The organism is Hydrogenophaga sp. 5NK40-0174 (assembly GCF_040372165.1).
GTDB lineage: Bacteria > Pseudomonadota > Gammaproteobacteria > Burkholderiales > Burkholderiaceae_C > Hydrogenophaga.
The window spans coordinates 458,169-515,839 of record NZ_BAABWG010000002.1; the positions used below are offsets into that span (position 1 = coordinate 458,169).

Consider the following 57,671-nt stretch of genomic DNA (forward strand, 5'->3'; position numbering starts at 1 on the left):
CAGCCTGGAAAAATGGCCACTGTGGTGGTGGGCGGGGTCGCAGATTGATGGCCAAGGGCAAATCCAGAACCCAAGCTCGAGCGAGTTCGTCTGCTTCGCGCCCAACGGCAAGCGCTGCGCAAGAAGTGCGCATCATTGGCGGGCAGTGGAAGCGCAGCAAGCTTGATGTGCCAGACAGACCCGGTCTGCGGCCGACGCCATCGCGCGTTCGGGAAACCCTGTTCAACTGGCTGGGGCAAGACCTTTCCGGCTGGCGTTGCGTCGATGCCTTTGCCGGCACGGGCGCCCTGGGGCTTGAAGCCGCCTCTCGCGGCTCTGACGCGGTCGAGCTGATCGAGCAAGACCCTGAACTTGTGCGAGGGCTCAGGCAGGCGGTGGAGCGCCTCAAGGCGTCGGACCGTGTCAGTGTGAAGGCTGGGGACGGTTTGAGTGCGCTCAAGGCCATGCCTGCCGGGTCAGTGGACCTGGTGTTCCTGGATCCGCCATTTGGTGGCGACGCTGGCAATGACGCCGTCTCCCTTGCTGCGCTGGCGGCAGCCCGGCATGCCATCCATGGGGAGGGCTGGGTCTATCTGGAGGCACCCCGTGCCTGGAGCGAGCCAGAGCTGGCCGACGCGGGCTATGCCCTCTATCGCAGTGGCAAAGCAGGGCAAGTGGCCTTTCACCTTCTCCAGTGCACAAGTATTTGAGAGGCCAGTGCCTGTCGCATAATTGAGTCATGAGCAGTTCCACCAACCAGCGCCGTGTTGCTGTTTACAGCGGTACCTTTGACCCATTGACCCTGGGGCACGAGGATATCCTGCGCCGTGCTTCCGTGTTGTTTGACGAGGTGGTGTTGGCGGTGGCCAGGGCCCACCACAAGAACACGCGCTTCTCCCTGCAGGAGCGAATGGACATGGCTCGCGAAGCAGTCAAGGACTGGGGCGGCAATGTCCGGGTCGAGCCCTTCGATGGCCTGATCATGGACTTTTGCCGGGCGCAGGGCGCAGTGGCTGTGGTTCGCGGCATCCGCAACATGAGCGATTTCGATTACGAAGTGCAGATGGCCGCCATGAACCGCAAGCTCAACCCCGCTGTTGAAACGGTATTTCTGGTGCCCCAGGCCGAGCTTCAGTGCATTTCCAGTACATTGGTCCGTGAGATCTCCAAGCTCGGCGGCGATGTCTCAGAGATGGTCAGCCCGGCCATCAAGGCCGCGTTGGGCCACAGACCTCTGCAGGCCTGACAGGCGTGGCGCTTGCCGCGGCCCTGCAAATGATTCACCTTAGCCTGTTTCTCGCCCGTTTGCTGCACCTGGAGTTGACCCCGACATGGCCCTGATGATCACCGACGAATGCATCAATTGCGATGTGTGCGAGCCGGAGTGCCCGAATCAGGCCATTTCCATGGGGCCTGATTTCTACATCATCGACCCCGAGCGATGCACGGAATGTGTGGGGCACTTTGACGAGCCCCAATGCGTTCAGGTGTGTCCCGTGGAGTGCATTCCGGTCAACCCGGAGCGTGTCGAGACGCCAGAGCAACTCCAGGCCAAGTACGAGCGATTGCAGGCCACAGCAGGCTGAGACTGGCTCTCAGTCCTGGGACGGGTCCTGTGCCTGCTTGGCGTCCGGTGTCTGGCGTGGTGGCTTCGGTCTCGGTGGTTTGCTGGTGTGTATCACCGAGGTGGCCTTGGCCGTGTCGCCCGCGATCAGGTCGTCAAGCGCTTTCAGACCACGATCCATGGCTTGATCGATCGCAATCCGGTCGTCCAGCGGGGGCTTTCTCAGCACCCAGTTGGCCACCTCACTCTTGTTGCCCGGATGGCCTATGCCCAGGCGCAGGCGCCAGTAGTCTCCGCTGCCCAGCTGTGCATGGATGTCGCGCAAGCCGTTGTGGCCAGCATGTCCGCCGCCCTTTTTGAGTTTGGCCTCTCCGGGTGGCAGATCCAGTTCGTCGTGGACCACCAGAATTTCCTCGGGGGCAATCTTGAAGAATCGAGCCAGCGGTGCCACAGATTGTCCTGAACGGTTCATGTAGGTCTGGGGCATGAGCAGCCACAACGGGTTGCCCGCAACACTGGTTCGTGCCATCAATCCCTTGTAGTTCCGGTCCATCTGGGGCATGACGCCGAGCTGTCGGGCGACGGCATCCACCCACCAGAAGCCGGCGTTGTGGCGTGTCTGTTCGTATTCGGGGCCGGGGTTGCCCAGGCCAACGATGAGCTTGATCATGCAGGCATTATCGACAATCTGGATTTCTGAAGGCTCGCCCAAAACAGAACGGCCCGCGTGAGCGGGCCGTTGGAATCAGCTTGCCTGACACGGGCCCGGATGGGCCCACAGCCATTACTTGGCTTCTTCTTCGGTCGCGGCAGCAGCAGGCGCAGCCACCACTTCCTCGGCTGGCTCCACCACGGTAGCAACGGTGAGGTTGCTACGGCCGTGGGTCACGATCTTGATGCCGTCGGCGAGTTTGAGGTCGCCAGTGTGGATGGTGTCACCCTTGTTCACGGCAGACAGATCGACAGAGATGTGCTCAGGCAGCTGGGTGGCCAGGCACTCGATTTCGATGTCGGTCATGACGTGGTTGATCAGACACTTGTCGTCCTTGACAGCAGGCGAGTTCTCGGCGCCTTCGAAGTGCAGAGGCACTTTCTTGCGCAGGCGGGTCTTCTCGTCCACGCGCTGGAAGTCCACGTGCAGAGCAATAGGCTTGAACGGGTGGTACTGCACATCGCGCAGCAGAACCTTCTCAACCTTGCCGCCCAGTTCCATCTCGAGGATGGAGGCGTGGAAAGCTTCTTTCTTCAGGGCGTGCCACAGTGCGTTGTGGTCCAGCTCGATGGCGACGGGATCAGCATTGCCACCGAAAACGATGCCGGGGGCCTTGCCAGTGTTGCGCAGACGGCGGCTCGCACCCGTACCTTGCAGATTGCGCTCAAAAGCGACGAATTTCATGGTTTTACTCCTGTAGAGGGGTCCCGCGACCAGGACGCCTCAGTTGACAAGGGCCAAGCTTCCAGAGAAGGAGGCTCAACCCGCTCTTGATGCTGTCAGAAAAGGTTTTCCTGGTCAGCAAACAAACTCATGACCGACTCACCCGAAGCAATGCGCGCGATGGTTTCGGCCATCAGCGGTGCCACGGTAAGCTGGCGGATCTTGTCGCAGGCCTGGGCGGCTTGCGACAGGGGAATGGTGTTGGTCACAACGACTTCGTCCAGTGCCGTGCCCTTGGAGATGCGGTCGATGGCCGGGCCGGAGAAGATCGCATGCGTGCAGTAGGCGTACACATGCTTGGCGCCACGCTCCTTGAGCACTTCAGCGGCTTTGACCAGCGTGCCGGCGGTATCGATCATGTCGTCCATGATCACGCAGTTGCGGCCTTCGATGTCTCCGATCACGTGCATGACTTCCGACACGTTGGCCTTGGGGCGGCGCTTGTCGATGATGGCCATGTCGCAGTTGAGCTGCTTGGCCAGCGCACGTGCGCGCACCACACCACCGACGTCGGGCGAAACCACGAGCAGGTCGGAATAGGCCTTCTGGCGCAGGTCGCCCAGCAGCACTGGCGATGCATAAATGTTGTCGACCGGGATGTCAAAGAACCCCTGGATCTGGTCGGCGTGCAGGTCCATCGTGAGGACGCGGCTGACACCAACCGTTTGCAGCATGTTGGCCACCACCTTGGCCGAGATCGGCACGCGGCTGGAGCGCGGGCGGCGGTCCTGGCGGGCATAGCCGAAGTAGGGGATCACAGCGGAGATGGACACTGCCGATGCGCGCTTGAGTGCATCGACCATGATCAGCAATTCCATCAGGTTTTCGTTGGTCGGCGCGCATGTCGACTGCACAACGAAAACGTGCCGGGCGCGAACGTTTTGCGTGATCTCGACCGTGACCTCGCCATCCGAGAAGCGGCCCACATTGGCCGAACCCAGTTGGGTATTGAGATGTTGGGCGAGCTCCGCCGCCAGCACCGGATTGGCATTGCCGGTGAAGATCATGAAATCAGGGGGCTGAACTTGCATGGCGTTTTCGGCGAGCGGATTCATCAGCGAAAAAAGAGGCCGCCGATTTCTCTCTGGCGGCCTCGTCCGTACTTTGCGAAATAAATTTGGCAGGGGAGGAAGGATTCGAACCCTCGCATGCCGGAATCAAAATCCGGTGCCTTAACCAACTTGGCTACTCCCCTGCACAGGTTGCCCGACCCAACAAGTGACTCGAACCACCTCAATGCAGTTTGGCGTCTACCCTCTTTCCAGAGATGCGCAGACCTAGGATTCTAGTCTGAACACCAATGTCGCAGCGGATGAACTGCCAGATTGCAACACTCGCGTACTGTCCATCCCGGCGGTGCACTGGCCAGCGGTCTGTCATGCCCTCTTGGGGCAAACACCGCCGACCCCGATCCGGTCATTCGCCCTTTCAGCCCTTGCTCTCCCAGCCATTTGATGGCGTGATCGATCTCAGGGCACAACTCCCGGGCCACTGGCTCCATGTCGTTGTGTGCTTCAGCGAGCATTTGCTCTACATTCAGCGCCGGGCAAACGTCTGAAACAGTGTCGTTTGCAGCAAAGCCTGAGATTATAGCAGTTTTTGTGTTGCGCGCCAGCTTTTCTGAAGAGAAGATGGTTTTGGTGGACACGCCGTGGGCGGGTTTGACCACCACCCAGCGTTGCACGGGCAGGGTCACGGGCGTGATGCGTTCGCCGATTCCCTCCACCCAGGCGTTTTGCCCTGCAATGAAGAATGGCACATCTGCTCCTAGCCGCTGCCCCAGTTGCATCAGTTCCTGGCGCTTCATGCCCGTGCCCCACAAGCGGTTGAGTGCCAGAAGTGTTGTGGCTGCATCTGACGACCCGCCACCCATGCCCGCTTCGGCTGGCAGGTATTTGTGCAGCCGAATGTCGGCGCCAGCCTGCGTGCCGGTCACTTCTTTCAGCAGACGCGCTGCGCGCATGCACAAGTCGTTTTCGGGCAGGGCCAGGCTCCCGACGTCCTCGCGGCTGAGGGTGCCGTCATCCCTTCGTGTGAAGTCCAGCGAGTCGCCCCAGTCGATGAGCATGAAGACCGACTGAAGCAGGTGGTAGCCATCGTCGCGACGGCCAACCAGATGCAGGAACAGGTTGAGTTTTGCCGGTGCGGGAACCTGGTGCAGGCTTCGGCAGGCTGTTGTCATGGCTCGAAAACGAGTCGCAGTTCGGCGCGAGGCAATGGCTGGAGTCTGCGGGCGATGATGCGACCATCCGCGTGTCGACTGAGATCGGCCTGCCAGCCCGGTGCGTGATCGTTGGCTTGCCCTTTGAGCCAGTCAAACATGGCCTCGATGGGAAGTGGCGTACCGCTCATTGCTGCCGTCAGTTCCCTGAGGGTGGGGCGTATGACCACGTCATCTCCCTGTTGCCATTGGGCGCTTTGGGGACTCCAGGTCACCAGCGCAATCGTGCTGCCCAAGGGCGACGTCAGCCGGATCTCGCCGGATTCGGCATTTCCCCTGAGGTCGAACGCGGCCGAGTAGGCGTCGGGCGGCTCGCTCTCCACGCGCAAGGCGAGGCGGCCACTCCATACCGAGTTATCACTTTTCTGCGCTGGCACAGCGTCCGGCGCCTGCGGGCGGGTCATGCAGCCGGACGTGGCCACCGCAATGGCTGTGAGGAAACCCGCGACGAGCAGACGCCCCGCCGACCCGCGGGCTTCGGCCATTGAACTGGTCATGGGGTCACGTTCAGGCGGCGCAGCGTGGATTGCAGCGTTTCGTTGCCTCCTGCCTTGAGCAATGCCTGGCGCCACACTTTTCGGGCCTCTTCCTTCTGGCCCGCTGCCCAGAGCACTTCGCCCAGGTGGGCCGCAATCTCGACGTCCTGGCGCTGGGCGTAGGCTGCCTTGAGTATGCGAAGCGACTCCTCTGTCTTGCCCATGCGGAACAGCACCCAGCCCATGCTGTCCTGGATGTAAGCGTCGTCCGGCGCCAGCTCCAGCGCTTTCTGAATGAGGTCGCGCGCTTCGTCCAGCCGCTCGTTGCGGTCTGCCAGCGAGTAGCCCAGCGCGTTGTAGGCGTGATGGAAGTTGGGCTTGAGGCGAATGAGCTCCCGGAAGTGAGCTTCCATCTCTTTGGTCAAACCAGCCTTTTCTGCAGCGATGGCGTGCTCGTAGCGGAGATTTTCATCGTCCGGAAACTGCTGGACTGCTTCTCCGTAGACCTCGTAGGCCAGCTTCCACTGGCCGAAATCACGCAGCAACTGCGCTTCTGCGATCAGTTTGGTCCGCTCGCCAAGCTCTCCATTCGCAGGCTGGCTGCGAAGCAGGGCTCGGGCTTCGGTCATGCGGCCTTGCCTTGCCAGCAGGGAGGCCCGGCGCATCTGGGCCGCCAGGATGTCATCTGCGTTGTCGACCTTGGCCAGCCAGGCCTGGGCGTCATCAAGCTTGCCGGCTTCCTCGTCCATCTGTGCCATGAGCAGGTAGGCCTGGGTCAGCCCCTGGCGCGCACGGGAGGTCTTGACCTTTTCAGACAGTTTGATGAAGGTCTGCACGGCCTCTCTTGCCTGGTCGGGGTGGCCAGCCTGCTGCTCCAGCGTGCCCAGCAGCAACCATGGGTCTGGGCGCTCCGGCTGCTCGGTGGTCAGTGCGCGAAGCAGCGGGATGGCCTCTTTTTCGCGGTTGATGTCCATGAGCACGCGCGCATAGGCCATCGGTACGACAGGCTCCTCTGCCTTGTTGCGTTCCTGCAGCTGCCGAAGCACGATGGCCTCGGCATCCGGGATTTTGGCCTCCATCAGTTCCAGAGCCAGGAGGGCAGGGAACGGTGAGGCAGGGTCGGACGCATGCCCTTTGCGGGCGGCTTCCAAAGCCTGGTCCTTGTCTTCAGCCGCAAGCGCCATCCGGCCAAGCGAGGTCCAGGCCGCTGCTGTGTAGGCCTTTTGCTCCAGGTAAGGCTTCAACGCCTGCCGGACAGCTTTGGCCGCTTCCTTCTGGCTGCGCGTGCGGTTGAACACCTGTGGAATCGAGTTGATGGTGTCGACCAACTCTTCTTGCGGAGTGAGGCGCAAAATGGCCTTCAGGCTGGGGGCTGTCTGCTCGATCCGGTTGAGAGCCAGCAGGATTTGCAGGACGAAGCGGTGGGCTTCCACGGAGTCCTTGAGATCGTCTCGCCATTGCTGTGCGGCCTGTAGCGCGGATTCGCCGCTGCGGGCCTGCAATGCAATCTCGACCGCCCGGCGGTACAACTGCTCGCTGTGGTGACGGCGGGCACCGTCCAGAATCAGCGAAAAGGAAGAGCCAGGGTCGCCGTCCTGAAGCTTGAGTTCGCCAAGCAGCAATTGATAGAACAGCGGGCCATCAAGTGTTGAGTTGTTGGCCGCCTCCGTGGCAGGTTCGGTTGACTGTGCAACGGCCTGAACGTCGGCCTGTGCCAGACTCGCGCAACTCACGCCCGAGACGACGGCGGCCACCAAGAGGCGTCGCACGGGCCGGAACACCAGGGTATAGGGAGAGTTTTTGCGCGCGTGGGTCATCGGCTCATGATAATGGAATGCGTTGGCTTGCAGGGTCGGATCGCTTCGACGTCCAGTCGTTCCCTGAGGGCTTGAAATATGTCTGAAAGCAAGGTGCCGCAGTCATGCCGGAATTGCCTGAGGTAGAGGTCACTCGCCGCGGAATCGAGCCCACGCTCAAGGGGGCCAGGATCGTGTCTTTCGAGATGGGCAAACCGTTGCGCTGGCCCCTGGGCATTGCCCCTGCGCGACTTATCTCCCGCACCATTGAACACGTCGGACGGCGCGGGAAATTCCTTGTGCTTGAGCTTGATGAAGGCATTTTGCTCATTCATCTGGGCATGTCTGGCAGCCTTGAAGTCGGAACGCAACTTCCCCCCAGGGGCATACACGACCATCTTGAGGTGCGGACCACAGCAGGCATGCTGCGTCTTCACGATCCGCGGCGTTTTGGCGCGGTGGTGTACGCAGACAGTCTGGAAGCAGCCGAGGCCGTCAAACTGCTGGGTGGGCTGGGCGTGGAACCGCTGACACCTGCATTTGCGGCCGGCTCTTTTCATGCGGCGCTTAGGCAGCGGCGGGCACCCATCAAACAAGTGTTGCTTGCGGGAGACATTGTCGTTGGTGTCGGCAATATCTATGCGTCGGAGGCGCTGTTCATGGCGGGGATACGCCCCACCGTCGCCGCCAACCGCATCAGTGGGCCGCGAGCCGCCCGCCTGCATCAGGCCATCGTCACTGTGCTGGAGCGGGCAGTCCGTGCGGGGGGCAGCACTTTGCGCGACTTCAAGGCCAGTGATGGACAGCTGGGCTACTTCCAGCTCGATGCAGCGGTTTATGGTCGCGACGGGCAGCTGTGCCGGGTATGTGGCACCACCATTCGCCACATCAGGCAGGGACAGCGCAGCACGTTTTATTGCCCACAGTGCCAGAAGCACTGATTTTTCAGGTTGCCGATGCTATATTGACTTGATCCGGGCCTGTCCGCGCTTTTTTCCGAGATGCGTTGCAGACCCAAAAGGCCATATCAAGAAAGCGTTGCAATGCCTGGCCGGGGCCGTCCCCGGCGAGGGTTTGCCGCAATGAGCATGGTTTTTTTGGATCGCAACCCGTCGGGATGGAGTGTGGCGTGGCGCCATTTTTTGTTGCCCCCTGGTTCAGACAGCTTGTCTGACCATTGTTACGCGCCTCGATTGGCGCCGTTTCCCGCCCATTCGCACTTGTAGATCATGGTGTGAGGAGGCCCTTGAGGAAATACCTGTCATGAGCTTTAACCTGGAACTGGATGAACATGGTGCCTGGCGCAAACAGTTTGCGTTGCGCCTGAAGCTGCTCTCCGAGTGGCTGGCAGACCACGACCTGATGGAGCCCGGTGTCCGGGACCGCCTTGACCAGCTGCATGGCCTGGTCAAGAACGACAAGATCATGGTGGCCTTTGTGGCCGAGTTCTCCCGGGGCAAGTCGGAGCTCATCAACGCGGTGTTCTTTGCCGGCTATGGGCGTCGCATCATGCCGGCGAGCGCAGGACGCACGACGATGTGTCCGACCGAACTGGGCTATGACGCCGATGTTCCGCCCTGCATCCGCCTGCTGCCCATCGAGACACGGCTGCAGCAGACGTCGCTTCTGGACTGGCGCAATGCGCCGCACAAGTGGGAGCGGCTCGATCTGGACGTCAATGACCCGGACCAGCTCTCGCAGGTCATTCAGAAAGTCGCCGAGATTCGTCGCGTCACCAAGGATGAAGCGCGGGCACTGGGCTTCTGGAACGACGAGATGCCGGACGAGAACCCGCTGCCGGCGGCAGACGGAATGATCGAGGTGCCCAAGTGGCGTCACGCTCTCATCAACATGGCGCACCCACTGCTCAAGCAGGGGCTGGTCATTCTGGACACGCCAGGCCTCAACGCCATTGGCGCCGAACCCGAGCTGACGGTGAGCCTGTTGCCCCAGGCGCATGCGGTGGTGTTCATTCTGGGTGCCGACACTGGCGTGACCAAATCCGATCTGGCCATCTGGCGGCAGCACTTGTGCGCACTGGGCGAAGGACAGGAGTCCCGGCTGGTGGTGCTCAACAAGATTGACACCATGTGGGACGAGATGAGCACCAAGGAGCAGGTGCAGTTGCAGATCAGCTCACAGCGAAGCGATTCAGCCGAGATTCTCAACCTCGACCCGTCCCAGGTGCTGGCCGTCTCGGCGCAAAAAGGCTTGCTGGCCAAGGTCAACGGCGACAAGAAGCTGCTCGAAGACAGTCGCCTTCTCGAGCTGGAGGCGGCTTTGGGCGATGGATTGCTGGGCCAGCGTCGTCGCATTCTGCAAGCCTCCGTGTCCAACGGTATTCACGCCTTGCGCCAGGAAACCAACCAGCTGGTGCGCACGCGCAACCGTGAACTGGTGGAGCAGATTCAGGAACTGGAAGGTTTGCGCGGCAAGAACGTGGGCGTGATCAAGCAAATGCGTTTGCGCATCGAGCAAGAGCAGGCTGACTTCGACGCCAGTGGCGCCAAGATCCAGGCCGTGCGCTCCGTGCACCTGCGTTTGCTGCGTGATCTGTTTGCCCTGCTCAGCAGTTCTCACCTTAAGGTGGTGGTCTCCGAGCTGGCGCATACGCTCAAGCAGCCTGGTATCAAGCTTCGCGTTCGCCGTGCCTACAGCCATACCTTCGGCCGCCTGCGCTCGGATCTGGAGCGTGCCAAGGAACTGGTGGGCGAGATTCAGGCCATGCTGGAGGCGAGTTTCAAGAACCTCAACGCCCAGTACGGCTTCTCCCTGCAGGCGCCGATCGCGCCTGATGTGGCACGCTATGTGGAAGACCTCAACCAGATTGAACACAGCCACCTGCAGTATCTCAGCCTGGGCAATTCGCTTCGTCTGGCTCAGCCCGAATTCGCGGAACGCCTCACGCGTGCACTCACCAGTCGTTTGCGTGGCGTGTACGAAGGCGTGGTCAACGAGATCGAACTGTGGAACAAGTCTGCCGCTTCGCAGATTGATGCGCAGCTGCGAGAGCGCCGTCGCAATTTCAGCCGGCGCATTGAAGCGGTCTCGAGAATTCAGCAGGCTGCCGGTGGACTTGATGAGCGCATTGGTGAACTGCAAGGCGCTCAGAGCGAGCTGAACATGCTCGACGCCAAGCTGGCAGACCTCACTGCTCAACTGCTTGCGCCGGCTGAAGGCGAAGCGCAAGCAGCAGCCACTGCCACTGCATGAGCCGGGCGCCGGCCCGGGGTGGCCGGTTTGCCCACCGATTGATCCAATGGCAGCGAGCCCACGGCCGGCACGATCTGCCGTGGCAAAACACGCGCGACCCTTACCGTGTCTGGCTGTCGGAAGTCATGTTGCAGCAGACGCAGGTCAGCACTGTGCTGGGCTACTACGGACGCTTTCTGGAGCGCTTTCCTGACGTTGGGTCGCTGGCGGCCGCATCTGAAGACGAAGTTCTGGCCTTGTGGAGTGGTCTGGGCTATTACAGCCGCGCGCGCAATCTGCATCGCTGCGCAAAGACTGTCGTTGAAGAGCATCATGGACGGTTTCCTGACTCGTCCGAGGCGCTGGTCAAGCTGCCGGGTATCGGTGAATCGACGGCAGCAGCCATTGCCGCTTTCTGCTTTGGCGAACGCGTGTCCATTCTGGATGGCAATGTTCGACGCGTCATCACACGCTGGCTGGCTTTCGAAGATGACCTGAGCAAGCCCGCTGCCATGCGGGCTCTTTGGGCCGAGGCTCAGGCCCTGTTGCCTGGCTCGCCCAAGGCCGAAGACATGATGGCCTATACGCAAGGCCTCATGGATCTGGGCGCAACCGTCTGCACGAGGAACAAACCCTTGTGCGGAAAGTGTCCCCTGTCGAGCGATTGCCTAGGGCTGGCTGGCGGAGATCCCGCCCGCTTTCCGGTGCGCACGCGCAAGCTCAAGCGACAGCAGGTGCGCTGGTACCTGCTGGTACGGCTCGCGACGTTTGATGATGCCCGGGACGTGCGGGTATGGCTCGAGAAGCGACCGGCCAAAGGTATCTGGGCGTCACTCCAGAGTGTGCCGGTGTTCGAAGATCTGGAGGCATTGGAGGCGCATGTTCAGGCGCTGGGCGAACCCGGCGATGAACGGGAAGTGTGGCCGCCGTTCACCCACGTGCTCACACACAGGGATCTTTACCTGATGCCCCATGTACTGCGCCTCAGAAGCCTGCCAACGCTGGAAGGAGCGGGGCAGTGGGTGGCTTTGTCGGCACTGGAGACGGTGGGTTTGCCGGCGCCCATCCGGGGGATATTGCAACGGCTGCCGGAGGCTCCGGGTCAAGGCCAGGACCTGGCAACCTGAGCCTCCCTGAGGCCCTTCAGTGCCCGTTGGCGCCGGGCCAGGTGTCGGCTTCGCGATGCCTCAGGTGGGTGGTCCATTTGGGCGCAAAGCGCTGGACGAGTTGCTCCACCAGGTACACCGATCTGTGCTGGCCGCCGGTACAACCGACGGCCACCGTGACATAACTGCGGTGGTCCTCCGCCATCTTGGGCAGCCAGTCGTTCAGGAAGCGGGCAATGTCCTCTTCCATCCGTCGCACGTCATTTTGCTCGGACAGAAAGCTGGCCACTGGCTCGTCGCGACCCGACATGGGGCGCAGGACAGGGTCGTAGTGAGGGTTGGGTAGCATGCGTGCGTCAAACACGAAGTCCGCGTCGGTCGGCACGCCGCGCTTGAAGGCAAAGGATTCAAACACCAGGGTGAGCGAGGTGTGGCCGGTGCCCAGGACGCGTTTGATGTGGCTGCGCAGTTGCGCGGGGCGGATCAGACTGGTGTCGAGCACCAGTGCCTGCTCGCGCAGGTCTGCCAGCATGTCACGCTCTTGCTCGATGGCTTCGACCAGTGCGCCACGTTGCACGTCGTCGGGCTTGAGCGAGAGCGGATGGCGCCGGCGCGTCTCGGAAAACCGCCGCACCAGGGTGTCAGTGTCTGCATCGAGGAACAGGGTGGTCAGTCGAACCTGCCGGCCTGGGCCATCCTTGAGGGCCTGCAGCTGGGCCGGCAGGCGTGGCAGCGAGGAGCCGCTGCGCGCGTCCACGGCGATGGCGACCTTCTCGACCTGGTGGGTTTGTTCCAGGGCGATGAAATCGTCCAGCAAATCTGGCGGCAAGTTGTCAACGCAGTAGTAGCCCAAGTCCTCCAGCGCCGTCAGCGCGATGGATTTGCCCGACCCCGACAGGCCGGTGACGAGCACCAGGTCGATCGGCATGTCGGAGCTGACAACTTCAAACATGGTGATCAGGTCTCCAGCAGTTCGCGGGCATGGGCCATGGATGCCTGTGACGATGCGCTGCCGCCGAGCATGCGCGCCAATTCGGTCACACGGGCTTCATGGTCAATGGGTTGAACGGTACTCAGCGTCTGGCCCGACACGGACCTCTTGGATACCAGCAAGTGCTGGTTGGCGCAGGCGGCCACTTGCGCGAGGTGGGTCACGGCCAGTACCTGGCGGTCGGCACCCAGCTGCCGCAGCAACCGGCCCACGGTGTGGGCGACCTCGCCACCGATACCGGAATCGACTTCGTCAAAAATCAGTGTCGGTGCCTGGCCCAGCTGACTGGTGACGACGGAGATGGCCAGCGCGATACGCGAAAGCTCGCCGCCGGATGCCACTTTGGCCACCGGGCGTGCCGTGACACCGGCGTGTCCGGCGACGCGGAATTCGACGGCCTCCGAACCCGAGGCTTGTGGCTCGGCCAGCGGCAGCAATGCGACTTCAAAACTGCCGCCAGCCATGCCCAGGTCCTGCATGGCTTCAGTGACGGCCTTGCTCAGCCGTGGAGCGGCCTTCTTGCGCTGTGTCGTCAACGCCTTGAGTTCTGTGTCAAAGGCCTTTCTTGCCTTGGCCTCCGCTGCCTGAAGTTGCTCCAGATCCAGGGCCTGGTCTACCTGCGTCAGCTCCGTCTTCCATTGGGTCAACAGCGCTGGCAACTCTTCCGGCTGGCGCCGAAACCGGCGCGCCAGAGACATCCAGAGGGACAGTCGCTCGTCCAGCGCCTGCAGGTCGGATGGGTCGAGATCGCCGTCGCGGTCGAAGTGGCGCAGGGAATGGACCGTGTCTTCGACCTGCGCCAGGGCGCTCTCCAGCGCTTCAACTGCGCTGGCAAAGCCGGGTTCGATGGCGGCGTGCTCCTTCAGGCGCGCAATGGCGTCAGACAGGCGCGCACTGGCGCCACCATCGTCGCCATCGAGCGCCTCGACAGAGGCCATGGCCGCTTCGACCAGTGACTGCGCGTTCGCCAGTCGCGCGTGTTGCTGGTTGAGTCCATCCCACTCGTCGTCAGCCGGTGCGAGTTGCTCCAGCTCGTTGATCTGCCAGGCCAGGCGCTCGCTGTCCTGCTGCAAGGTGGCCTGTTGCTCTCGCGCCTGCGCCAGTGCCAGGTGGTGATGTCGCCATTGCGCATGTGCTTTGGCTGCCGGACCGGCATCGATGTCGCCGTAGGCGTCGAGCAGACTGCGCACCGTATCGGCGCGGGTCAGGCTTTGCCAGGCGTGCTGGCCATGAATGTCCACCAGTTGTTCAGCCAGATCTCGCAGTTGTGCCATGGTGGCCGCGCTGCCGTTGACCCACGCCCGGCTGCGGCCGTCGGCGTCGATCGTTCTCCGGATCAGTAGCGAATCCTCTTCGGTGAAGCCGTGGGCGTCCAGCAGCGGGCGGAGCGCATCAGCCATGTCGAACTCTGCGGTGATCTCGCAACGGCTGGCACCCTCTCGCACCACGCCTGCATCAGCCCGGGCGCCCAGGACCAGTTGCAAGGCGTCAATCAGGATGGACTTGCCTGCGCCGGTCTCTCCGGTGAGCACGCCGAATCCGCCAGACAGATCCAGGTCCAGACTTTGCACGATAACGAAATCTTGCAGGGCAATGCGGCGGAGGCTCATGATGCAAAGGAGTAAAACGCGTCCTGTCAGCCGGGCAGGTCAAGTGCCTGACAGACAAATCAAATGCGTATTGTGGCAAGAAACGATGCCGTTTTTGCGACAGCCCTCAGCCGAATGTCGATGATGCCGGGTTTGAGAGGGTTCAGTGACCCTCGTTCCAGTGCAGTTTCTTGCGCAGGGTATCGAAATAGCTCCAGCCGACAGGGTGAAGCAGGCGCAGGGCGTGTGGTGATCGGCGCACAACGATACGGTCGCCATGCATCAGGCTGGCGAACGAGTGCATGTCAAAGTTGGCGCTGGCGTCCTTGCCTGCGACCACCTCCATGGCAATCTCGCGATCAGACGGGAGGACCACCGGGCGGTTGGACAGCGTGTGTGGTGCGATAGGGACCATGACCCAGCCGGGAATACCCGGGTGCATCATGGGGCCGCCGGCAGAAAGCGCATAGGCAGTCGAGCCCGTGGGTGAGGCAATGATCAGACCGTCAGCACGCTGGTTGGCCACAAAATGACCGTCCACCTCCACGCGCAGCTCGATCATGCTGGCTGCACCGCCGCGGTTGACAACCACATCGTTGAGGGCTGTTGCCCTGAATTCACAGTGGCCATCCCGCCAGACAGCGGCGTCCATCAGCGCACGGCTGTCTTCCTCGTATTCGCCTCTGAGGATGGAGGTCAGGCTTTCCTGGTAGCTATCGAGCGGGATATCCGTGATGAAGCCCAGGCGGCCCTGGTTGATCCCGACCAGGGGAATGCCTTCTTCAGCCATCTGACGGCCGACGCCCAGCATGGTGCCGTCCCCACCGACCACCAGTGCCAGGTCGCAGCATTTGCCGATGGACTTGAGCGGGATGGCCGAATAGCTGGACAGCCCCGTGCTGTGGGCAGTTTCCTCTTCCAGCGATACTTCGCAGCCCAGGTCCATCAAGGTGTGGGCGATGGCGTCCACGGCGTCGCGGGAGCCGGGCGCCTGAAACTTGCCAATGATGGCCACATGGCCGAACTTCAGCCCTGAACGGGGTGCAGCAGATGGGGTCGGGGCGCCTGGGGCTTTTGACATGCGCAAATTACAACATAGAGCGCCGGCCCCGGCGTGTACTCGCTATCCCTTGTGCGTCAATGGCCGGAAACAGGCGAGGGCTTCGTAAAATGGCGTCATGCTGGATGACCGCTCCAAATTGCTGCTCAAGACGCTGGTCGAGCGCTATATCGCCGACGGCCAGCCCGTTGGATCGCGCACGCTTTCCAAGGAGGCCGGCCTTGAGCTTTCGCCAGCCACCATTCGCAACGTCATGAGCGACTTGGAGGAGCTGGGTCTGATTGTCAGCCCGCATACTTCGGCCGGACGGGTGCCGACAGCGCGTGGTTACCGTTTGTTTGTAGACACCATGCTCACAGCGCGCCGGGACGATGCGCGAATCCAGGGCTTTTCGTCCTCTGGCATTGAGCAGGGTCAGCCGGGGCGGGTGATCAACCATGCCGCCCAGCTGCTGTCCAATCTCTCACAGTTTGTGGGTGTTGTCATGGCGCCGCGCCGGACCACTGTTTTTCGACATATCGAATTCCTCAGCCTGTCGGAGCGGCGGGTGCTGGTGATACTTGTATCGCCGGAAGGGGAAGTCCAGAACCGCATCATTCACACTGAGAGCGATTTCGATCAATCCCAGCTGGTGGAAGCGGCCAACTACTTCAATGCGCATTACGCGGGGCTCGATATCGAGGCTGTGCGGGAGCGCCTGAAGCAGGAACTGGACGCTTTGCGAGGAGAAATCGCCGACCTGATGCGGGCGGCCGTGGACGTGGGCTCTGAAGCTGACAGCGAGAACGACAAGGTGGTCGTTGCCGGCGAACGAAACCTGCTGTCGGTCAACGAGTTTTCACGCGACATGGACAACCTGCGCCGCATGTTCGACATGTTCGAGCAGAAAGCCCAGCTGGCCCGTTTGCTGGACGTCTCCAATCAGGCAGAAGGCGTGCGCATCTATATTGGTGGCGAGAGCCAGGTTGTGCCGTTCGAGGATTTGTCAGTGGTCAGCGCGCCATACGAAGTCGACGGGCAGGTCGTGGGGACGCTGGGCGTGATCGGGCCGCAGCGAATGGCCTACGACCGCATGATCGAAATCGTCGACGTCACGTCCAAACTGGTCAGCAACGCGCTCAGCCACGGCGGCAAGTCCTGAGGGCCCTTCTGGAACCCTCTACAATCGGGGTTTCCGGACCGGAATTCGGGGGCCGTTAGCTCAGTTGGTTAGAGCAGAGGACTCATAATCCTTTGGTCGAAGGTTCAAGTCCTTCACGGCCTACCAAAAAGCATGTTATAATTTCGGTCTTGCGCGGCTGTAGCTCAGTTGGATAGAGTACTTGGCTACGAACCAAGGGGTCGTGGGTTCGAATCCTGCCAGCCGCGCCACTTTTCAAAGACAAAGCCCGCAGCGAAAGCTGTGGGCTTTTGTTTTTTTGCTTTCAGGTGGCTGAAAGCGACGGTGCCCGCCGGCATGAAGTAGAGTTTTCTCTGTCATGAACAAAGCATTCACCAAGGAAAACGACGACGCGGACGAAGACGAAGGCCTTGCCGCGTCTCCGCCCACACCCGGTGGCAAGAACTACATCACCCGGTCCGGTTACGACCGCTTGAGGGCCGAGCTGCTCGGGCTGATCGACGATGAGCGCCCCAAAATCGTCGAAACCGTGCATTGGGCCGCCAAGAACGGGGATCGCTCGGAAAACGGGGACTATCTCTATGGCAAGAAGCGCCTGCGAGAAATTGATCGGCGCATTCGATTTCTGACCAAACGCCTTGAGATTGCGGAAGTGGTGGACCCTTCGCAGCACAAGGGCAACGATCAGGTGTTCTTCGGTGCGACCGTGACCTACGCAGATGACGATGGAAGGGAGACGACCATCACCATCCTGGGTATCGACGAAGCCGACAACACCAAAGGGCAGGTCAGCTGGATATCGCCGGTGGCGCGGGCGCTGCTCAAGTCCCGCGAGGGGGATGTGGTCAGGCTGATGTTGCCTGGCGGTGAGCAGGAAGTAGAAGTTCTGGAGGTGCGGTACCCGGACACGCCACAGGCCTGAGAGGGCTGGGTGGTCCAGGTGGTCAGCGGGTCGAGGATGGCTTGCCCCGCATCACTTTGACCACGGCAGGCGTGCGTTTGAGGCTGCGCATGACGGTGGCCAGGTGAATCCGGTCCCTGACGGCAATGATGAAGCGGATTTCGATGGTGGTCTGACCGGGTTCATTGCCCATGTCCACATGAGTAATGTCGGCCTCTGCAGCAGCGATGGCCGAGGCAACCCGGGCCAGCACGCCCTTGCCGTTGGTGACGGTGACCACCAGATGGGCTTCGAACAGCCGGACGGGATCTTCAGACCACTCGACTTGCAGGAAACGCTCGCTGTCGCGGTGCATGAGCTTGCGCCCCACAGCGCAGTCATCGGTGTGAACCACCAGGCCCTCTCCACGGCCCAGGTAGCCCACAATGCGGTCACCTGGAATCGGGCGACAGCAGCTTGCATACTGCACGGAGACACCCTCGCTGCCATCGAGACTGACGGCACCTTGTGAGACTTTCTCTTCGTGGCCACCCAGGTAGCGCTCGGTGCTGATGAGAACGGCGTCGGGTCGCTGACCGGTCTCACTGAGCAACACAGCGAGCTTTTTACCCACCATGGAAGCAATCCGCTTGCCCATGCCAATGTCGGTGAGGAGCTCGTACCGTGATTTGTTGCCGGTGAAGCGAAGCAGCTTTTCCCAGGTGGCCTGGTGCTCATCGTCCTCGGCCGGGAGGCTGGCAATGCCTTCGCCTCTGAGGGCCTGGATCAGCATGCGCTTGCCCAGCTCCTGTGCCTTCTCGTGGGCCACCGTCTTGAGATGGTGGCGAATCTTGGATCTTGCCCGACCGGTTCTGACAAATGACAGCCAGGCCGGGTTGGGCTCGGAGCGTGGATTGGTCATGATCTCGACCACGTCGCCGTTGTTCAGCTCGGTGCGCAGCGGGCTGTGCTCACCATTGACGGTAGCGCCCACCGCGTGGTTGCCGACGTCGCTGTGGATGGCATAGGCGAAGTCCATGACCGTGGCGCCACGGGGCAGAGAGAGGATCTTGCTCGCCGGTGTGAACACGTAGACCGAGTCGGGGAAAAGGTCGATCTTGACGTGGTCCCAGAATTCGGAGGCATCGTGGGTTTCACGCTGGATGTCGAGCAGCGACTGCAGCCATTGAGTGCCCAGGCGCTGGGAGGTGTCGCTGTCGGGTGCATCGGCCTTGTAGAGCCAGTGGGCGGCCACTCCAGACTCGGCGACAACGTCCATGGCATCGGTTCGCATCTGGAACTCGATGTTGGTGTTGACCGGGCCGATCAGGGTGGTGTGCAAAGACTGGTAGCCGTTGACCTTGGGGATGGCCACATAGTCGCGGAACTTGCCCGGTACAGGTTTGTACAGCTGGTGCAGTATGCCCAGGCCCGTATAGCAGTCGTTGACCTCGGGGACGACGACCCTGAACCCGTAGATGTCGGTGACCTGCGAGAACGACAGGTGCTTGCTGTCCATCTTGCGGTACACCGAGTACAGCGTTTTTTCCCGCCCGAGAATCCGCACCGGAATGCCGACCTTCTCGAAAGCCTCTTCCACCTCCCGTTGAACCCGAGCGATGAGGTCTGTGCGACGGCTGCGTGATTTGTCCAGCGCTTTGGACAGGACTTCATACCGCCAGGGGTGCAGGAAACGAAGACAGAGGTCTTGCAGTTCCCGGTAGGTGTTGTTCAGACCCAGGCGGTGCGCAATGGGGGCATAGATCTCGAGCGTTTCGCTACTGATGCGACTCCATTTGTTGCGGGGCATGTCCCCCATGGTCCGCATGTTGTGCGTGCGGTCGGCCAGCTTGATCAGGATGACGCGCACGTCCTTGGCCATGGCCAGGAGCATTTTGCGAAACGACTCCGCCTGATTCTGTTCGCGCGTGTCGAATTCGAGTTTTTCCAGTTTGGTCAGGCCGTCGACCAGGTCGGCCACTGAGCTGCCAAAACGCTCGACCAGCTCGGCTTTGGTCACGCCGCAGTCTTCCATCACATCGTGCAGCAAGGCCGCCATCAGACCCTGGGCGTCAAGCTTCCAGGTGGCGCAGATGCCAGCGACGGCGATGGGGTGCGTGATGTAGGGGTCCCCGTTCTTGCGCATTTGTCCCAGATGGGACTCGTCGGCAAGACGATAGGCCTGGCGAACCTGTTCCACGTCCTCAGGACTGAGGTACTCGAGCTGCCTGAGCAATGCCGCGAAACTGGCCGCAGCAGCACTCTCGGGCGGCGACGGCGAGTCGGCCCGAGGCGGCTGAATGGCAGGATCCGCGTCAGAAAGCATGTTCATACTGTAGCGCGGATGTCACGAGTTTGCAGTCTTTGACGGGGAATACTTGCGGCTTGTGGCGCTATTCGCACCACTTTTGGCACCCCTTTGGGGTGCTTATTCGCCCTGAGGCTTGAGGATGGTGGGCCTGGCCTCGGGCAGGCGCTCGGGGTAGTCGCGGCTGAAATGCAGTCCGCGGCTTTCGTGGCGCTGGAGGGCCGACTGCACGATGAGGTCGGCCACCTGGACCAGGTTGCGCAGCTCCAGCAGGTCGCGCGTGACGTGAAACTGGGCGTAGAACTCGTCAATTTCTGCCTGAAGCAGGGCGATCCGGTGAGCCGCGCGCTCCAGGCGCTTGTTGGTTCGAACAATGCCGACGTAGTCCCACATGAAGCGGCGCAGCTCGTCCCAGTTGTGTGAGATGACGACCATCTCGTCCGCGTCGGTCACACGGCTGACGTCCCACTCCGGAATGGCGGGTTGTTCGTGGGTGGGAGCGCCGGCAATGGCGCTGGCGGCTGCCTGGGCAAACACCATGCATTCCACCAGCGAATTGCTGGCCAGGCGGTTGGCACCATGGAGCCCCGTGCAGGTGGTCTCGCCGACGGCATACAGGCCTTCCATGTCCGTTCGGCCGGAAAGGTCGGTGACCACGCCGCCACAAGTGTAGTGCGCGGCTGGTACGACAGGAATGGGCTCCTGGGTGATGTCAATTCCCAGCTCCAGACATCGTGCGTAGATGGTCGGGAAATGCTCTTTGAGGAACTGTGGCTCCTGGTGAGAGATGTCCAGGTGGACACAGTCCAGGCCGTGCTTCTTCATTTCGAAGTCGATCGCGCGTGCCACGATGTCGCGTGGTGCCAGTTCGGCGCGGTCATCATGCTCGGGCATGAAGCGCTTGCCACCCTGGCTGGGCGGCAACTTGAGCTGGCCGCCCTCACCCCGCACCGCTTCTGTGATGAGGAAGCTCTTGACCTGCGGGTGGTAGAGGCAGGTGGGGTGGAACTGGATGAACTCCATGTTGCCCACGCTGCAGCCTGCTCGCCATGCGGCGGCAATACCATCGCCAGTGGCGGTATCCGGATTGGTGGTGTAGAGGTAAACCTTGCCCGCACCGCCGGTGGCCAGGATGGTATGCGTCGCCGTGAAGGTCTCAACCTCATCACTCAGCTCATTGAGCACATAGGCCCCATAGCAGCGCCCCGCTTTTCCGTTGGCCGGGGCCTTCTTGAGGCGCCGGTCGGTGATGAGGTCGACCAGCATATGGTTCTCGAACAGCGTGATATTCGGCGTCGATCGTACTCGCTGGCTCAAAGTGGCCTGAACGGCGGCACCGGTGGCATCCGCTGCGTGAACGATGCGCCGGTGGCTGTGGCCGCCCTCGCGTGTCAGGTGCAGTTCACCGTTTTCGGTGGAAAAAGGAACACCCAGCTCTCTCAACCAGGCAATGGCGGCTGGGGCATGCTCGACAGCGAAGCGCGTGGCCTCCTCGTCGCACAGGCCGGCACCGGCCACCAGGGTGTCTTCCACGTGGGCGTTGAATGAGTCGCCCTCGGCGAGCACGGCGGCGATCCCGCCCTGCGCCCATTGACTTGACCCGTCGGAGAGCCCGCGTTTGGTGACCATGGCCACCCGCATGGTGGGTGCCAGTTGCAAGGCGGCCGTCATGCCGGCCAGCCCTGTGCCGATGATCAGAACGTCAAACGCGTGGGTGGTGTTCATGGACTAAAGCGTTGGCGCAGTGCAGAGGTGAATTGGGCAGCAGTGCCGCCAGGAAAAGGAGGGCCGCATGCGGCGCTCAGGCGGGGGTGTAGGTCAGGCGCACATAGATGGGTGCAAATGCCTCGGCCTGCGTCAGCTCGATCAGACGCTCTTTGGCCAGCTCCAGTGTGGCGATGAAAGTCACCACCATGACCGGGGCGCCCTTGCTCAGGTCGAACAGGTCACCAAACTCCACAAAGTGCTTGCCCTGCAGGTTTCGCAGCACAATGCTCATGTGTTCTCGCACAGAGAGCTGTTCTCGGCTGATGCGGTGGTGCTGGACCAGGCGAGCCCGCTTGAGGATGTCGCGCCAGGCGGCCTGGAGATCGTCAACATGCACATCGGGGAAGCGCGGTTGCAGCGACTGCTCGACGTAAACCTGGGCGCGCAGAAAATCCCTTCCGTACTGGGGCACCTCGGCCAGGCGCTGGGCGGCAAGCTTCATCTGCTCGTATTCCAGCAGGCGCCGCACCAGCTCTGCGCGAGGGTCTTCCGGCTCTTCACCTTCCGCCGTTTTCTTCGGCGGCAGCAGCATGCGGGATTTGATCTCGATCAGCATGGCGGCCATGAGCAGGTACTCGGCAGCCAGTTCCAGGTTGGTGGCCCGGATTTCCTCGACATAGCTGAGGTATTGGCGGGTCACGCCGGCCATCGGAATGTCGAGGATGTTGAAGTTCTGCTTGCGGATCAGGTAGAGCAGCAGATCGAGCGGGCCTTCGAAGGCTTCCAGGAACACTTGGAGTGCATCTGGCGGAATGTACAGATCCCGCGGCAGCTGGAACAGCGGTTCACCATACAGGCGCGCGACAGCGACGTTGTCGACAACGTCTGGCAGGACCTGGTCGAGGCCATCGGGTGGGTCGGTCAGCGCGGGGGTCTCAGGTGTCATGGCCGGCAGCTGGCTGAAAGATCAGGAGATCAGGCGAAGCAGCCTGATCAATGCTGGCTGGGCTCGGTCTGGTAGACGTAGGGCTTTTGAGCCACCTGTGCTGCCTGTGCCTGCGCCTGGGCTTCGCGGTCGATGTCTTTGTCCCACAGAAGTGCGCGTCCTTCGCGTTGCTGGGCTTCGAGTTCAGGGCGATCTGCCTTGAGCTTGTCCAGAAACTGCGTGGCCTCGGAATCGTAGTGGGGACGGGCAAAGATGGACATGATGGAGGAGGGCGGCTGGTCTGCCGACACTAAATGGAAGAATGGGAAAAACAGCCATTTTATCGACCTTGGGACGAGCCATGGAAAAGCAAGGCGTCAGTCACCGACCGGGGCGGTGGCGAAGACCTGGTTGCGTTCCAGACCCACATGTTCTGCAAAGCCTGCCCGCTCGATCAAAGAGCGCGGCTGGTCGTTGAGGTGGGTCATGCGCAGGCGCCCCCCGCGTTTGCTCACGGCGCGATGCAACTGCTCCAGCGCATCCAGTCCGGTGGTGTCCAGTGAGATCAGCTGCCGGGCGTCCAGGACCACCAGGGTGCCTGCAGCGGCCTGCTCCACCGCGTCGATCACTCGATCGAGCTTGTCTGCGGCGCCGAAGAACAGGGTGCCATAAAGTTTGAAGTGAAGCTCATTCGGGGCGTGCGAAGGCTGCGGGTCTGCGCGGAAAATGGCGCTTTGCCGCCGCACGAACAGCACAAATGCCAGGGCGAGCCCGAGCTCCACGGCCACGGTGAGGTCGAAGATCACCGTGACAAAGAAGGTGGTGAGCATCATGAGCCGGTAATGCGCACTGAACTGGCGCATGCGGGCGAACTCGCGCCATTCACCCATGTTCCAGGCCACAAAAAGGAGCACGCCAGAGAGCACGGCCAGAGGGATATGCATGGCCAGGGGGGCTGCCACAAGAACCACCAGCATGAGCGTGCCCGCATGGACGATGCCTGCAACCGGTGATGTGGCACCAGAACGGATGTTGGTCACGGTGCGGGCAATGGTGCCGGTCGCGGGCATGCCGCCGAAAAACGGTACGACTGCATTGGCGATGCCTTGTGCCATGAGCTCCTGATTGGGGTTGTGCTGCGCATGATCACCCAGCTGGTCGGCCACCCGGGCACACAGCAGGGACTCGATGGCGCCGAGCATGGCGATGGTGAGGATGGGGTTGAACAACTGCTTGGCGCTGGTCCAGCTGACGTCGGGCAAGGACATGGCCGGCAATCCCTGGGGAATGCCGCCAAACCGTGTGCCGATGGTTTCCACGGGCATCTTGAACCACCAGGCCAGAAGCGATAGTGTTACCAGGGCCACGACGGGCGCTGGTACCCGAGATGTGGCCTTGAGCGCCGAGACGGTGTCGATGCCCTCGAGCTGCCGGCGGAACTGGGAGTCCACCGCCCAAAGTCGTGGCCAAAGGGCCAGCCCGCCGATGCACAGCACGCCCAGACCGAAGGCGTAGGGGTTGAAGGTGTCCAGGTGTTGCCACAAAGCCTGTAACACCCGGAAAAAATCGGCCGGCATCTTGGGGATGGCCAGGCCCATCCAGTCGCGCAACTGGCTCAGGGCGATCAGGACGGCGATGCCATTGGTGAACCCGATGATGATGCTGATGGGCACATAGCGCACCAGGGTGCCCAGCTTGAACAGACCCATCAGGAAGAGGACCAGACCGGCGCAACTGGTGGCGATGAGCAGGTTGGCCACGCCATACTGCTGGACGATGCCATAGACGATGACGATAAAGGCGCCCGCCGGCCCCCCGATCTGCACCGATACGCCGCCGAAGAAGGATATGAGGAAGCCGGCGATGATGGCAGTCCACAGGCCTGCCTCTGGCGGCAGGCCACTGGCGATGGCAAAGGCCATGGCCAATGGCAGCGCCACGATGCCGACGGTGACACCTGCACCCACATCCTTGGCCAGACGTACCTTGTCATAGGTGCGCAAGTCCTGCCACAAGCGGGGCTGGAAGCTGGCCAGGCGGGACGGTGATGTACGCATGCCGCGATGTTACTGCTTGCTACGGCTTCTGGCACGCCAGACACAGTCGTTCGTGGCCTGATGCGTACACTGGGTGTCTTGAGGGCCGAGCCTGCGCAGCGTCGTTGGAGGCGGTGAGCGGCCCTGTTCAGACCTCATCCATGACCATGATCTCCATGTCTCTTTTGAAGTTTCGCCCGCGGTCCCTGCAGCGACTGTGCGGCCTTGCCCTGGCTGCTGCACTTGTCGCAGGGTGCGACCCTCAGAACATCAGTGAACTGCAGCCCGGAGAATCCAGCGAAGCTGATGTCAGGGCCAAGTTTGGCGCACCTGAGGCCGTCTGGGAGGGAGAGGGCGGGGTGCGGATCTTCGAGTACAACCGGCAGCCTGCCGGGCATCGCAACTACATGATCTCCATTGGCCCTGATGGCAAGATGCAGCGCATTCGTCAGGTGCTTGATGAAGGCAACTTTGCACGGGTGACGCCAGGCATGCCCATGGAAGATGTGCGGCGAATGCTGGGGAAGCCGGCCAAAGTGACGCCGTTTGAGCTCAAAGGGGAGATTCACTACGACTGGCGCTACCTGTCTGGTCCGAATGCGAGCGACTCGAAACTGTTCACGGTTGTGTTTGACCGGCAACTGATGGTCATGCGGACAGAGCGAAACCCCGATCCGGAGCTGCAGCCCAACTGACACTCGCCATGCGAGCAGCATTGGCGCAGGCGGACAAAAGAAAGCGCCTCCAAGGAGGCGCTTTTTCACGGCTGCGTTGCCCGAAGGGTGGGGCGATCTCGATCAGCTCACCCGCATGCCCGGCTTCGCGCCTAGCCAGGGGTTCAGGATGAAAATGCCTGGCTCAGCCTTTTCATCGGCATGACTGGCAGCGAGCACCATGCCTTCACTGACGCCAAACTTCATTTTCCGTGGCGCGAGGTTGGCCACCATCACGGTGAGCTTGCCCACCAGTTCTTCAGGCTTGTAGACGCTGGCGATGCCACTGAACACATTGCGTGTCTGGCCTTCGCCGACGTCAAGGGTCAGCCGCAGCAGTTTGGTCGAGCCTTCGACCGCCTCGCAGTTGACGATCTGGGCAATGCGCAGGTCCACCTTGACGAAGTCATCGATCTTGATGGTTTCGGCAATGGCTTCGCCGCCAGGCAAAGGTTTTTCTTCAACCGGAGCGGCCGGGGGTTCGAACAGGGCTTCGAGTTGCTTGATGTCCACGCGTTGCATCAGGTGTTTGAACGGGGCGATGGCATGGCCGTTGCCCAGAAGCTTGGCTGCATCGGCGAACTGCATGGTGTTCACCTGGAGGAAACCTTCAACCTGTTCGGCCAGTGCTGGCAGCACAGGCTTGAGGTAGAGCGTGAGCAATCGGAAGGCTTCGATGCAGGTGGAGCACACGTCGTGCAGGCGCGCTTCCTGCCCTTCCTTCTTGGCCAACTCCCAGGGTTTGTTCTGATCCACGTAGGCATTGACCTTGTCAGCCAGTGCCATGACTTCACGCAATGCCTTGCCATATTCACGGCTCTCGTAGAGCGCGGTGACGGAGCCGGCAGCTGCCTGCAAGTCGCCAAGCAATGCCTGACCGTCGGCGCTGATGGCACCGAGCTTGCCGTCGAAGCGCTTGGCGATGAAACCGGCCGAGCGGGAGGCAATGTTCACGAACTTGCCGACGAGGTCGGCGTTGACGCGCAGCATGAAGTCGTCGGGCGTGAAGTCGACATCTTCGTTGCGGCCGGAGAGCTTGGCTGCCAGGTAGTAGCGCAGCCATTCGGGGTTCATGTCGAGCTTGAGGTACTTGAGGGGGTCAAGGCCGGTACCTCGGCTCTTGCTCATCTTCTCGCCATTGTTGATGGTCAGGAAGCCATGGACGAACACGGCGTTCGGCACTTTGCGGCCGCTGAAATGCAGCATGGCTGGCCAGAACAGCGTGTGGAAGGTGATGATGTCCTTGCCGATGAAGTGGTACTGCTCGGTGGCAGGGTCGGCCATGAAAGCCTCGTAATCCACACCTTCGCGGTTGAGCAGATTCTTGAGCGAAGCCAGGTAGCCTACAGGCGCATCCAGCCAGACGTAGAAGTACTTGCCGGGCGCATCGGGGATTTCGATGCCGAAATAGGGCGCGTCGCGGCTGATGTCCCAGTCGCCCATCTTGGGCTTGCCGTCTTCGCCAGGCTCGATCCACTCGGTGATTTTGTTGAGCACCTCGGGCTGCACGGCACCGCTGTTGGTCCATTGCTTGAGGAAATCAATGCAGCGCGGGTCGGACAGTTTGAAGAAGAAGTGCTCGGAAGTCTTGAGCACAGGCGTGGCACCGGAAAGTGCCGAAAACGGGTTCTTGAGCTCTGTGGGCGCATACACGGCGCCGCATACCTCGCAGTTGTCGCCGTACTGATCCTTGGCGCCACATTTGGGGCATTCGCCCTTGATGAACCGGTCGGGCAGAAACATGTTCTTCTCGGGGTCGAAGAACTGCTCGATGGTGCGGGTCTCGATCAGGTCATTGGACTTGAGCGATGTGTAGATGGCCTGGGCGAGCTCGTGATTCTCGGGCGCATCGGTGCTGTGCCAGTTATCGAAGCCAATGTGGAAGCCGTCCAGGTAGGGTTTGCGACCGGACGCGATGTTGGCGACGAAATCTTGCGGGGACACGCCAGCTTTTTCGGCTGCGATCATGATGGGTGCACCATGGGCGTCATCCGCGCAAACGAAGCGAACTTCATTGCCCTGCATGCGCTGGAATCGCACCCAGATGTCGGCCTGGATGTACTCCATGATGTGACCAATGTGGAAGTGTCCATTGGCATAGGGCAGGGCGGTGGTGACGAACAGGCGTCGCTGGCTCATGGCGGTGTTGTGGGTCGGTGCAAGGTTGACGAATGGCGCCAGTAGGGTCGAACAGCTCGCCGGGGCAGCAAGCGCTGGCGCAACGTTCCATTTTACTGGGTGGAAATCGGCCTGCGTCTACCGTGCCGCAGTTGGTACAACCTGAGAATTTGTGGGTGCTTTGGCCCTGACTGGCTGTGCGGCAGTTGTCGCCGGGTAGACTAGACGTCAAGGCTTGCGCGGTTTTCGGCCGTTTTGAGCGAGCCGCTCAGGGCCGTGCTGCCTTTGCTCCCGTTTTTTGTTTTTCATACCCAACGCCCGGCGCCCCAGGGCCGCCCGGTGATCAGGAGACCTGTTTCCATGGCTGTCAATCAGCAGGCTTTGCTCGAGGCGCTGTCCGCCGTCGTCGACCCCAATACCGGCAAGGGCTTTGTCGCCACCAAGGCGTTGAAGAATCTGGAAGTCACCGGTGGCGATGTCGCCTTCGAGGTTGAGATGGGATACCCGGCCAAGAGTCAGGTGCCCGGCATTCGTCAGTCCCTGATTGCGGCGGCCAAGTCGGTCGAAGGCGTGGAGAACGTCTCTGCCAACATTGGCACCAAGGTTCTCGCCCATGCGGTCCAGCGCGGCGTCCAGCTCCTGCCAGGTGTGCGCAATATTGTGGCCGTGGCTTCAGGCAAGGGCGGCGTCGGAAAGAGCACGACCACTGCCAATCTGGCCCTGGCGCTGGCTGCGGAAGGAGCCAAGGTCGGCATTCTGGATGCGGACATTTATGGCCCCAGCCAGCCGACGATGATGGGCATCGATGGAAAGCCGCAAAGCACGGACGGCAAAACCATGGAGCCGCTGTCCAACTACGGTGTGCAGGTGATGTCGATCGGCTTCATGGTCGACCGTGACGACGCGATGATCTGGCGCGGCCCGATGGCGACACAGGCCCTGGATCAGCTGCTGCGTCAGACCAACTGGCAGGACCTTGACTATCTGCTGGTCGACATGCCGCCAGGCACGGGTGATATCCAGCTCTCTCTTGCCCAGCGCGTGCCGCTGACGGGGGCTGTCATTGTGACCACGCCTCAGGACATCGCTCTGCTGGACGCACGCAAGGGCATCAAGATGTTCGAGAAGGTCAGCGTGCCGATTCTCGGTCTGGTGGAGAACATGGCTGTCTACTGTTGCCCGAACTGCGGCCACACCGAGCATATTTTTGGCGCCGATGGTGGCAAGAAAATGGCGGCCGAATTCAATATTGACTACCTGGGTGCTTTGCCACTGAACATGTCCATCCGCGAGCAAGCCGATGGCGGCAAGCCTTCTGTCGCGGCTGAGCCAGAGAGCGAGATCGCGGGGCTGTACAAGGGGGTGGCCCGGGAGGTGGCGCTGCGCATCGCCGAGAAAGCCAAGGATTACTCGAGCAAGTTCCCGACCATCAAGGTGTCCAAAGACACTTGAACGGCGCTGGCCCGGTATGGGCCGATGACACCAGACTGGAAAGGCCCTGCATGCAGGGCCTTTTGCATGATGGATACCGGGTGGCAGAAACGATGGAGCAAGCAAGCAAGCAAGTAAGTAAGCGAGCGACGTACTCGGACACGAATGACGGCAGTGGCACAATGCTCTGTCAATGGTCAGGCAGGGCTGCTGTGTCAATGCCGGGCTGACGTTTGCCGAAAGAACACATTGGGAGGAAACCGGAATGGATGAACGTGTCGCGGTGGGAGCACCCATTCGTTTGAAGAACCTGTTGGCTGCATTGGGCAGTGCGCTCTTGCTGGGCATGGCAGGGGCCACCCAAGCACATGAGATCGGTGTGTCAGAAGTGGCCTTGTCCAAGGCCATGGGGATTGCGGGACTCAAGCTTCAGACGGCACCGCAGGATATCCACTCCCAGGAGTTCGCAGAGTTCGAATACACGGACGCCTACGGACGCAAGGTGCTGACCTTGATGGTGGCGCCGTCTAGCCACTATCCGGGCTGGCGCGACGTCCAGGCCTCGGAGGCCATCGATGGCGTCGGTGAAGAAGCCTTCATCGTGCGCCGCACCGGGCTCATGTGCGCACGCCAGAAGGACCACGGTGCCTGTATCTCGCTTGATCAGAAGTACTTTCGCGGCCAGGCCAGCGCAAGCATCGACAAGGTACGGGCGGCTTTGCGCCTTGCCTTGTAAGGCGGGCCGGTTCTCGACCCGCCCTGGCAGTCAGTCGCTCTCGCGGCGCGACTGCTCCAGCTCGCGCAGCTTGAAGCGCTGGATCTTGCCCGTTGCGGTCTTGGGAAGCTCGGACAGGAACTCGATCATTCGCGGGTACTTGTAGGGGGCCAGCCGCTCTTTCACGAATGCCTGCAGCGTGGCTTCGTCCGCCGTCTGGCCCTGCTTGAGCACCACGAAGGCCTTGGTCTTGGTCAGGCCCTCATCGTCGATTGCGCCGATCACGGCAGCTTCAAGCACGGCGGTGTGCTGGACCAGCGTGGCCTCGACCTCGAACGGGCTGACGTAAATGCCACTGACCTTGAGCATGTCGTCGTTGCGCCCGGCATAGGTGTAGTAGCCGTCGGCGTCGCGCGAATATTTGTCGCCGCTCTTGGTCCATCCGCCCTGGAAGGTGTCTCGGGACTTTTCCCGGTTGTTCCAGTACATGAGAGCGGCACTCGGGCCCTGGATGTAGAGATCGCCGATCTCGTCCGTACCGTTGATCACTGCCCCGGTCTCATCCCTCAACTCGACTGCGTATCCTTCGACAGGTTTGCCTGTGGTGCCGTAGCGAACATCCCCCGGACGATTGGACAGGAAGATGTGCAGCATTTCGGTGGAGCCGATGCCGTCGATGATTTCGCATCCGAAGCGCTGTGTCCAGCGCTCGCCAATGTCCCGTGGCAGTGCTTCGCCAGCGGAGGAGCAAAGGCGCATGGACACTTCTGCTTTCTCGGGCAGGTCTGGACTGGCCAACATGCCGCCATAGCCGGTAGGCGCGCCGTAGAACACGGTGGTCTGGTGCTGCTTCATGCGCTGAAACACGGCTTGTGGGGTGGGGCGCTCCGCCATGAGGATGACGGTGGCGCCTACGCTGAGCGGAAAGGACAAAGCGTTGCCCAGGCCATAGGCGAAGAACAGCTTGGCCGCAGAGAACACCACATCATCTTCTCTGAGTTTCAGCACGGCCTGGCCATACAGAACAGCGGTCCAGTACAGGTTGGCCTGGGTGTGGACGGTGCCCTTTGGGGCGCCGGTCGAGCCTGAGGAATACAGCCAGAAAGCAGGTTCGTCGGCGTGGGTGTTGGCCGCCTGGGACGCTCCCAGGGTCTGCTGGTCGATCAGCGTGGCCATGTCGATGGCACCCGAGGGCAGTGTATCGGCAGGGCGGGAGACCACCAGGTGCTGCACCTCGTGCTGCGCGCCATCCATGGCGGTCTGCAGCGTGGGCAAAAGCGCGGCAGAGACGAGAGCTGCCTGAGCACGGCTGTTTTCCAGCATGTAGCCGTAGTCCTTGGCGGTGAGCAAGGTGTTCACGGCGACGGGCACGATGCCAGCATGCAATGCCCCCAGAAAAGCCACGACCCAGTCGCTGCTGTCGTGCATGAGGAGAAGGACTCTTTCTTCCCGGCGCAAGCCCAGGCTGATCAGGCCAGCGGAGAAGCGTTGTACCTGATCGGCCAGTTCGGCGTAACTCAGTTGCCCTTTGTCATCGATCAGAGCAGTCTTGCTGCCGCGCGATGCATTGGCCTCGATCAGGTATTGGGCGAAGTTGAAGCGGGCCGCGGGTGCGGTGGTGGCAGCTTCGTTCATGTGGGTTGTCTCCGGGGGGTTGTGTTTGTGCTTGTGTCTAAAAACATTCTGACGAGGGCATCAGAGTGCGTCCATGCGGATCTTCCGGCCCCCCGGCTTGGTGCCTGGAGGTGAATCGGGGTATAAATGCACTATGTTGCGTGTCAATCTATATGCATTAAAGTGCATGTACGACGTTCGCGCAAGTATTTTCAGGGTTTGTCCCAGCCATGAGTTCTTTGATCAGTGAGGAGACAAAGCCGGGTGCCAAAGCGGCTTCCGGCGAAGCCAGCCGCCACCCGTTTCTGGTGGCGCTGGGCGAACGCGTGCGTGACCTGAGATCGCGCAAGGGGATGACGCGCAAGGCGGTGGCGGTGGCAGCTGATGTGTCAGAGCGGCACCTGGCGAACCTGGAGTACGGGACCGGGAATGTGTCGATCCTGGTCTTGCTGCAGGTCGCGCATGCGTTGCATTGCCCGCTGGCGGAGCTGATTGGCGATGTCACCACATCCACGCCTGAATGGCTGCTGATTCGCGACCTGCTGCAGGGGCGCAACGAATCCCAGCTGCGCCAGGCACGGCTGCAGCTGGTGGACATGCTGGGCAAAGGCGGTGGCGTGGACGCGCAAGGTCGGGCTGCTCGAATTGCACTCGTCGGCTTGCGAGGGGCGGGCAAGTCCACGCTGGGCCAACGGCTGGCAGACGATCTGGGTTACCCGTTCATTGAGCTCAGCCGCGAGATCGAGCAGTTTGCCGGCTGCAGCATCAGCGAGATCCACAACCTCTATGGCGCGAACGCCTACCGCCGCTATGAGCGCCGCGCGCTGGAAGAGGCGATTCAGATATACCCGGAAGTGGTGATCGCTACCCCAGGCGGCCTGGTGGCCGACTCGGCCAACTTCAACCTGCTGTTGCAGCATTGCACGACGGTCTGGCTCAAGGCGGCGCCAGACGACCACATGAATCGTGTGGCCGAGCAGGGCGATATGCGGCCAATGGCGGCCAGTGCCGAAGCCATGGAAGACCTCAAGCGCATTCTGGAAGGCAGAGCGGCCTTCTATTCCAAGGCGGACATGACGTTTGATACCAGTGCGCAAGACCTGGCGCACAGCCACACCGCGCTGCGCAAGCAGGTGCGGGAGCTGCTCAGCCTGCCTGCCTGAAGCATTTTGCAGGGTCGGAACTAAATTGCAGTTGACGACCTCTCAAGACATGCACTATGATGCATGTTCCTACGCTACATCCCGAACAATTGTTGTTGATCGACCTCCCGGAGCCTGTCATGAATGGCTCGCCCGGACGTTCAACCCAGGAGACCTGTGACATGAGCCAGAACCAGCGCGTCGATTACCAGACCCATCCGGACAACTACTGCCACGTCAAGCTGAGCTTTGACGGCGATGTGGCCACGCTTTCCCTCAATATCGACGAGGACAGTGGCATTCGCGAGGGTTACAAGCTCAAGCTCAACAGCTACGACCTGGGTGTGGACATCGAATTGCACGACGCGCTGCAACGCATCCGCTTTGAACACCCCGAAGTGCGCACCGTGGTGGTGACCAGCCTGAAAGAGCGGATCTTCTGCTCGGGCGCGAATATCTTCATGCTCGGCCTCTCCAGCCACGCCTGGAAAGTGAACTTCTGCAAGTTCACGAACGAAACCCGCAACGGTATTGAAGACTCTTCCCGTCACTCCGGTCTGAAGTTCGTGGCTGCGCTCAACGGCGCATGCGCGGGTGGTGGCTACGAGCTGGCGCTGGCCTGCGACGACATAGTGCTGGTGGACGACCGCTCCAGCGCCGTGAGCCTGCCAGAAGTGCCACTGCTGGGCGTGCTGCCAGGAACCGGCGGCCTCACCCGCGTCACCGACAAGCGCCATGTGCGCCACGACCTGGCAGACATCTTCTGCACCAGCGTGGAGGGTGTTCGCGGCCAAAAGGCGGTTGACTGGCGCCTGGTGGACGCCGTGGCCAAGCCGGCCAAGTTTGACGAATTTGTGCAAGAGCGTGCCAAGAAGCTTGCTGAGGGCAGCACCCGCCCGGCAGGTGCGAAGGGCGTGAGCCTGACGCCGCTCAAGCGCGACATTGCCGATGACAAGCTGAGCTACGAATTTGTCGAGGTGAGCATTGACCGCGCCAAGCGCGTGGCCACCTTCACCGTCAAGGCGCCAACCGGTGCCCAGCCAACCGACATCGCGGGCATTGAAGCCGCGGGCGCCAACTGGTACCCGCTGCAGATGATCCGCGAGCTGGACGACGCCATCCTGCACATGCGCACCAACGAGTTGGACATTGGTGTGTGGGTGCTCAAGACGGAAGGCGACGCCGCCGCTGTGCTGGCCAATGATGCGCTGATGCTGGCCAACAAGGACCATTGGTTCGTGAACGAGACCATGGGCATGATGCGCCGCACGCTGGCGCGCATGGACGTGTCATCACGCAGCTTGTTTGCCCTGGTGGAGCCTGGCTCCTGCTTTGTGGGCACCTTGGCCGAACTGGTGTTCTGCGCAGACCGCGCCTACCAGCTGGTGTTGCCCGACGAGCCAGAAAAACAGCCGACCATCCAGTTGTCGGAAATGAACTTCGGCTTCTTCCCGATGGTCAACGACCAATCGCGGCTGGCGCGTCGTTTCTACGAAGAGACTGAGCCGATGGAAGCGGTGCGTGGCGCCATTGGCAAGCCGCTCAACGGAGACGATGCCGTCGCGCTGGGTCTGGTGACCATGGCACCGGACGACATCGACTGGGAAGACGAAATTCGCCTGGCACTGGAAGAGCGTGTGGCCATGTCGCCCGACGCCCTGACCGGCCTGGAAGCCAACCTGCGCTTTGCCCAGAAGGAGAACATGTTCACCCGCATCTTTGGCCGCCTGACCGCTTGGCAGAACTGGATTTTCCAGCGCCCCAACGCGGTGGGCGAGAAGGGTGCGCTCAAGGTTTACGGAAAAGGCGAGAAGCAGCAATTCGACTGGAATAGGGTGTGATCACCCCCCTGCGCCGCTGCGCGGCTTCCCCCCTCTCTGGCGCGCTGCCTGGCAGCGCTGGGAGGGGAGACGAAACCGTTGGGCAGGCGAAGCCTGACCCTCGGTTTCCTGAAGTTTGCGGTCATGTACCAGCCGGCCACTGCTGAAATTTAGATTTTTCAAGAAGACGTTCTCACGACAAACACCCCCCGTAGGAGACCTACTATGTCCAGCATCAACTACAGCGAGAAGATCCCCAACAATGTGAACCTGAGCGAAGACCGCACCTTGCAGCGCGCGCTGGAACACTGGCAGCCGAACTACCTGCAGTGGTGGCAGGACATGGGGCCGGAAGGATCGCAGAACTTTGACGTGTATCTGCGCACGGCCGTGAGCGTTGACCCACAAGGCTGGGCGCAATTCGGCCACGTGAAGATGCCCGACTACCGCTGGGGCATCTTCCTCAATCCTGCTGAGCAGGACCGCAAGATCCACTTTGGTGATCACCTGGGCGAGGCCGCTTGGCAAGACGTGCCTGGCGAGCACCGCGCCAACCTGCGTCGCATCATCGTGACCCAGGGCGACACCGAGCCAGCATCGGTGGAGCAGCAGCGCCACCTGGGCCTGACCGCCCCCAGTCAGTACGACCTGCGCAACCTGTTCCAGGTGAACGTGGAAGAGGGCCGTCACCTGTGGGCCATGGTGTATCTGCTGCACAAGTACTTCGGCCGCGATGGCCGTGAGGAAGCCGAAGCACTGCTGGAGCGCAACAGTGGCAATGAAGACAACCCACGCATCCTGCAGGCTTTCAACGAGAAGACGCCTGACTGGCTGAGCTTCTTCATGTTCACTTACTTCACCGACCGCGACGGCAAGTTCCAGCTGTGTGCGTTGGCAGAGTCGGCGTTCGATCCGCTGGCCCGCACGACCAAGTTCATGCTGACCGAGGAAGCGCACCACATGTTCGTGGGCGAGTCTGGCGTGGGCCGAGTCATCACCCGCACCTGCGAGATGATGAACCAGCTCAAGACCGACGATGTGGGCAAGCTGCGTGCGGCTGGCGTTATCGATCTGCCGACCATCCAGCGCTACCTGAACTTCCACTTCTCGGTGACCATCGACCTGTTTGGCGCCGACCAGTCTTCCAATGCCGCCACCTTCTACAGCACCGGCCTCAAGGGGCGCTTCGAAGAAGGCAAGCGCTCCGATGACCACGTGCTCAAGGGGCAGCACTACAAGATCCTGGAAGTGGCTGATGGCAAGCTGCAGGAAAAGGAAGTGCCGATGCTCAATGCGCTGAACGAAGTGCTGCGCGACGACTACATCAAGGACAGCGTCGGTGGTGTGGAGCGTTGGAACCGCATCATCGAGAAGGCCGGCATCGACTTCCGTCTGCAGGTGCCGCACAAGGCTTTCCACCGCAACATCGGTACGCTCTCAGGTGTGAAAGTCAGCCCGGACGGCCGCGTGGTGAGCGACCACGAGTGGAACCAGAAAGTTGAAGAGTGGTTGCCAACGGATGAAGACCGCGCCTATGTGGCCAGCCTGATGGGCCGTGTGGTGGAGCCGGGCAAGTTTGCCAACTGGATTGCGCCTCCGGTCATCGGTATCAACCGTCAGCCGGTGGACTTCGAGTACATCCGTTTCAACTGATGAGAAAGACCCACTGCAGAGGCGAGGCTGCAGGAGTGGTCAACAAGCCCTGAGAGCGCGGTGGTGCTGGAGCAAACACCAGTGCCGCTGCGCTCTGTTTCACCTACACTGATTGCCGGAGGCAGCGCAGCAGGCCGTACCTGAGCCGAACGTCTGCCGGTATCAAGCCCCTACAACAAGCGCCAACACTCCCCGCCATGAGCAACGAAGCCGCTGACATCGTCATCATCAAGCAGCATGTGATCGACCCGGAAATCTGCATACGGTGCAACACCTGTGAATCCATGTGTCCGATTGGTGCGATCACCCACGACTCCCGCAATTACGTGGTGGATGTCGATGTCTGCAACTGGTGCAATGACTGCATCGCACCTTGCCCGACCGGTGCGATCGACAACTACCGCAAAGTCATCAAGGCCAGCGCCTATTCACAGGACGACCAGTTTGGCTGGGATGAGTTGCCCCCTGAGATTCCTCCGTCCGAGTTGCAAGCTCAGGCAGATGCGGCTGGTGGGAGTGAAGTGGCTGAAGAAAATGCCGCGCCAGCGAGCGCAGAGGTTGAACCCGTGGCTAGCGATGCTGCAGAGCCCAGTTTCAACTCTGCAGCTTATGGATCGACGACACCTCCCTGGTCAGCAGCGCACCCATACGCCAACTTGTACGGCCCCAAGGCCGACCAGAAGACGATTACCGCCACGGTGACAGGCAATGTGCGTGTGACCGAAGTGGGCAAAGAAGCGGGGCACGATTACGACACCCATCACATCGTGCTGGACTTCGGCGACAAGCCGTTCCCCGTGCTTGAAGGGCAGTCGATCGGCATCATCCCGCCGGGGACCGATGACAGTGGACGTCAACACCATGCACGCCAATACAGCGTGGCCAGCGCACGCAACGGCGAGCGCGCGGGTTACAACAACCTCTCGCTGACCATCAAGCGTGTGCTGGAAGACCACCAGGGCAACCCTGTGCGCGGCGTGGGCAGCAACTACATGTGCGACCTGAAAGTGGGCGACAAGGTGGAGGTCATCGGACCGTTTGGCACCAGCTTCCTGATGCCGAACCACCCCAAGAGCCACATCGTCATGATTTGCACCGGGACGGGCAGCGCCCCGATGCGCGCCATGACCGAGTGGCGTCGCCGCCTGCGCAAGTCGGGCAAATTCGAAGGCGGCAAGCTCATGCTGTTCTTCGGCGCTCGCACGCAGGAAGAGCTGCCGTACTTTGGCCCGCTGCAAAGCCTGCCGCACGACTTCATCGATATCAACTTTGCCTACAGCCGCACGGCTGGCCAGCCCAAGCGCTACGTGCAAGATGCCATCCGGGAGCGTGCTGCCGATCTGGTGCCTTTGCTCAAGAACCCGAATGCCTACTTCTACGTGTGCGGTCTCAAGGCCATGGAAGAAGGCGTGGTGCTGGCACTCAAGGAAGTGGCAGAGCAAGCCGGCGGCAACTGGGAAGACCTGGCGGCTTCGCTCAAGCAGCAAGGCCGCCTGCACCTGGAAACGTATTGATCCTCCTATTTTTCGCACCCCTCCCAGCCCGGCTCAGCCGGGCTTTTTTCTTGGGCGGTCTTGCAGCGTGCAAGGGTATCGGGCTGGGCCTACACTTGACGTCATGGGCGATACCGAATTGAACACTGTGGGCCAGCGCATGGGTGCGCTGGGTCTGGGCTGGCGGACCTTGTGGCGCGACTGGCGTGCGGGCGAACTGCGGCTGCTGATTCTGGCGGTGGCCCTGGCCGTCGCGGCGCTGACCTCGGTGGCGTTTTTTGCCGATCGTTTGCAGGCCGGCCTCAAGCGGGACGCGACTGCGCTCATCGGTGGTGATGCAGTGGTCCGCAGCGACAACCCGCCAGAAGCCGAGATCGTCGCCCTGGCGGATAAGCTGGGATTGCGCACGGTACAGACCGCCTCTTTCCCGACCATGGGGCGGGCCACCGAAGAAGATGGCGGCGCTGCGCGTCTGGTGTCACTCAAAGCAGTGGGGGAAGGCTATCCCCTGCGCGGTGCGCTGCGCGTCTCACCCGGTGAGGGAGCGCCCGACGAGGCCACCACAGCGGTGCCGACACCGGGCACTGCCTGGGCTGACAAGGCTTTGCTGGTGGCGCTGGATCTGAAGGTCGGGCAAACCGTCTTGTTGGGCAACAGCAGCTTCCGGCTGGACCGCTTGCTGGTAGTGGAGCCGGATCGTGGCAGCGGATTCATGACCTTTGCGCCGCGGCTCATGATCAACGCCGCCGACTTGCCCGCGACCGGTCTGGTGCAACCGGCCAGCCGCATCACCTACCGTTATGCCGTGGCCGGCGAGCCACCTGCGGTAAAGCGCTTTGTGGATTTTGTGAACCAGGGCCTGGAGGCACGGACGTGGCGCGGTGTGCGCCTGGAAACTCTGGACGGTGGACAACCGGTCATGCAGCAGACCATGGCGCGCGCAGAGAAGTTTCTGAACCTGGTGGCTTTGCTGACGGCCTTGCTGGCGGCGGTGGCGGTGGCGATCGCTGCACGCGCGTTTGCGCAACGTCATCTTGATGCTTGTGCGATGTTGCGGGTGCTGGGCGTTTCACAATCCACCATGGCCAGGGCTTACGCGTTTGAGTTTGTGCTGGTGGGGCTTGTCGCCAGTGCTGTCGGTCTGTTGCTGGGCTACCTGGTGCATTTCGTTTTTGTCTGGCTGCTGGCCGAATTCGTGGCCACCAGCCTTCCGCAGCCCGGCTGGTTCCCGTTTGGGATCGGCGCTGCCATGGGGCTGACCTTGATGCTGGCTTTCGGTTTGCCGCCTGTTTTGCAGCTGGCAAAGGTTCCGGCCGTGCGTGTCATCCGGCGGGACGTTGGGCAACTGCGACCTGCCAGCTTGTCGGTGCTGGCATTGGGCGTGCTGGGATTTTGTGTGCTGCTGCTGGCGGTGAGCCGAGACCTCACGCTGGGCTCCATCGCGGTGGCGGGATTTGCGATCGCAGTACTGGTGTTTGCCGGCGTGGCCTGGGTGGCGGTGAAGGTTTTGCGCCGTTCCGTCAACGAGAACACGGCTTCACGTCCAGTGCTGCTGGCCACTCGCCAGTTGAGCGCGCGGCCGGCCTATGCCGTGCTGCAGGTAAGCTCGCTGGCGGTAGGCCTGCTGGCCTTGGTCTTGCTGGTGTTGCTGCGCACGGACCTGATCGCCAGCTGGCGCGAGGCCACACCGCCCGATGCGCCCAACCGTTTCGTCATCAATGTACAGCCCTACCAGGCAGACGAATTCCAGACCTTCATGCGGCAGTCGGGCGTGGAGAAGTTCGACTGGTACCCGATGATTCGGGGCCGTTTGGTCGAGATCAACGGCCAGGCGATCGACCCGGACAAGTATGAAGACGACCGTGCGCAGAGACTGGTGGAGAGGGAGTTCAACCTGTCCTACGCCGCAGGGAAGCCTGAGCACAACGACGTGGTCAAAGGGCAGTGGGTGGAGAATGAATCGGGTGGTATCAGCTTTGAGGAAGGTCTGGCCGAAACCTTGGGCTTGAAGCTGGGAGACCAGATTGCCTTCGATATTTCGGGTGAGCGGGTCGAGGCTCGCATCACCAGCCTGCGCAAGGTCAACTGGGGTTCGCTGCGGGTGAACTTCTTTGCCATGTTCCCAGTTTCGGACCTGCCGGATGCACCCACCACTTTCATCAGTGCTTTCCGCGCGCCGGATGGCAACGACCGTTTCGACAATGAGCTGGTCAAGGCGTTTCCGAACATCACCAATGTGGACATGACGCTCACCATCGGTCAGGTGCAACGTGTGCTGGACCAGGTGATTCGCGCCATTGAATTCCTGTTCAGCTTTGCGCTGGTGGCGGGCCTGGTGGTCTTGCTGGCCACGGTCACCGCAACTCGAACTGAGCGGGAGCGTGAGTTTGCGATTCTCAGGGCGGTGGGGGCCGGTTCTGCCTTGCTGCGGCAGGTGCAGCGCATCGAGCTGTTGGGTGTGGGCGTGCTGGCCGGCACCATGGCGTCTGTCGTGGCCTTGGCCGTGGGTTGGGCATTGGCTCGATACGCTTTTGAATTCAATTGGCAGCCGCCATTGTGGGCTCCGATCGCTGGTGCCAGCTTGGGCGGGCTGCTCGCCCTGGCCGCCGGCTGGTGGGGTTTGCGCAGTGTGCTCAACACGCCAGTGGTGGAAACGCTGCGCAAGGCAGAGGCCTGAGGTGCAGATCGCAGCCGCTGCATCGCCGACAATGGTGTATTGCTGAACACCTTTGAAAACCCCGTCCACCATGTCCACGCCAGAAAACGACACGAACTCCACTGAAAGCCCCTCACCGGCCACACCTTTCGAATGGATCGGAGGAGAGGGCAAGGTGCGTGAACTGGTGGACCGCTTTTACGACCTCATGGACATCGAGCCGGGCTACAAGGAGCTTCGGGACGCCCACGGAAGCACACTGGCGGAAGCGCGCGACAAGCTGTACTGGTTTCTGTGCGGCTGGCTGGGTGGCCCGGATCACTATGTCCAGCGTTTTGGTCACCCGCGCTTGCGCATGCGGCACATGCCATTCTCGATTGGCATCGTGGAAAGAGACCAGTGGCTCGCCTGCATGGACCAGGCCATGACAGAGGTCGACATTGATGCAGAGCTTCAATCGCGGCTCAACAAGAGCTTCTTTCAGACCGCTGACTGGATGCGCAACCGCGCTGGGGCCTGAAGAGCTTCTGGCCGCCGCAGTGGAGAACCTGCAGGTTCATCCGGGCGTCATGCGCCCCCCAAGGCCTTGTAAAGCGTCAGGCGGTTGCCCTGCTCGGCCAGCTGCAGACTGATCAGGGATTGTTGTGCGCTGTAGAGCGATCGCTGGGCATCGAGCACGCTCAGCGAGTTGACAGCACCGGCGCGGTAGCGTTCCTCGGTCAAGGACAGTGTGCGTTGGTAGGCCTGCACCAGAGAGGCCTGGGCCTGTATGCGGGTATCGATCGAGGCGCGCTCGGCCAGGGCATCGGCTACTTCCTTGAAGGCGGTCTGCACCGTTTGCTCATAGGTGGTGACTTCAATCGCCTGGGTGATCTGGGCCAGTTCGACTGCCGTGCGAGATGCACCACCGTCGAAGAGGGGCAGCTTGATCGTCGGGGCAAATGACCAGGTGCCCGAGCCGGCGCTGAACAGGTTGCGCAGGTCATGGCTGGCTGTGCCCGCCGAGGCCGTGAGTGTGATGGTCGGGAGCAGCGCGGCACGTGCAGCACCCACTTTGGCCAGTGCGGCTTGCACGTTCTGTTCGGCCGATTTCACGTCGGGGCGGTTGAGCAGCGCGCTGGAGGACAAACCTTCAGGCACGGGTGCCAGGGCCACAGCGTTCTTGACAACACCTGAGGCCGTCAGAAGCGTCTCTGGTATGTGGGTGCCCACCAGAAGGCGCAGAGTGTTTTCCGATTGTGCGAGGCTGGTCTGCGCCGAGGCAAGGCTGGCGCGTGCCGCGTCCATCGAGGCCTGTGCAGTGGCCATATCCAGTCCCGACACTGCACCGGCATCGTGGCGACGCCGTGTCAGGTCGAGGCTGCGTGTGCGGCTGTCCAGCGTCTGCTGCGCCAGGTCTTGAAGCGCCTGGTTGGCTTGCACGGTCAGCCAGGCTTGTGCCACTTCGGTGATCAGAGACGCTTGCACTGCGTCGCGTGTCGACTGAGTGGACAGATAGGATGACAACGCCGCCTCTTCCAGCTTGCCCAGGCGACCCCACAGATCCAGCTCCCATGAAGTGATGCCCAGCGAGGCGCTGTACTGGTGCGATACCGTGCCTGTGCCGCCAGCCAGGGTAGAGCTTCGCGAGGCGTTGCTGCCGGCACTGGCGCTCAAGGTTGGCAGACGGTCGGCTTCGGTGATGCGGTACTGGGCACGGGCAGCGTCGATGTTGAGTGCCGCCAGGCGCAAGTCACGGTTGTGGGCCAGGGCCAGTTCGATGATCTGGCGCAGACGGTCGTCCTGAACCAGGGCTGTCCAGTTCAATGGGGTACTGGACGGCAGGGATTCGGTGGTGGCCGCTGCGGTTGTGATGCCGTCGACGCGCGCGGGCACCACCCCTCCAATCAAGGCCTCATTCCCTGTGGAAGGACCGGGAGGCGCGCTGGCACAGGCTGCGAGCAGCAGGCTGGCCGCGATGGCCAGCAAGGTGGGCCGCCACTGAATGGTGACGGAAGAAGAAGGGTGGGCGTTGAAATTCATGTTGGTTGACCTTTGTGTTGTGGTCAGATGGCTTGGGCCGCAATGACTGGAGCGTTGTCATCTGGCTTGCCCTCGCCGCCCTCATTCGCGGCATGGCGTTTGCCAAACAGCTGTCGGATGGTGACGTAGAACACCGGCACAAAGACAAGGCCCAGCACCGTGGCAGTGATCATGCCGCCGAGCACGCCGGTGCCAATGGCCTGGCGACTGGCCGAGCCGGCACCACTGGCCAGCGCCAGGGGCAGCACGCCAAAGCCAAAGGCCAACGAGGTCATGAGAATCGGTCGCAAACGCTGCTTCACCGCCTGCAAAGTGGCATCAACCAGTCTGACGCCTTGCTGCTCCAGCTGCTGGGCGAACTCGACGATCAGGATTGCGTTCTTCGCCGATAGGCCGACTGTTGTGAGCAAACCGATCTGGAAGTAGACGTCATTGGACAGGCCGGTGACCCAGGTAGCGAGAACTGCACCGATCACACCCAGCGGAACCACCAGCATGACCGAGAAAGGAATCGACCAGCTTTCGTACAGCGCCGCGAGGCACAGGAACACAAACAGGATGGAAATGGCATAAAGCATGGGCGCCTGGTTGCCTGAGAGGCGCTCCTGGTACGACTGGCCTGCCCACTGGTAACTGATGCCCTGCGGCAAGGTGGCAATGAGTGCCTCCATCGCGTCCATGGCCTCGCCAGAACTCACGCCTTCCGCAGCGTTGCCTACAATTTCATAGGAGGACAGGCCGCTGTATCGTTCGAGCTTGGCCGGGCCGCTGGCCCAGCCGACTGTCGCAAATGCGCTGAAAGGCACCATGTCGCCTGCACTGTTGCGTACCGTCCATCTCAGGATGTCGTCGGGTGTCATGCGGTAAGGGGCGTCGGCCTGTACGTACACCTTCTTCACGCGCGACTTGTTGATGAAGTCATTTACGTAGCTGCCGCCCATCGCCGCAGACAGGGTGCTGTTGATGCTGGCTGTGCTCAGCCCCAGGGCAGAGGCCTTTCGGTCGTCGATGCCGATCTCGATTTCTGCCGATGGCGGCAGGCCGCTGGCACGGACGGCTGACAAGCGAGAGTCCTCGTTGGCCTTGGCGATCAGGGTCTCCTTGGCCTGGCTCAGCGCCTGCTGCCCGACACCTCCGAGGTCCTGCAATTCAAGCGTAAAGCCGGCGTTGCTGCCCAGACCCCGCACCGCCGGCGGCAGCATCACGAATACCTGCGCATCGCGGGTGATCGACAGCTCGCGGTTGAGTCGTCCGACCAACGCCTTGGCATTCTGGCCATGGCCAGTTCGCTCGGACCAGTCCTTGAGCTTGATGAACATCCGGCCACTGGCCTGATCGCCATCCAGACCACGCAGCGCCATCACGCCGACCACCTCGGGCTGTTCGCGCAAATGGTCTTCCACACCTTTCATGGTGGCGTCCAGGCGCGAGTCCGTGGTGCCGGCCGGCATCTTCACCATGGCCATGAGCATGCCCTGATCTTCGTCGGGAAGAAAAGATGTGGGCAGCCGCGTGAACGAAAAGGCAAGTCCTGCCACCAGCGCGGCGTAGATCACCAGCATGCGCCCCGACCGGCCAAGCGCCGAATGCACCGTACTTCGGTAGCCAGAGCTGCCACGATCAAACCCGTGGTTAAACGCGCCGAAAAAGCGCTGCAAGACGGCGCCGATGCGACCTCGGGGCTTCATGCCCGCTGGCGGACGCAGCAGGCTGGCGCACAAGGCTGGCGTGAGGGTCAGGGCAACCAGCACACTCAGTGTCATGGCGGCCACGATGGTGATAGAGAACTGGCGGTAAATCACACCCGTGGAGCCGCCGAAGAAGGCCATCGGAATGAACACGGCCGAGAGCACCAGCGAAATACCCACCAGGGCCGGTGTGATCTCGCCCATGCTCTTGCGGGTGGCTTCGCGGGGGGGCAGACCTTCCTCGTGCATGACTCGTTCGACGTTTTCCACTACTACGATGGCATCGTCCACCAGCAAGCCGATGGCCAGCACCATGCCGAACAGTACGAGAGTGTTGATGGAGTAGCCGGCCACGGCCAGCACACCAAACGTTCCCAGCAGGACCACTGGTACAGCAATCGCTGGAATCAGGGTGGCTCGCCAGCTTTGCAGAAAGATGCCCATGATGAGCACCACCAGCACCATGGCTTCGGCCAGGGTGATCACCACTTCTTCAACCGACACCTTCACGAAAGGCGTGGTGTCGTACGCGATGCTGTACTCGATCTGGTTGGGGAAGAACGGGGCCAGCTCGGCGAGCTTGGCCTTGACGGCGTTGGCCACCGCCATGGCATTGGCCCCCGAGGCCAGGCGGATGCCCATGCCCGACGAGGCCTGACCGTTGTAGCGGGTCTGAACGGTGTAGCTTTCCTGGCCCAGCTCCACGCGGGCCACGTCGGCCAGGCGAACGATGGCGCCGTTGCTGGCCGATTTCACGACTATCTCGTTGAATTCGTCGACGCTGCGCAGCTTGCTGCGGGCCGTGATCACGGCATTGAGTTGCTGGCCGGGCGACGCTGGCAATGCGCCGACCTGACCGGCCGATACCTGGGCGTTCTGGGCCTGGATGGCGCTGATCACGTCAGACGGCATCAACGAATAGCGTTCGAGTTTTGCCGGGTCGAGCCAGATGCGCATGGCATAGCCCGAGCCAAAGGCCTGCACTTCGCCCACGCCGTCGATGCGGCTGATGGTGTCCTGCAGGCTGGTGGCCACATAGTCGCCAATATCGACCGACTTCACGTTGGGGTCGTCGGAGGTGAAGGTGGCGATCATCAGGAAGTCGGTTCCCGACTTGGTGACGGTCACACCCTGGTCCTGCACGGATTCGGGCAGCTGGGTGAGCGCCTGCTGCACCTTGTTCTGCACCTGCATCTGTGCGACGTCGGGGTCGGTGCCGGCCACGAAACTCAGCGACACGCGGGCACGGCCGGCAGAGGTGGACTCGGACGACATGCTTTGCAGGCCATCTAGGCCTTGCATTTTCTGTTCGATCACCTGCGTGACCGAGTCTTCCACTGTCTGTGCCGATGCACCGGTGTAGGTGCTGCTGACTGAGATTCGGGTCGGGGCGATGTCGGGATACTGTTCCAGCGGGAGCTGCATGATAGAGAGCGCGCCTGCCAGCATGATGACGATGGAGATGACCCAGGCAAAGATGGGCCGGTCGATGAAGAAGCGTGACATGGTGAGGCTCCTTCGGGGTCAGCGGTTGCTGGCAACGCGGGCCGCAGCCTGCTGCGTGCCGGGCTCGGCTGCGGCTGAAGGTGAGGTGGTCCCGTTGACCGAGTCCCCGCCCGCCTGACCGGCAGGGACTGCGCTGACGATCTGCCCAGGTCGCACCTTGCCAGTACCCTCCACGATCAGGCGGTCACCTGCCTTGAGGCCGCTGGTGACACGCCAAGCTGTGCCATGGGCCTCGGCGACTTCCACCGCACGCTTTTCCACCTTGTCTTCGTTGCCAATCACCAGCGCACTGGCTTTGCCGCCCGCGTCACGCTGGATGCCCGCCTGCGGCGCCAGGATGGCATTGGGTGCCTTCGCCTGCGTGAGGTTGACGCGCACGTACATGCCAGGCATCAGCATGCCCTCAGGGTTGGGAACCTCGGCTCTGAGGGTCACAGCGCCGGTGCTCTGATCGACCAGTACGCCAGCGACTTGCAAATGGCCCTCGTGGGCGTAGCTGCTCCCGTCTTCCAGCCGGACCTGCACCGTCACCGCGTCGCCCTGCGTGGCTTCGAGCTCTCCTTTGGCCACTTGCTGGCGCAGCCTGAGCAGCTCCGCGCTGCTCTGGGTAATGTTCACCCACATCGGATCGGTCTGCTGGACCGTGGTCAAAGCAGTGGTCTGGTTGGCCGTGACCAATGCACCTGCCGTCACGTTGGAAGTGTCTACCCGGCCGGAGATGGGTGAAGCGATGCGGGTGCGTTGCAAGTCGAGGCGCGCGCTGGCGGCGCTGGCCTTTGCAGATTTGAGCTCAGCCTGCGCCAGCAGGAGGTTCGCCTGGGCGTCTTCGCTGTCCTGGCGGGACACTGCGTCGGCGGCCAGCAGCCTGGCCTGGCGCTCGGCATTGAGGCGTGCAGACGTCAGAGACGCCTCGGCCTTGGCGACGGCCGCATTGGCGCTATCCAATGCCGTTCGGTAGCTGGCCGCATCGATCTGGTAGAGCGCTTCACCGGCCTTGACCTCAGCCCCCTCGGTGAACAAGCGCTTCTCGATGATGCCGGAGACCTGTGGCCGGATGTCAGCTGATTCGGCTGCCACAGTTCGCCCGGAGAGCTCCCGCGTGATGCTCAGGGCCTGGGTCTGGAGCGTGACAACGCCCACCTCGGTGGCCTTGGGCGCTGCCGGAGCCTGACCATGGTCCTCACACGCGACCAGTGCAATGGCCAGTGACAGGATGGCTGCGCTCCTGAAGATGGGGTGGCGCCGGATAGAGACCGGTGTCGCGATGGTATGGTTCGCAGGCATGGGGAAACTCCAAATTCAAATCTGTTCCTGACTGGTTTCCATGCTGCACTGCAAATGTGCAGGAAAATTGAAGAATGCGAATGAGCATCTCCACCCGAATCTTTCTGGCCATGCTGGGCACACTGGCACTGGTGGTGGCCATCATGGGGTTTGCCACCCGATGGAGCTTTGAAAGAGGGTTTCTGGGCTACCTCAATGGGCAAGCAGAAGCCCGGTTGCACGAAGTGCTGCCACGTGTGCAGCAGGCCTATGCCGACAACGGCAGCTGGGACTTCCTGCGCAGCAACCGTGGCGCCTGGTTCGGCCTGATGAGACCGGCCAACGTACCGGACTGGCCAGGTGCCGATGGCTCGGATCTGCCCGCTCCCACGACATCTGATCTGACAGGTGCCGTCATTCGGCTAGGTCTGCTCGATGCACAGGAACAGTTCGTGGCCGGCTATCGTCAGGTCAACGAGCAGCTGCCCAAGCAGGCGGTTGTGGTCAACGGGGAGACGGTGGGCTGGCTGGTGCTCGCGCCATTTGAAGAAGCAGCCGATGACGCCGATCACCGGTTTCAGAAAGGACAGACCCGCGCCACACTGGCCGTGGGCATGCTGTCCCTGGCACTGGCCGCCGGTATCGCTTGGCGTCTGTCGCGACGGTTGTCGCGTCCGGTCAAGGAGCTGGCGGGCGCGACGCACCGGCTCGCAGCCGGCCATCTGGATGCGCGTGTCGACCTCGACAGGCACGACGAGATCGGTGTGCTGGCCGACGATTTCAATCGCATGGCCGAAGCATTGGGACGAAGTCAGGCGCTGCGTCAGGAGTTTCTGGCGGATGTCTCGCACGAACTGCGCACCCCGTTGTCGGTCTTGCGTGGCGAAATTGAAGCTTTGCAAGATGGCGTAAGACCGCTGAGCCTGGATGCCGTTTCCTCGCTGCAGGCCGAGGTCATGCAGCTTGAAAAACTGGTTGCCGATCTCAATGAGCTTGCCTTGAGCGATGTGGGTGCGCTCAGCTACCGGATGGAACCGCTGGACCTGGCTGAGGTGGTCCGGCAGGTGGCTCTTTCACATCAGGTGGCCATGCAACGGCTGGGTCTCGACCTTGAGCTCGATCTGCCGCCCGAACCCGTCATGGCACAAGGAGACGCCACGCGCTTGCGCCAGCTGCTGGATAACCTGCTGACCAACTGTGCCCGATACACCGATGCGCCAGGGCGCGTGGTGGTGTCAGTGCGGCAGAACGAGGACAAGGCCTGCATGACCGTCATGGACAGTGCGCCGACGGCGCCGGCGGCAGATTTGGCACGTCTGTTTGACCGCTTCTTCCGGCTGGACGCATCACGCAGCAGGGAGACGGGCGGCGCCGGCTTGGGCCTGGCCATCGTTCGGAACATTGTTCAGGCGCACGGAGGTCAGATCGAGGCCCGGCAATCTGAACTGGGCGGCGTCGAGATGACCATGCGATTGCCTTTGGCAACCCCGATGGATGCCATAGAGGGTGAAAGATGACCGCTTTCCCTCCTGGTGCGCAAGGGCCTGTGGTGCTGGTGGTGGAAGACGAGCGCAAGCTCAACGCGCTGCTGTGCGACTACCTGCGCAACGCTGGCATGGTGCCAGTGGCGGTGCACGATGGGCTGGCGGTGCCGGATGCCTTTGAAGCGCATCAGCCTGCGCTCATGTTGCTGGACCTGAACCTTCCCGGGCGTGATGGGGTGGCTGTGTGCAAGGACATTCGCGTCTCAAGCACGTTGCCCATCATCATGATGACTGCCCGCGTTGATGAAATCGACAAGCTGATCGGGCTGGAGGCGGGAGCAGACGACTATGTCTGCAAGCCCTATAGCCCGCGTGAAGTGGTGGCGCGGGTCAAGGCTCAGCTTCGTCGCACCCGGTGGGGCAGTTCGCCACAATCGCTTTCAGAATCTATGCCCTCAGTTGCCTCGGAAAGCATGGATCCCCGCCTGGAAATCGATCTGACGCGCTGGCGGGTGCGACTGAACGAGGAGCAGGTTGATCTCACGCCGGCAGAGATCCGCTTGCTCCATGCTCTGTACACGCAGCCCGGGCGCGTCCTGTCTCGGCAACAGCTGCTCGACCACCTGCACGACGATGGACGTGCGGTCACTGATCGAACCGTCGACAGTCATGTGCGCAACCTCAGGCGCAAGCTGGCAAACGCGGGCGATGGCCGAGACCCGGTTCGTTCTGTGTACGGTGTGGGCTATGCCTTTGAGTGGCCTCAGTCAGCCTGAATCCGGTGTCATGGCGCCGTGATGTGTGACGGAGAGCAGGCTTATCTTTTGGTGCGTTGGGCAAGAGTGGGATATCGCTCGTACAGCTGAACGACATTGCCCGATGCTGCGGGGTCGTAGCCAGGCAGTTCTGCTAGCCGCTCGCGAAACGCGTTGTCCTGCAGTGCCTCGAGAATGGCCTGTACGGCGGGTGAATTCATCACGCCGTTTCGGCACAGCAGAAAGTACTGCTCAGATGCCACAGGCACGAAGTCCAGCTTGAACTGCCGTGCTGGAGGCTCCAGGCCAAAACCCACGTCGGCCATGCCGCTGGCCACGTAGGCGGCCACGGCAGCATGTGTGTATTCACCGTGCTCGAAACCGGCAATGTCGGCCGAGCTCAGCCCTTGCGCCTGCAGCATGCCTTCGAGCAGAAGCCGACTGCCTGAGCCCGTCTGACGGTTGATGAATCGCACGTCGTCGCGCGTCAGATCAGACAGGCTGTAGATTTCCTTGGGATTGCCCGAGCGCACCATCAAACCCTGTCGCCGGTGGGCGATGTCAATGATGGTCAGTTCCTCGTCGCACAACCAGGCGCGATAGTGCTCCAGCGCCATGGCTTGCATGTCGCCCAGTGGAATGTGAAAGCCTGCAACGTCGCAATCGCCGTCGTGCAGGGCAGATGCCGCACTGGAGCTGCTGCCATAGGTGATTTCCAGCTGTAGTCCCTGGTCGCCCAGGTGGCGAAGCAACCGCTCCACCGCAAAGCCGTGGCTGGCGTGCACGCGCAAGATGGGAGCGGATTCGCTCAGCGTGCGATGCAGTTCTGCAGCCAGCTCCGATGCCAGCGAATCGAGTGCTGGCTGCAGGCGGGCCATGATGCGGTGATCGGCCCACACGATTTTTTCGCCCAGCTCCGTCAGGCTGGATCCCTTGCCACGCTCCATCCTCAGCAAGGGGGCGTTGAAATGGGACTCACCCTGGCGGACCAGATCCCAGGCGTGGCGATAGGACACCTGCAGCTTCGAGGCGGCCTTCTGCAAGCTGCCTTCTGCATGCACCTGCACCAGCAGTTCGATCAGGCGGGTCGACAGTGGCAAGCCATCGGCTTCCTGGATGGTCCATGCGGGTTTGATGGAAATGTGTTTCATAAGGGTTGACGCTTATGAGCTTGGCCTCCGGTGAATAGGTGGCAAATCCTCATATTGCGACCCAGTGCAATTTCTCGGAGGATTCGGGCTGGCTGCACCATAACAACAAAGTCAAAACAAATCCAACGCCGAGCTGACTCAGGGCAAAGGCCGGCAGTCAAAACCGAAGGAGACAAGATGTCAAATCACGCTGCCGCATCGTCAGGCGGTTTGCTGGCCAAGGAGCGTATCGTCGCGCATCCTGGCTTTAACCGGTGGCTGGTACCTCCAGCCGCTCTGGCCATCCACCTTTGCATTGGCATGGCCTACGGGTTTTCGGTGTTCTGGTTGCCTTTGTCGAAGGCGCTTGGAATCAAGGAAGCCATCGCTTGCGGCCCCGATGTGGGTTTCATTGCGCAACTTTTCACCACCAGTTGTGACTGGCCCATCTCCACACTGGGGTGGATGTACACACTGTTCTTCGTTTTCCTCGGATTGGCAGCGGCCATCTGGGGTGGCTGGCTTGAGCACGTTGGCCCGCGAAAAGTGGGCGTTCTGGCCGCATTCTGCTGGGGTGGCGGCATGCTGATCTCGGCGGTCGGCGTCTACCTCCACCAGTTCTGGCTGATGATTCTCGGCTCAGGCATCATCGGCGGCATCGGGCTGGGTCTGGGGTACATCTCGCCGGTGAGCACCCTGATCAAATGGTTCCCTGATCGTCGGGGCATGGCCACCGGCATGGCCATCATGGGGTTTGGTGGTGGTGCCATGATCGGCTCGCCACTGGCGGCAGAGCTCATGAAGTCATTTGCCACACCCGAGAGTGTGGGGGTCTGGCAGACCTTTGCCGTCATGGGCGCCATCTACATCGTCGCCATGCTGCTGGGCGCTTTCGGCTATCGCATCCCCGCTCCGGGCTGGAAGCCGGAAGGCTGGACACCTCCTGCCAAGCAGGCTGGCAAGGCCATGATCACCCATGGTCACGTTCACGTGAAGAAAGTTTGGGGCATTCCCCAATTCTGGCTCGTCTGGCTGGTGCTGACCATGAACGTGTCTGCTGGCATCGGCGTGATCGGCATGGCCAGTCCCATGCTGCAGGAAGTGTTTGGTGGCTCACTCATTGGCGTGACCGCCAGGTTCGGCGAACTCGACAAAACGGAGCTCACCACGATTGCGGGTGTGGCAGCGGGCTTTGCGGCATTGCTCAGCCTTTTCAACATCGTGGGTCGATTCTTCTGGGCCAGCCTGTCTGACAAGCTCGGTCGCAAGATGACCTATACCGTGTTCTTCGTGCTCGGCGGCATTCTCTACTTCAGCATTCCAGCCAGTGCTGGCGCTGGCAGCAAGCTCTTGTTCGTGGGTGCCTTCTGCATCATCCTCAGCATGTATGGCGGAGCCTTCGCCACTGTGCCGGCATACCTGGCCGACCTGTTTGGCACGCAGATGGTGGGGGCCATTCACGGCCGCCTGCTGACCGCATGGTCCACCGCCGGCATCCTGGGGCCTGTGGTGGTGAACTACATGCGGGACTACCAGCTGGGTCTGGGCATACCGCGCGAACAGGTGTACAACCAGACCATGTACATCCTGGTCGGCATGCTGGTGATCGGTCTTTTGTGCAATCTCATGATCCGTCCGGTGGCCGACAAGCACTTCATGACGGAGGCTGAGCTGGCTGAAGAAAAGCGCCTGGCGCATGACCGCGCTGCAGCTGAGACGGTGCAGGCCACTGACAAGACCTTCCATCAGAGCCCGACAGTCCTGGTCTGGCTGGCATGGGCGGCCGTGAGCCTGCCGTTGGCGTGGGGTGTCTATCGCACCCTGCTCAGCGCCGGCAAGTTCTTCAACTGAGCCCTGGTTTCCTAGGTCCCCACACTGTCACACATAAGGTTTCCCGGCGATGAAAAGAAATGCCTCCAGCCAACCTCGTCAAGTTGCCTCAGCGTCCTTGGACGCGGCGCAGTTGGCTGTGGTTGAGCAGGCCATTGCAGAGCACCAGTCGGTTGCAGGGGGGCTGTTGCCCCTTTTGCACCAAATTCAGGAAGGGTTGGGCCACGTTCCCGACGATGCCGTGCCACTGGTAGCTGAGGCCCTGAATCTGTCCCGTGCCGAAGTGCACGGCGTGCTCACCTTCTATCACCACTTCCGCCGCGAAGAGCCGAAGGGGCAGGTGGTGCAGGTGTGCCGAGCAGAAAGCTGCCTGGCCTGTGGCAGCGATGCACTGTGGAAGGTCGCCCAGGCGTTGGGGGACCATGTGACAGTTGAACCGGTGTATTGCCTGGGCCTGTGCGCTTCCTCTCCAGCGGTGCAAATCGGTAATCGTTGCCATGCGCGCATGACGCCAGATCGTTTGCAACGCCTGGTCTCTGCCCAGAAGGAGGCCGCATGAGCCAAGCCAATGTCAAGGTGTATGTCCCGGCGGACACGGCCGCTGTGGCGGTGGGCGCCGATGAAGTCGCGCAGCGCATTGCTGAGGAAGCAGCCCAGCGATCGTTACCCGTCGCGATCGTGCGCACCGGCTCGCGCGGTCTGTTCTGGCTGGAAACCATGGTCGAGGTCGAGACGGCGGATGGGCGAGTGGCCTATGGACCGGTGGAAGAAGCCGATATTGCCGGCCTGTTCGATGCCGGCTTCCTGCAAGGCGGCCAGCACCCCAAATCGCTCGGCTTGACCGAAGCCATTCCCTATCTGGCCAAGCAACAACGCGTGACCTTCGCTCGCATGGGTGTGACCGATCCGCTTTCCCTGCAAGACTACGAGCAGCACGGCGGCTGGGCTGGGCTGAAAGCCGCAGCGTCCATGGCGGTGGAAAAGGTGGTCGATGCCATCAGCGAGAGCGGCTTGCGTGGCCGTGGCGGCGCGGCGTTCCCGGCGGGCATCAAATGGAACACGGTGCAACTGGCCAAGGCCGAGCAAAAGTACGTGGTGTGCAATGCCGACGAAGGCGACTCCGGCACCTACTCCGACCGCATGACGCTCGAGGGCGACCCGTTCATGCTCATCGAAGGCATGGCCATCGCAGGGCTGGCCGTGGGCGCGACCCAGGGCTATGTCTACATTCGGTCGGAATATCCGCTGGCGGTGAGCGTGTTCCGAAAAGCGGTTGCGCAGGCGACCGAGGCCGGCTGGCTGGGCGGCAACGTTGCTGGTTCGGGCAAGGCATTCAACATCGACGTTCGGATGGCGGCCGGTTCGTATGTGTGCGGCGAAGAAACCGCCATGCTGGAGAGCATCGAAGGCAAGCGAGGAGTCGTGCGGGCCAAGCCTCCGCTGCCTGCACTACAAGGCCTGTTTGGCCAACCCACGCTGATCCACAACGTCATTACCCTGGCGTCGGTGCCGGCCATCCTCGCTCACGGTGCTGCCAGCTACCAGGGCTACGGTCAGGGCCGTTCGCGTGGCACCTTGCCGTTCCAGCTGGCCGGCAACATCGCCCGTGGCGGTCTGGTGGAGCTGCCCTTTGGGCACACCTTGCGAGAACTGGTGGAAGATTTCGGCGGCGGTACCCGCAGTGGTCGGCCCGTCAAGGCAATACAGGTGGGTGGCCCGCTCGGAGCCTACGTGCCACCGGACCAATGGGACACACCGCTTGACTACGAAGCCTATGCGGCGGTCGGGGCCACGCTGGGCCACGGTGGCGTGGTCGTGCACGACGACACGGCCGATATGGCTTCGCTCGCACGCTACGCGATGGAATTCTGCGCCATTGAAAGCTGTGGCAAATGCACGCCCTGCCGCATCGGATCCACCCGTGGGGTCGAGGTGATCGACCGCATCCAGCAAAACGACGGCGAGGTCCGCGAAGCACAAGTGGTGTTGTTGCGCGATCTGTGCGAAACCATGACTTACGGCAGCCTGTGCGCCATGGGTGGCATGACGCCCAACCCTGTGCTGTCGGCGCTGAACCATTACCCCGAAGACTTCGGTCTCGACAGCGTGGCCCTCAACGCCGCGCCGGCCGCTTGAAGGAGACACGGCCATGATGAACATCCATGACAAAGATTTTGGCACTCCGGCATGCCAGAGCGAGCACATCGTGCGCCTTCATATCGACGGTCAAGCTGTCCAGGTGGCCAAAGGCACCTCGCTGATGCGCGCCGCCGCTGAAGCCGGCGTGCAAGTGCCTAAGCTCTGCGCCACGGACAGCCTGGAGCCCTTCGGTTCTTGCCGGCTGTGCATGGTGGAGATTGACGGGCGCCGTGGTTTCCCCGCCTCGTGCACCACGCCAGCGGAAGAGGGCATGGTGGTGCGCACGCAGTCTCCCAAGCTGCAGCAATTGCGCCGTGGCGTGATGGAGCTCTACATCAGTGACCACCCGCTCGACTGTCTGACCTGCGCAGCCAATGGCAACTGCGAGCTGCAGACCCAGGCCGGTCAGGTCGGTCTGCGCGAAGTGCGCTACGGCACCCACGGGCAAACCGTGGCAGGTGTCACCGGTTGCGATCATGCGGACGCCAAGGTCGACACGTCCAACCCCTACTTCCAGTACGACCCGAGCAAATGCATCGTCTGCAACCGCTGCGTGCGCGCCTGCGAAGAGACCCAGGGCACGTTCGCGCTGACCATTTCCGGGCGCGGCTTTGAAAGCCGTGTGTCTGCCGGCCAGGACCAGGCCTTCATGGACAGCGATTGCGTGAGCTGCGGCGCCTGCGTTCAGGCCTGCCCTACTGCCACACTGCAGGAAAAGTCCGTGCTGGAGCTGGGGCAAGCCGAGCACAGCGCCGTGACCACCTGCGCCTATTGCGGCGTGGGTTGTGGCTTCAAGGCTGAGATGAAGGGCAACACCGTGGTGCGCATGGTGCCCTGGAAAGACGGCAAGGCCAACGAAGGACACAGCTGCGTCAAAGGCCGTTTCGCCTGGGGTTATGCGACCCACCCGGACCGCATCACCAAGCCGATGATCCGCGAGCGCATCACCGATCCGTGGCGTGAAGTCAGCTGGGAAGAGGCCATCGACTACGCCGCCACGCGTTTCAAGCGCATTCAGGCCGACCACGGCAAGGATGCTGTGGGCGGCATCACGTCCAGCCGCTGCACCAACGAAGAGGTCTACCTGGTGCAGAAGCTCATTCGCGCGGCGTTCGGCACCAACAACGTCGACACCTGTGCCCGTGTCTGCCACTCGCCCACCGGTTACGGCATGGGCCAGACCTTTGGTACCTCTGCCGGCACGCAAACGTTCAAGAGCGTGGAACAGGCCGACGTCATCATGGTGATCGGCGCCAATCCCACGGATGCGCACCCGGTGTTCGCCTCGCGCATGAAGAAGCGTTTGCGCGAGGGCGCCAAGCTCATCGTGGTCGATCCGCGCCGCACCGAACTCGTTTCCTCTCCGCACGTGAAGGCTGCCCACCACCTGGCGCTCAAGCCGGGTACCAACGTGGCGATCATCAATGCTCTGGCCTATGTGGTGGCCACCGAAGGCTTGCTGGCCGAAGACTACGTGGCCGAACGCTGCGAAGAGCAAAGCTTCACTGACTGGCGTGATTTCGTCAGCCGCGATGAATGTTCGCCGGAGGCCACCGAAGCCATCACCGGTGTGCCGGCCGCTGAAGTGCGGGCAGCGGCCCGCCTGTATGCGAGCGGACCGAACTCTGCCATCTACTACGGCTTGGGTGTGACCGAGCACGCGCAAGGTTCCACCATGGTCATCGGTATTGCCAACCTGGCCATGGCCTGCGGCATGGTCGGCCGCGAGGGCGTGGGCATGAACCCGCTGCGGGGTCAGAACAATGTGCAAGGCAGTTGCGATATGGGCAGCTTCCCGCATGAGCTGCCGGGCTATCGCCACATTTCTGACGACACGGTGCGCGGCCAGTTCGAAGCGCACTGGGGTGTGACGCTGGATTCAGAGCCCGGCTTGCGCATTCCCAATATGTTCGAGGCGGCCTTGGGCGGCACCTTCAAGGGCTTGTATTGCCAGGGCGAGGACATTGTTCAGTCCGACCCGAACACCCAGCACGTGATTTCCGCGTTGGAGGCCATGGAGTGCATCGTGGTGCAGGACATCTTCCTCAACGAAACGGCCAAGTACGCGCACGTGTTCCTGCCCGGCAGCTCCTTCCTGGAGAAAGACGGCACCTTCACCAATGCCGAGCGCCGTATCTCGCGCGTCCGACAGGTCATGCCGCCGCTCAGCGGCCTGGGCGACTGGGAGGTCACGCAGCGGCTCTCGCACGCCTTGGGCTATCCCATGGCCTATTCGCATCCCAGCGACATCATGGCTGAGATCGCATTGCTCACGCCGTCATTTGCCGGCGTGACCTACGAAAAGATCGAACGCCTGGGCAGCGTGCAATGGCCTTGCAATGCCAACACGGAAGAAGCGGGCACGTCCACCATGCACGTGGGCGGCTTTGTGCGTGGCAAGGGCCGCTTCTTCAACACCGCCTACGTGCCGAGCGACGAAAAGGTCACGCGGCGATTCCCTCTCTTGCTCACCACAGGCCGTATCCTCAGCCAGTACAACGTCGGCGCGCAGACGCGACGCACCGCCAACAGCCAGTGGCACAGCGAAGACCGGCTGGACTTGCACCCACACGACGCGCAAGAGCGGGGGATTGTCGATGGCGACTGGGTGGGCGTGAGCAGCCGCGCCGGCCAGACCGTGCTGCGGGCCCACGTGACAGAGGACATGCAGCCAGGCGTGGTCTGGACCACCTTCCACTTCCCGGAGAGTGGCGCCAACGTCATCACCACCGACAGCTCCGATTGGGCCACCAATTGCCCTGAGTACAAGGTCACGGCCGTGCAACTGACCAAGGTCATGCAACCCTCTGCCTGGCAAAAGGATTTCAACGCCTTCGACCAGCAGCAGCACGCTTTGCTGCCGGCGAGCCACCAGGCGCAGCAAGAGGCGATCGACGAATCATGAAACCGGCAGACGTCACCCTGGCCCACGAGGCCGCTGTTCGGTCGCAATTGGTGCGGGATGTCGATGGGCGTGAACTCGCCGATTGGCTGGCGGAAGAGGTACCGGTGGCCATTGTTGTCAACGGCATTTCCCATGCCGTGATGATGGCCAGTCCGACCGATTTGCAGGACTTCGCTTTCGGCTTTTTGATCACAGAGGGTCTGGTCTCATCCGCGAGCGATATCTACGGTGTGGACGTCAAGACCGTCGATCGCGGCATCGAATTGCAGGTTGAGGTGTCCGCCGAGTGCGAGTGGCGCTTGCGAGAGCGCCGCCGCAGCATGGCCGGGCGGACCGGTTGCGGCCTGTGCGGCACCGACAGCCTGGATCAGGTGCGCCAATCGCTTCCGACACTGAACCCGCAGGACGTGAACGTTCGAGCGGTCTTGGCCGCTCACCGCCAACTGCCCGCATGGCAAGCCCTGCAGCAGGCCACAGGCGCCACCCACGCGGCCGCCTGGTGCGACTTGCAGGGCAAGATTCTGCTGGTACGCGAAGATGTCGGCCGGCACAACGCACTCGACAAAGTTCTGGGTGCCATGGTGCGCGATGGGCTGGACCCGCAAGCCGGCTTTGTGTGCGTCACCAGCCGAGCCAGCTTCGAGATGGTGCAAAAGTCCGCCATGGCTGGCGTCACTGCGTTGGCTGCAGTATCGGCGCCGACCGCCATGGCAGTCGACCTCGCATTGTCGTGCGGCATGTGGCTCGCAGGCTTTGTGCGCGGCGAACGACTGGTGCAGTATGCCGGCCAACAAGGCCCCAAAGAAGGCAAGACAAACCCATGAGCATGGAAACCCAAAACCTGGTTCGCATGGCCAATCGCATTGGTCAGTTCTTTGAAGCCACGCCCCAACATGCCGTAGCAGTGGAAGGTGTGGCCAATCACATTCGAAAATTCTGGGAGCCTCGCATGCGCCGGGACTTGCTGGCATGGGTGGACGCCAACGGCGCCACAGATCTGCATCCGCTGGTGGCGGAGGTCGTGGCCGACCAGCGCGAGCGCATCGCCTGAAATCCGGGAAGAGGACTGAGGGTGTCTCAGCGGGGCCGCAGGGGCGCCAGCAGCACCACCAACGCACCGGCGCCACCATCGGCAGGCCTTGCCTGCACGAAGGCCATCACTTCTTTCTTCTGAACCAGCCAGCGCAGTACCCGCGTCTTGAGAACGGG

45 protein-coding genes, 3 tRNA genes and 1 pseudogene (2 of these 49 cut by a window edge) are annotated in these 57,671 nt (G+C 61.9%); 27 read left to right on the forward strand and 22 right to left on the reverse strand.

Features of this window, described 5'->3' with window-relative positions; all coding sequences use genetic code 11:
- From ABWV89_RS07815 to ABWV89_RS07830, 4 genes are all read left to right on the forward strand, one after another.
- Positions 1-48 carry the end of a M16 family metallopeptidase gene (locus ABWV89_RS07815; protein ID WP_353395668.1) on the forward strand. It extends 1,341 nt beyond the left edge of the window, so only the last 48 of its 1,389 coding nucleotides appear in the window; the start codon falls outside the window, past its left edge; it ends in the stop codon at positions 46-48.
- Positions 48-689, forward strand: coding sequence for a 16S rRNA (guanine(966)-N(2))-methyltransferase RsmD (gene rsmD, locus ABWV89_RS07820; RefSeq protein WP_353395669.1), 642 nt, complete (start codon positions 48-50; stop codon positions 687-689). The genes ABWV89_RS07815 and rsmD overlap by 1 nt, the downstream gene beginning before the upstream one ends.
- A gap of 29 nt (positions 690-718) precedes the next feature.
- Positions 719-1,225, forward strand: a complete 507-nt coding sequence (coaD, locus tag ABWV89_RS07825; RefSeq protein ID WP_353395670.1) for a pantetheine-phosphate adenylyltransferase — start codon at positions 719-721, stop codon at positions 1,223-1,225.
- A gap of 85 nt (positions 1,226-1,310) precedes the next feature.
- Positions 1,311-1,565 (forward strand): YfhL family 4Fe-4S dicluster ferredoxin, encoded by a 255-nt coding sequence (locus ABWV89_RS07830; protein ID WP_353395672.1) that lies wholly within the window; start codon positions 1,311-1,313, stop codon positions 1,563-1,565.
- Positions 1,566-1,574: 9 nt separating this feature from the next.
- Here ABWV89_RS07830 and pth read toward each other — a convergent pair whose 3' ends face one another.
- The 7 genes from pth to ABWV89_RS07865 form a co-directional block, all read right to left on the reverse strand.
- Entirely contained in the window at positions 1,575-2,213 is a 639-nt protein-coding gene (gene pth, locus ABWV89_RS07835) for an aminoacyl-tRNA hydrolase (protein ID WP_353395673.1), read from the reverse strand.
- A 114-nt stretch (positions 2,214-2,327) separates the two neighbouring features.
- Positions 2,328-2,939, reverse strand: a complete 612-nt coding sequence (locus ABWV89_RS07840) for a 50S ribosomal protein L25/general stress protein Ctc (protein WP_353395674.1) — start codon at positions 2,937-2,939, stop codon at positions 2,328-2,330.
- A gap of 95 nt (positions 2,940-3,034) precedes the next feature.
- Positions 3,035-4,009 (reverse strand): ribose-phosphate pyrophosphokinase, encoded by a 975-nt coding sequence (locus ABWV89_RS07845; RefSeq protein WP_353395675.1) that lies wholly within the window; start codon positions 4,007-4,009, stop codon positions 3,035-3,037.
- Between the two features lie 87 nt (positions 4,010-4,096).
- Positions 4,097-4,173 (reverse strand) — tRNA-Gln (locus ABWV89_RS07850).
- A 90-nt stretch (positions 4,174-4,263) separates the two neighbouring features.
- The gene (ispE, locus tag ABWV89_RS07855) at positions 4,264-5,160 is read right to left on the reverse strand and encodes a 4-(cytidine 5'-diphospho)-2-C-methyl-D-erythritol kinase (protein ID WP_353395677.1); all 897 of its coding nucleotides are present in this window, start codon (positions 5,158-5,160) and stop codon (positions 4,264-4,266) included.
- Positions 5,157-5,696, reverse strand: coding sequence for a lipoprotein insertase outer membrane protein LolB (locus ABWV89_RS07860; protein WP_353395678.1), 540 nt, complete (start codon positions 5,694-5,696; stop codon positions 5,157-5,159). Before ABWV89_RS07860 ends, ispE begins: the two co-directional genes overlap by 4 nt.
- Positions 5,693-7,492: a tetratricopeptide repeat protein gene (locus tag ABWV89_RS07865; RefSeq protein WP_353395679.1), complete on the reverse strand. Its 1,800-nt coding sequence runs from the start codon at positions 7,490-7,492 to the stop codon at positions 5,693-5,695. The genes ABWV89_RS07860 and ABWV89_RS07865 overlap by 4 nt, the downstream gene beginning before the upstream one ends.
- A 104-nt stretch (positions 7,493-7,596) precedes the next feature.
- Between ABWV89_RS07865 and mutM the strand changes: the two genes are divergently transcribed.
- The 3 genes from mutM (at position 7,597) to mutY (ending at position 11,790) form a co-directional block, all read left to right on the forward strand.
- Complete coding sequence (gene mutM / locus ABWV89_RS07870; RefSeq protein WP_353395680.1) at positions 7,597-8,412, forward strand: bifunctional DNA-formamidopyrimidine glycosylase/DNA-(apurinic or apyrimidinic site) lyase; 816 nt, start codon at positions 7,597-7,599, stop codon at positions 8,410-8,412.
- A gap of 322 nt (positions 8,413-8,734) precedes the next feature.
- Positions 8,735-10,684, forward strand: a complete 1,950-nt coding sequence (locus tag ABWV89_RS07875; protein WP_353395682.1) for a dynamin family protein — start codon at positions 8,735-8,737, stop codon at positions 10,682-10,684.
- On the forward strand, positions 10,681-11,790 hold the full coding sequence (mutY, locus tag ABWV89_RS07880) for an A/G-specific adenine glycosylase (RefSeq protein WP_353395683.1): 1,110 nt from the start codon (positions 10,681-10,683) through the stop codon (positions 11,788-11,790). The genes ABWV89_RS07875 and mutY overlap by 4 nt, the downstream gene beginning before the upstream one ends.
- 16 nt (positions 11,791-11,806) lie before the next feature.
- Here mutY and rapZ read toward each other — a convergent pair whose 3' ends face one another.
- The 3 genes from rapZ to ABWV89_RS07895 form a co-directional block, all read right to left on the reverse strand.
- Positions 11,807-12,697: an RNase adapter RapZ gene (rapZ, locus tag ABWV89_RS07885; RefSeq protein WP_353396063.1), complete on the reverse strand. Its 891-nt coding sequence runs from the start codon at positions 12,695-12,697 to the stop codon at positions 11,807-11,809.
- 29 nt (positions 12,698-12,726) lie between these two features.
- Entirely contained in the window at positions 12,727-14,370 is a 1,644-nt protein-coding gene (gene recN / locus ABWV89_RS07890) for a DNA repair protein RecN (protein WP_353395684.1), read from the reverse strand.
- A gap of 142 nt (positions 14,371-14,512) precedes the next feature.
- Entirely contained in the window at positions 14,513-15,430 is a 918-nt protein-coding gene (locus ABWV89_RS07895; protein ID WP_353395686.1) for an NAD kinase, read from the reverse strand.
- A gap of 97 nt (positions 15,431-15,527) precedes the next feature.
- Here ABWV89_RS07895 and hrcA point away from each other — a divergent pair, with 97 nt between their 5' ends.
- From hrcA to greB, 4 genes are all read left to right on the forward strand, one after another.
- A complete protein-coding gene (hrcA, locus tag ABWV89_RS07900; protein ID WP_353395688.1) occupies positions 15,528-16,550 on the forward strand; it encodes a heat-inducible transcriptional repressor HrcA in 1,023 nt (340 codons plus the stop codon).
- A gap of 49 nt (positions 16,551-16,599) precedes the next feature.
- A tRNA-Ile gene (locus tag ABWV89_RS07905) sits at positions 16,600-16,676 on the forward strand.
- Positions 16,677-16,703: 27 nt separating this feature from the next.
- Positions 16,704-16,780: transfer RNA gene (locus tag ABWV89_RS07910), tRNA-Arg, on the forward strand.
- 107 nt (positions 16,781-16,887) lie between these two features.
- Complete coding sequence (gene greB / locus ABWV89_RS07915) at positions 16,888-17,451, forward strand: transcription elongation factor GreB (RefSeq protein ID WP_353395689.1); 564 nt, start codon at positions 16,888-16,890, stop codon at positions 17,449-17,451.
- Between the two features lie 22 nt (positions 17,452-17,473).
- Here the strand turns inward: greB and ABWV89_RS07920 are convergent, their stop codons facing one another.
- The 5 genes from ABWV89_RS07920 to ABWV89_RS07940 all read right to left on the reverse strand — a co-directional run bounded on the left by ABWV89_RS07920 (position 17,474) and on the right by ABWV89_RS07940 (position 24,406).
- Positions 17,474-19,735 carry a RelA/SpoT family protein gene (locus ABWV89_RS07920; protein WP_353395690.1) on the reverse strand — a complete coding sequence of 754 codons (2,262 nt, stop codon included), beginning with the start codon at positions 19,733-19,735 and terminating at the stop codon, positions 17,474-17,476.
- A 102-nt stretch (positions 19,736-19,837) separates the two neighbouring features.
- Positions 19,838-21,442: an L-aspartate oxidase gene (nadB, locus tag ABWV89_RS07925; RefSeq protein ID WP_353395691.1), complete on the reverse strand. Its 1,605-nt coding sequence runs from the start codon at positions 21,440-21,442 to the stop codon at positions 19,838-19,840.
- A 76-nt stretch (positions 21,443-21,518) separates the two neighbouring features.
- Positions 21,519-22,370: a segregation and condensation protein A gene (locus ABWV89_RS07930; protein ID WP_353395692.1), complete on the reverse strand. Its 852-nt coding sequence runs from the start codon at positions 22,368-22,370 to the stop codon at positions 21,519-21,521.
- Positions 22,371-22,417: 47 nt separating this feature from the next.
- Positions 22,418-22,630: a DUF3460 family protein gene (locus tag ABWV89_RS07935; RefSeq protein WP_353395693.1), complete on the reverse strand. Its 213-nt coding sequence runs from the start codon at positions 22,628-22,630 to the stop codon at positions 22,418-22,420.
- A gap of 96 nt (positions 22,631-22,726) precedes the next feature.
- Entirely contained in the window at positions 22,727-24,406 is a 1,680-nt protein-coding gene (locus ABWV89_RS07940) for a SulP family inorganic anion transporter (protein WP_353395694.1), read from the reverse strand.
- Positions 24,407-24,552: 146 nt separating this feature from the next.
- On the opposite strand from ABWV89_RS07940, the gene bamE reads away from it, so the two are divergent.
- Positions 24,553-25,080, forward strand: a complete 528-nt coding sequence (gene bamE / locus ABWV89_RS07945; protein WP_353396064.1) for an outer membrane protein assembly factor BamE domain-containing protein — start codon at positions 24,553-24,555, stop codon at positions 25,078-25,080.
- Positions 25,081-25,182: 102 nt separating this feature from the next.
- Here bamE and metG read toward each other — a convergent pair whose 3' ends face one another.
- Positions 25,183-27,237, reverse strand: a complete 2,055-nt coding sequence (gene metG / locus ABWV89_RS07950; protein ID WP_353395695.1) for a methionine--tRNA ligase — start codon at positions 27,235-27,237, stop codon at positions 25,183-25,185.
- A 339-nt stretch (positions 27,238-27,576) separates the two neighbouring features.
- Here metG and apbC point away from each other — a divergent pair, with 339 nt between their 5' ends.
- A complete protein-coding gene (gene apbC, locus ABWV89_RS07955) occupies positions 27,577-28,668 on the forward strand; it encodes an iron-sulfur cluster carrier protein ApbC (protein ID WP_353395696.1) in 1,092 nt (363 codons plus the stop codon).
- Positions 28,669-28,912: 244 nt separating this feature from the next.
- The gene (locus ABWV89_RS07960; protein ID WP_353395698.1) at positions 28,913-29,383 is read left to right on the forward strand and encodes a hypothetical protein; all 471 of its coding nucleotides are present in this window, start codon (positions 28,913-28,915) and stop codon (positions 29,381-29,383) included.
- Positions 29,384-29,413: 30 nt separating this feature from the next.
- Here the strand turns inward: ABWV89_RS07960 and ABWV89_RS07965 are convergent, their stop codons facing one another.
- Complete coding sequence (locus ABWV89_RS07965; protein WP_353395699.1) at positions 29,414-30,997, reverse strand: benzoate-CoA ligase family protein; 1,584 nt, start codon at positions 30,995-30,997, stop codon at positions 29,414-29,416.
- A 209-nt stretch (positions 30,998-31,206) separates the two neighbouring features.
- Here ABWV89_RS07965 and ABWV89_RS07970 point away from each other — a divergent pair, with 209 nt between their 5' ends.
- The 6 genes from ABWV89_RS07970 to ABWV89_RS07995 all read left to right on the forward strand — a co-directional run bounded on the left by ABWV89_RS07970 (position 31,207) and on the right by ABWV89_RS07995 (position 40,260).
- Positions 31,207-32,139 carry a helix-turn-helix transcriptional regulator gene (locus ABWV89_RS07970; protein ID WP_353395701.1) on the forward strand — a complete coding sequence of 311 codons (933 nt, stop codon included), beginning with the start codon at positions 31,207-31,209 and terminating at the stop codon, positions 32,137-32,139.
- A gap of 161 nt (positions 32,140-32,300) precedes the next feature.
- Positions 32,301-33,959, forward strand: a complete 1,659-nt coding sequence (gene boxC, locus ABWV89_RS07975) for a 2,3-epoxybenzoyl-CoA dihydrolase (RefSeq protein ID WP_353395703.1) — start codon at positions 32,301-32,303, stop codon at positions 33,957-33,959.
- 204 nt (positions 33,960-34,163) lie between these two features.
- The gene (gene boxB, locus ABWV89_RS07980) at positions 34,164-35,591 is read left to right on the forward strand and encodes a benzoyl-CoA 2,3-epoxidase subunit BoxB (protein WP_353395704.1); all 1,428 of its coding nucleotides are present in this window, start codon (positions 34,164-34,166) and stop codon (positions 35,589-35,591) included.
- A 197-nt stretch (positions 35,592-35,788) separates the two neighbouring features.
- The gene (boxA, locus tag ABWV89_RS07985; protein ID WP_353395705.1) at positions 35,789-37,105 is read left to right on the forward strand and encodes a benzoyl-CoA 2,3-epoxidase subunit BoxA; all 1,317 of its coding nucleotides are present in this window, start codon (positions 35,789-35,791) and stop codon (positions 37,103-37,105) included.
- Positions 37,106-37,208: 103 nt separating this feature from the next.
- Positions 37,209-39,761 carry an ABC transporter permease gene (locus tag ABWV89_RS07990; protein ID WP_353395707.1) on the forward strand — a complete coding sequence of 851 codons (2,553 nt, stop codon included), beginning with the start codon at positions 37,209-37,211 and terminating at the stop codon, positions 39,759-39,761.
- A 70-nt stretch (positions 39,762-39,831) separates the two neighbouring features.
- Positions 39,832-40,260, forward strand: coding sequence for a group II truncated hemoglobin (locus ABWV89_RS07995; RefSeq protein ID WP_353395709.1), 429 nt, complete (start codon positions 39,832-39,834; stop codon positions 40,258-40,260).
- Positions 40,261-40,307: 47 nt separating this feature from the next.
- Here the strand turns inward: ABWV89_RS07995 and ABWV89_RS08000 are convergent, their stop codons facing one another.
- Genes ABWV89_RS08000 through ABWV89_RS08010 form a run of 3 tightly spaced genes read right to left on the reverse strand, consistent with a single transcriptional unit; the run spans position 40,308 to position 46,240 of the window.
- Entirely contained in the window at positions 40,308-41,762 is a 1,455-nt protein-coding gene (locus tag ABWV89_RS08000; RefSeq protein ID WP_353395711.1) for an efflux transporter outer membrane subunit, read from the reverse strand.
- 23 nt (positions 41,763-41,785) lie between these two features.
- Positions 41,786-44,956 carry an efflux RND transporter permease subunit gene (locus ABWV89_RS08005; RefSeq protein ID WP_353395713.1) on the reverse strand — a complete coding sequence of 1,057 codons (3,171 nt, stop codon included), beginning with the start codon at positions 44,954-44,956 and terminating at the stop codon, positions 41,786-41,788.
- An 18-nt stretch (positions 44,957-44,974) separates the two neighbouring features.
- On the reverse strand, positions 44,975-46,240 hold the full coding sequence (locus ABWV89_RS08010) for an efflux RND transporter periplasmic adaptor subunit (RefSeq protein WP_353395715.1): 1,266 nt from the start codon (positions 46,238-46,240) through the stop codon (positions 44,975-44,977).
- 80 nt (positions 46,241-46,320) lie between these two features.
- Here ABWV89_RS08010 and ABWV89_RS08015 point away from each other — a divergent pair, with 80 nt between their 5' ends.
- Both ABWV89_RS08015 and ABWV89_RS08020 read left to right on the forward strand, forming a co-directional pair.
- Complete coding sequence (locus tag ABWV89_RS08015) at positions 46,321-47,736, forward strand: ATP-binding protein (protein ID WP_353395717.1); 1,416 nt, start codon at positions 46,321-46,323, stop codon at positions 47,734-47,736.
- Positions 47,733-48,479 (forward strand): response regulator, encoded by a 747-nt coding sequence (locus ABWV89_RS08020; protein ID WP_353395718.1) that lies wholly within the window; start codon positions 47,733-47,735, stop codon positions 48,477-48,479. The genes ABWV89_RS08015 and ABWV89_RS08020 overlap by 4 nt, the downstream gene beginning before the upstream one ends.
- A 41-nt stretch (positions 48,480-48,520) precedes the next feature.
- Here ABWV89_RS08020 and ABWV89_RS08025 read toward each other — a convergent pair whose 3' ends face one another.
- Entirely contained in the window at positions 48,521-49,609 is a 1,089-nt protein-coding gene (locus ABWV89_RS08025; protein ID WP_353395720.1) for a substrate-binding domain-containing protein, read from the reverse strand.
- A gap of 177 nt (positions 49,610-49,786) precedes the next feature.
- Here ABWV89_RS08025 and ABWV89_RS08030 point away from each other — a divergent pair, with 177 nt between their 5' ends.
- The 5 genes and pseudogenes from ABWV89_RS08030 (at position 49,787) to ABWV89_RS08055 (ending at position 57,513) form a co-directional block, all read left to right on the forward strand.
- Entirely contained in the window at positions 49,787-51,439 is a 1,653-nt protein-coding gene (locus tag ABWV89_RS08030) for an OFA family MFS transporter (RefSeq protein WP_353395721.1), read from the forward strand.
- A 49-nt stretch (positions 51,440-51,488) separates the two neighbouring features.
- A pseudogene (locus ABWV89_RS08040) lies at positions 51,489-53,554 on the forward strand (NAD(P)H-dependent oxidoreductase subunit E).
- 13 nt (positions 53,555-53,567) lie between these two features.
- Positions 53,568-56,462 (forward strand): formate dehydrogenase subunit alpha, encoded by a 2,895-nt coding sequence (gene fdhF, locus ABWV89_RS08045; protein WP_353395724.1) that lies wholly within the window; start codon positions 53,568-53,570, stop codon positions 56,460-56,462.
- The gene (gene fdhD / locus ABWV89_RS08050; RefSeq protein ID WP_353395725.1) at positions 56,459-57,286 is read left to right on the forward strand and encodes a formate dehydrogenase accessory sulfurtransferase FdhD; all 828 of its coding nucleotides are present in this window, start codon (positions 56,459-56,461) and stop codon (positions 57,284-57,286) included. Before fdhF ends, fdhD begins: the two co-directional genes overlap by 4 nt.
- Before the next feature lie 2 nt (positions 57,287-57,288).
- Positions 57,289-57,513 carry a formate dehydrogenase subunit delta gene (locus tag ABWV89_RS08055; RefSeq protein ID WP_353396065.1) on the forward strand — a complete coding sequence of 75 codons (225 nt, stop codon included), beginning with the start codon at positions 57,289-57,291 and terminating at the stop codon, positions 57,511-57,513.
- A 26-nt stretch (positions 57,514-57,539) separates the two neighbouring features.
- On the opposite strand, the gene ABWV89_RS08060 is transcribed toward ABWV89_RS08055, so the two are convergent.
- A protein-coding gene (locus ABWV89_RS08060; protein WP_353395727.1) for a Smr/MutS family protein crosses the window boundary here: on the reverse strand, positions 57,540-57,671 show its final stretch. It continues 513 nt past the right edge of the window; only the last 132 of its 645 coding nucleotides appear in the window; its start codon lies beyond the right edge, outside the window; its stop codon occupies positions 57,540-57,542.

Coding starts and splice junctions, on each gene's coding strand:
- rsmD (WP_353395669.1), top strand. CDS start 48: ATGGCCAAGGGCAAATCCAGAACCCAAGCTCGAGCGAGTTCGTCTGCT.
- coaD (WP_353395670.1), top strand. CDS start 719: ATGAGCAGTTCCACCAACCAGCGCCGTGTTGCTGTTTACAGCGGTACC.
- ABWV89_RS07830 (WP_353395672.1), top strand. CDS start 1,311: ATGGCCCTGATGATCACCGACGAATGCATCAATTGCGATGTGTGCGAG.
- pth (WP_353395673.1), bottom strand. CDS start 2,213: ATGATCAAGCTCATCGTTGGCCTGGGCAACCCCGGCCCCGAATACGAA.
- ABWV89_RS07840 (WP_353395674.1), bottom strand. CDS start 2,939: ATGAAATTCGTCGCTTTTGAGCGCAATCTGCAAGGTACGGGTGCGAGC.
- ABWV89_RS07845 (WP_353395675.1), bottom strand. CDS start 4,009: ATGCAAGTTCAGCCCCCTGATTTCATGATCTTCACCGGCAATGCCAAT.
- ispE (WP_353395677.1), bottom strand. CDS start 5,160: ATGACAACAGCCTGCCGAAGCCTGCACCAGGTTCCCGCACCGGCAAAA.
- ABWV89_RS07860 (WP_353395678.1), bottom strand. CDS start 5,696: ATGACCAGTTCAATGGCCGAAGCCCGCGGGTCGGCGGGGCGTCTGCTC.
- ABWV89_RS07865 (WP_353395679.1), bottom strand. CDS start 7,492: ATGACCCACGCGCGCAAAAACTCTCCCTATACCCTGGTGTTCCGGCCC.
- mutM (WP_353395680.1), top strand. CDS start 7,597: ATGCCGGAATTGCCTGAGGTAGAGGTCACTCGCCGCGGAATCGAGCCC.
- ABWV89_RS07875 (WP_353395682.1), top strand. CDS start 8,735: ATGAGCTTTAACCTGGAACTGGATGAACATGGTGCCTGGCGCAAACAG.
- mutY (WP_353395683.1), top strand. CDS start 10,681: ATGAGCCGGGCGCCGGCCCGGGGTGGCCGGTTTGCCCACCGATTGATC.
- rapZ (WP_353396063.1), bottom strand. CDS start 12,697: ATGCCGATCGACCTGGTGCTCGTCACCGGCCTGTCGGGGTCGGGCAAA.
- recN (WP_353395684.1), bottom strand. CDS start 14,370: ATGAGCCTCCGCCGCATTGCCCTGCAAGATTTCGTTATCGTGCAAAGT.
- ABWV89_RS07895 (WP_353395686.1), bottom strand. CDS start 15,430: ATGTCAAAAGCCCCAGGCGCCCCGACCCCATCTGCTGCACCCCGTTCA.
- hrcA (WP_353395688.1), top strand. CDS start 15,528: ATGCTGGATGACCGCTCCAAATTGCTGCTCAAGACGCTGGTCGAGCGC.
- greB (WP_353395689.1), top strand. CDS start 16,888: ATGAACAAAGCATTCACCAAGGAAAACGACGACGCGGACGAAGACGAA.
- ABWV89_RS07920 (WP_353395690.1), bottom strand. CDS start 19,735: ATGCTTTCTGACGCGGATCCTGCCATTCAGCCGCCTCGGGCCGACTCG.
- nadB (WP_353395691.1), bottom strand. CDS start 21,442: ATGAACACCACCCACGCGTTTGACGTTCTGATCATCGGCACAGGGCTG.
- ABWV89_RS07930 (WP_353395692.1), bottom strand. CDS start 22,370: ATGACACCTGAGACCCCCGCGCTGACCGACCCACCCGATGGCCTCGAC.
- ABWV89_RS07935 (WP_353395693.1), bottom strand. CDS start 22,630: ATGTCCATCTTTGCCCGTCCCCACTACGATTCCGAGGCCACGCAGTTT.
- ABWV89_RS07940 (WP_353395694.1), bottom strand. CDS start 24,406: ATGCGTACATCACCGTCCCGCCTGGCCAGCTTCCAGCCCCGCTTGTGG.
- bamE (WP_353396064.1), top strand. CDS start 24,553: ATGATCTCCATGTCTCTTTTGAAGTTTCGCCCGCGGTCCCTGCAGCGA.
- metG (WP_353395695.1), bottom strand. CDS start 27,237: ATGAGCCAGCGACGCCTGTTCGTCACCACCGCCCTGCCCTATGCCAAT.
- apbC (WP_353395696.1), top strand. CDS start 27,577: ATGGCTGTCAATCAGCAGGCTTTGCTCGAGGCGCTGTCCGCCGTCGTC.
- ABWV89_RS07960 (WP_353395698.1), top strand. CDS start 28,913: ATGGATGAACGTGTCGCGGTGGGAGCACCCATTCGTTTGAAGAACCTG.
- ABWV89_RS07965 (WP_353395699.1), bottom strand. CDS start 30,997: ATGAACGAAGCTGCCACCACCGCACCCGCGGCCCGCTTCAACTTCGCC.
- ABWV89_RS07970 (WP_353395701.1), top strand. CDS start 31,207: ATGAGTTCTTTGATCAGTGAGGAGACAAAGCCGGGTGCCAAAGCGGCT.
- boxC (WP_353395703.1), top strand. CDS start 32,301: ATGAGCCAGAACCAGCGCGTCGATTACCAGACCCATCCGGACAACTAC.
- boxB (WP_353395704.1), top strand. CDS start 34,164: ATGTCCAGCATCAACTACAGCGAGAAGATCCCCAACAATGTGAACCTG.
- boxA (WP_353395705.1), top strand. CDS start 35,789: ATGAGCAACGAAGCCGCTGACATCGTCATCATCAAGCAGCATGTGATC.
- ABWV89_RS07990 (WP_353395707.1), top strand. CDS start 37,209: ATGGGCGATACCGAATTGAACACTGTGGGCCAGCGCATGGGTGCGCTG.
- ABWV89_RS07995 (WP_353395709.1), top strand. CDS start 39,832: ATGTCCACGCCAGAAAACGACACGAACTCCACTGAAAGCCCCTCACCG.
- ABWV89_RS08000 (WP_353395711.1), bottom strand. CDS start 41,762: ATGAATTTCAACGCCCACCCTTCTTCTTCCGTCACCATTCAGTGGCGG.
- ABWV89_RS08005 (WP_353395713.1), bottom strand. CDS start 44,956: ATGTCACGCTTCTTCATCGACCGGCCCATCTTTGCCTGGGTCATCTCC.
- ABWV89_RS08010 (WP_353395715.1), bottom strand. CDS start 46,240: ATGCCTGCGAACCATACCATCGCGACACCGGTCTCTATCCGGCGCCAC.
- ABWV89_RS08015 (WP_353395717.1), top strand. CDS start 46,321: ATGAGCATCTCCACCCGAATCTTTCTGGCCATGCTGGGCACACTGGCA.
- ABWV89_RS08020 (WP_353395718.1), top strand. CDS start 47,733: ATGACCGCTTTCCCTCCTGGTGCGCAAGGGCCTGTGGTGCTGGTGGTG.
- ABWV89_RS08025 (WP_353395720.1), bottom strand. CDS start 49,609: ATGAAACACATTTCCATCAAACCCGCATGGACCATCCAGGAAGCCGAT.
- ABWV89_RS08030 (WP_353395721.1), top strand. CDS start 49,787: ATGTCAAATCACGCTGCCGCATCGTCAGGCGGTTTGCTGGCCAAGGAG.
- fdhF (WP_353395724.1), top strand. CDS start 53,568: ATGATGAACATCCATGACAAAGATTTTGGCACTCCGGCATGCCAGAGC.
- fdhD (WP_353395725.1), top strand. CDS start 56,459: ATGAAACCGGCAGACGTCACCCTGGCCCACGAGGCCGCTGTTCGGTCG.
- ABWV89_RS08055 (WP_353396065.1), top strand. CDS start 57,289: ATGGAAACCCAAAACCTGGTTCGCATGGCCAATCGCATTGGTCAGTTC.